Raw genomic sequence first — 42162 nt, forward strand, 5'->3', positions numbered from 1 at the left:
GACGCGGTCGCGGCGGTGCGCTTCCAGACGCCCGACGGCGAACTCACAGAGGAGTGCGATGCGGTGATCCTCGCCTTCGGCTTCGTCGCGCAGCCGCCCGCGTGGCTGTCCGCACTCGGCGTCGAGACTGACGCGCATGGACGTATCCGCGTGGACGCACACGGGCACACGACTCATCCCAAAATTTACGCCGGCGGGGACAATGCGCGCGGTCCGGACCTGGTGGTGACCGCGATGGCCGACGGCCGCTCGGCGGCGCAAGGCATTCTCGAAAGTTTCCGGCTGACCACGCGCGCGCTGGCAGCGTTGCGCGGCCCGCGAGCGACGGCATCGCCACACCCTGCCACGGCCGCCGCGGCGCACTGAACATGCGGCGCGCGCTATTGCCTCCTCGGCTCCGCAAGCGGTACATCCTTGTGCCTCTTCTCATTCTGCTTTTTGTCTTCGCGATTCCCGCGCACGCCCATCACACCAAGGAACATGTGCTCGGCGCCCCGTCGCCTCCGACGACGGCGACTGTCACACCGAAAGCGCCGGACGACGATGGACGCGGGCTGTGGCTGGCACTCGGGCCGTTCTTCGCGCTGGCCGCGCTCGGCGCGTTGCGCTGGGGTTACCGCCGCCACCACGAAGGTAAAACCAAAAACCCACCGGGCTGACTCATGCGTCGCCGTTACCTCTGGGTCACGCTCGCGATTACGCTGTTCGCGATTCCCGCGGGTTATGGCTACGTCTACTGGAACAAGAGCGGACCAGGCACCGGTCTGTATTCGCGCGAATGGAAACCCGAACCGGTTCAGGCCTACTGGGATCCGGATCATTTCTATAAATCGGTACAAACCGTGCAAGGCGAATTCAAAGGCGAGGAGTGTGTCGCCTGCCATACCGCTGTCACGCCCGGGATCGTCAACGACTGGCGCGCGAGCCGGCACGCCAGTCCGGGTGATGGCAAAAAGCAGGTATTCTGCCCGGCGTGTCATGGCTCCAATCATCAGGCGCTACACATGCCCACGCCCAAGGTCTGCGCGCAGTGCCATGAGAATCGCGTCACGCAGTTTCTGGACGAGAAACGCTACGGCTTTCCGAGCCATGCCTTGGCGATGGAGCGCGCGGTGGACGCCAAGCACTTCGCCGACAAGCCCAAGGCCGAGGTCGCGGCCTGTCTGCAGTGCCACTCGGTCGCGACCAAGTGCGATTCCTGCCATACGCGCCACCGCTTCAGCGCCGCCGAGGCACGCCGGCCCGAGGCCTGCCTCACCTGTCATTCCGGCCCGCCGCATCCGGACGACGACACTTATTTCGCCTCGGCGCATGGCAAGAAGTATCTTGCCGAAAGCGCGAAGCAGGACTGGAGCAAGCCGCTCGCCAAGGGCAACTACGCCACACCCACCTGCGCCTACTGCCACATGCACGAAGGCCAGCATCAGGTCGCCGACAAGACGATCTGGAAATTCGGCTTGTTCGAGGTGAACCCGAACACTTCCGGCAACGAGGTACGCCGTGCCGCCTGGGTCAAGGTATGCGGCGACTGCCATGAAGCCGCCTGGTCAGCGGAGCAGCTCAAGGGCCTCGATCGCGAACGCCAACAGGCGTGGCGCAAGCTCTATCAGGCGGAGGACACGCTCAAGGACCTGCGCGCGAAGGACCTGCTGCACCCGGGCGCGAAGCAACGCCCGCCCTACCCGATGGACGCCATGGAAAGGTTTTTTCCGCACGCGCGCATCGGCTTTCTCGACGGCCAGTCTTCGGCGTTTTACAACGTCTCGCCGATCGAGCGCGATTACTTCGAGATGTGGTACTTCACCAATCTCGGTGCCTACAAGTCCGCCGCCCACAACGACGACGCGGGGGTAAAGCGCTGGCATTCGGATCTCGACCATGCGCTCGCCGGCATCGAAACCAAGGCCGGTGCGTTGCGCACGCAGGGCGATGTCGAGAAAAAAATGCTCGGCCGGCGTGCCGACCCGGGTAGCCTGTGGCTCGAAGGCGAGTACACCACCTACAACCGGGAACACAACTGATGCAGGCAGCCATCGGCCAGCGGTTATTAGCGATCGGCTTGCTCGCCGGGTTCGTGCTGACGGCCACGGCGGCGGAGAAGGCGCCGGCCAGCCGGTTTACCAATGCCGAATGCGTAAGCTGTCATGTCCAGCGCGACCCACAGCTGGTGGCGGCGTGGAAAACGAGCCGCCATGCGCGCCAGAGTCCCAAGGCCGACTGCGTCGCCTGCCACGGGGCGAGCCATCGTGCGGCTTCGGCGCGCGCCCGCCGCGATAGCGCCTGCACCGGCTGCCACGAGAAGCTCGGCCGCGAGGTCGTGCACAGCTACGCCACCTCGAAGCATGGCGTCATCATGCGACTCGAGGAGGCCGGCTACGACTGGTCGCAACCGCTCGCCCGCGGCAATTACCGCGCGCCCGGCTGCGCCTACTGTCATCTGCACGCCGGCGAACACGATGTCAGCCGGTCCATCACGCCCTGGGTTCCGTTGGCCGCGCCAAAAACAGCGGTGCCGGACGCGGAGCTCCCGGCCGCCATGACGGTGTGCGTGGATTGTCACGCGCCGCGTTACATCGCCGAACAGGCGGGCGTCGGCGCGCGCATGCTCGACGTCGCGCGCATGAAACTGCGCGAGGCGCATGATGTCGTCGCGCACCAGCGCGAAACGCTCACACCACCGGATCGCGCGGCGCTCGATGCGCTGTTCGGCGGCATGCAGACGCACGCGCGCAACGTGCGTCTCGGCGCCGGACATCAGTCACCGGACTATCAATGGTGGCACGGGCAACCGGCGCTCGATGGCGACCTGCTGCGCATCAAGGGAGCGGTCGCGGAACAGGAGCGCCGCAGTCTTGTCGAGCGCGCGCGCATCACGGCGGACGGCAACGCCACACCCGGGCAACGATGAACCCGGGCGACTATGAGGCGTGGTACCAAACCGCGCGCGGAAGCTGGATCGCCGGCCGCGAATTCGACCTGATGAGGCGGCTGCTGGGTCCGTCGGCCGGCACTACGCTGCTCGATGTCGGTTGTGGCACGGGCCATTTCAGCCGCCGCTTCGCCACCGCCGGTCTGCGGGTCGCCGGGCTCGACCCGGACCCGGCGATGCTGGAATATGCGCGTGGCCTCGGCGGCGGAGTAAGCTACCTGCTCGGCACGGGAACCAAACTTTCCTTTGGTGACAACGCCTATGACTATGTCACGGCGGTGACCAGTTTGTGTTTCATCGCTGATCCCGAGCGGGCCTTGCGGGAGATGTGGCGCGTGGCGCGGCGGGCGGTGTTGCTCGGGCTGCTCAACCGCCGCAGCCTGCTCTATCAGCAGAAGCGCGACCGCGGCGCCTATCGCGGCGCGCGCTGGGATACGTCCGCGGAAGTCAGGCGCTGGACGCTGGCACTCAAGCCCGCGCCGCGGACCACGGCGCGCAGCGCCATATTCATGCCCGGCGGCGGTGCATTCGCGCGCGCGGCCGAGGCGGTGCTCCCCACTGCGTTGCCGTGGGGCGCGTTCTTGGCGGTGGTCTTGCGCAAATCGGACCACGGCGAAGTGATTTCGGAAAATTAAGTTGCGACACGGAAACGGAGATTGAATATGAACAGCAACACTGGAACGCTCGACAGCGTGCGGAATTATTACGGGCGGGTGCTCAAGACGAATCAGGATTTGAAAACCAACGTTTGTTGCGCCGGCGAATCGCCCGCCCCGCGAATGCGGGAAATTCTCAAGGACATCCATCCCGATGTCGTTGCCAAATTTTACGGCTGCGGCTCACCGATCCCGCCCGAGTTGATGGGAAGAACAGTGCTCGATCTGGGATCGGGTTCGGGCAGGGACTGTTTTATTCTTTCGAAGCTGGTCGGTCCCGCCGGCCACGTGATCGGCGTGGACATGACGCCGGAACAGCTTGACACCGCGCGTCGTCACGTCGGGTATCACATGGAAAAATTCGGCTTTGCGCGACCCAACGTCGAATTCCTGTCGGGATATATCGAGGACCTGAAAAGTCTCGGCATCGAAAACAATTCGGTCGACGTCGTGGTTTCCAATTGCGTCATCAATCTCTCGCCGGACAAGCAACGCGTGTTCGCGGAAATCTTCCGCGTGCTCAAGCCTGGCGGGGAACTATATTTCTCTGACGTGTTTGCCGACCGCAGAATCCCTCCGCCTCTAGCCGAAGACCCCGTGCTGCTGGGCGAGTGTCTGGGTGGCGCGCTCTACATCGAGGATTTCCGGCGGCTGCTCGCCGGGGTCGGCTGCCTCGACCATCGGGTCGTCAGTAACTCAAAACTCGCGCTCACCGATCCCGTCGTCGAACAAAAAGCCGGCATGATCGGTTTCCATTCGCTCACCGTGCGCGTCTTCAAGCTTGACCTTGAGGACCGCTGCGAGGATTTCGGGCAGCTAGCCCGTTACCTTGGCACCCTCCCGGAGCAGCCCCACAGTTTCGTTCTGGACGATCACCACCTGTTTGAAACGGGTCAACCGCAGCCGGTCTGCGGCAATACCGCTTCAATGCTGAGCCAAACGCGCTACGCGCCGCATTTCAAAGTCATCGGCGATACCCGTGTGCACCACGGCCTGTTCGATTGCGGACCCAAACCCGCCGCGGTCCCGGAGAATAGCACCGTGCCCAGCGGTTCTTGTTGCTGAGCAAAAGCGCGGTCGGCGTGCGAGGAACCCATCCGTGAAAGCGATAATTCCCAGAAAGATCGAGGAGTACTGCCTGCGCCACACCAGTGCGCGCGATAAACTGCTGCGGGAACTCGAAAAGTACACCCAACGGACATGCGCCGATGCCCAGATGCTCATCGGCCCGCATGAGGGCGCCCTGCTGGCTATGCTCGTGCGCCTGACCGGCGCGCGGCGCATCCTGGAGATCGGCACCTTCACCGGTTATTCGGCGCTGTGCATGGCCGAGGCTCTGCCCAAGAACAGTCAGCTCACCACCTGCGAGATCAAGCTGGAGCATGCCGACATCGCGCGCTCGTTCTTCGCCCGCAGTCCTCACGGGCACAAGATCAAGCTACGCCTCGGCCCCGCGCTCCAAACGCTCGCGGGCCTGCCGGCCTCGGCGAGCTTTGATTTCGTTTTTCTTGATGCCGATAAAGAGAACTACGTGAACTACTACGAGGCGGTGCTGCCACGCCTGCGACCTGGCGGGGTGATCGTGGCGGACAACGTGCTGTGGTCAGGGTATGTGCTCGCGCCGAAAAAGAAAACTGACCGCGCTGTGGTTGCCTTCAACAAGCACGTGCATCGCGACCCGCGTGTCGAATGCGTGATGCTGCCCGTCCGCGACGGTGTGAGCTTGATTAGAAAACGTTGACGGTATTCCCCCCGGATTGCGCTTCGCTACATCCGGGCTACCCATCACACCGCCAAAAGTCGAGATGTGTTTTAGATCCCCGTAACCGCCTACAAGTAGGTTTTGGTATCGCGCGCTCTGCGCGCGATACCAATTTAAAACCTGGATTCCCGCTTCACGCGGGAATGACAACAACACCGCCCAAAAAAGAAAGCCCCGCATGCGCGGGGCTTTCGATTTACAGCGGATGCCGGAACGGCAATTACATATCCATCCCGCCCATTCCACCCATACCGCCCATGCCACCCATTCCGCCGCCGGCCGGAGACTCATCCTTCGGCAGTTCGGCCACCATGGCCTCGGTGGTGATCATGAGGGCGGCGACGGACGCCGCGTTCTGCAACGCGATACGCGTCACCTTGGTCGGATCAAGGATGCCCATCTTGATCATGTCGCCGTACTCACCGGTCGCGGCGTTGTAACCGAAGTTGGTGTCCTTGCTCTCCATGACCTTGTGATATACCACGGAGCCCTCGATACCGGCGTTTTCCACGATCTGGCGCAGCGGTTCCTGCATGGAACGCACGGCGATCTGGATGCCGACATCCTGGTCATGGTTGTCGCCCTTGATACCCTTGATGGCGTTGACGGCGCGCACCAGCGCCACACCGCCGCCCGGGACGATGCCTTCTTCCACGGCCGCGCGGGTGGCATGCAACGCGTCTTCCACGCGCGCCTTCTTCTCTTTCATTTCCATCTCGGTCGCCGCCCCGATCTTGATCACGGCGACACCGCCGGCGAGCTTGGCCGTGCGTTCCTGCAGCTTTTCCTTGTCATAGTCCGAGCTGGCCTCCTCGATCTGGGCCTTGAGCTGCTTGATGCGTCCTTCGATGTCCTGCTTCTTGCCGGCGCCGTCGATAATGGTGGTGTTTTCCTTGTCCACCGTAACACGCTTGGCGGAGCCGAGCATGCTGGCATCGGCCTTCTCGAGGCTCATGCCGAGTTCATCGGAGATCACCGTGCCCGCCGTCAGGATGGCGACATCCTGCAGCATCGCTTTGCGGCGGTCGCCGAAGCCTGGCGCCTTCACGGCGCAGACCTTGAGGATGCCGCGGATGTTATTGACCACCAGGGTTGCCAGCGCCTCACCCTCAACGTCTTCGGAGACGATCAGCAGCGGCCGGCCTTGCTTGGCCACGCCTTCCAGGATAGGAAGCATTTCGCGGATGTTGGAAATCTTTTTCTCGTAGATCAGAATCATTGGATTCTCGAGTTCCACGCTCATCGTATCCTGCTTGTTGATGAAGTAGGGCGAGAGATAGCCGCGATCGAATTGCATACCTTCGACGATCTCGAGTTCGTTATCGAGGCTCTGGCCCTCTTCCACCGTGATCACACCTTCCTTGCCGACCTTCGCCATGGCATCGGCGATGATCTTGCCGATGGACTCATCGGCATTGGCGGAGATGGTGCCCACCTGGGCGATCTCCTTGGGGTCGGAGCAGGGTTTGGAGATTTTCTTGATCGCTTCGACTGCGGCGAGAACGGCCTTGTCGATACCACGCTTGAGATCCATCGGGTTCATACCCGCGGCCACGGACTTCAGGCCCTCGCGCAGCATCGCCTGGGCGAGTACGGTGGCGGTGGTGGTGCCGTCGCCGGCGACATCGGAGGTTTTGGAAGCGACCTCCTTCACCATCTGCGCACCCATATTTTCGTACCGGTCTTTAAGCTCGATTTCCTTGGCGACGCTGACGCCGTCCTTCGTGACCGTCGGGGCGCCGAAGGATTTCTCCAGCACCACGTTGCGGCCCTTGGGACCGAGCGTGATTTTGACCGCGTCGGCCAGGATGTTGACGCCGCGCAGCATGCGCGTGCGGGCGTGATCGCCGAATAAAACGTCTTTAGCTGCCATAATGATTTCCTCTCTGAATTCGTTCGGTTGGTTACTTCTCGACGACGCCCATGATGTCTTCTTCGCGCATCACGAGCAGCTCTTCATTGTCGATCCTAACTTCGGTTCCGGAGTACTTGCCGAAGAGGATCTTGTCGCCGACCTTGACGTCGAGCGGACGGAGCTTGCCGTCCTCGAGAATCTTGCCGTGACCCACGGCGACGATTTCGCCCTGGATCGGTTTTTCCTTGGCGGTATCGGGAATGACGATGCCTCCGGGTGACTTACGCTCTTCTTCCAGGCGGCGCACGATCACACGGTCGTGAAGCGGACGGATTTTCACGGATGGTTCTCCTTTGGAATGGGGTTGTACACTCATGCTGTGCTCCTTTGTTTAACTCTATTTCCTGTACGACGGACTCTTGGTTAAATTATTGAAAACCGGGTGTTAGGGGATTATTAGCACTCTGCTCAGGCGAGTGCTAATGATAAACTGCTGCTAAATCTTGTCAACCCCGGAAGTCAGGTATTCAGTCTACCCGTCGGGATTTGCCTTCCAGGGGGGTACGACCGGGCTTATCCGCCGCTGGGGGGTGCGCGACACCGCCTTCCAGGCGGATATGGCGCAGGTACAGCCGGATGATTCCCCGGCGCAGGGGTGGAATCAACAGCACAAAGGCGGCGATGTCTGTCAAAAAACCGGGGATGACCAGCAGCACGCCGGCGGCCAGCAAGGCCAGGCCCTCCAGCATCCCGAGCGCCGGCGATTCACCCCGCGCGACCATGGCCTGGACACGCGTGGCGGTGGCAAGGCCCTGACGGCGCACCAGCCAGACGCCAACTACGGCGCTGACCACCACCAGCAAGACAGTCATGCCGGCCCCGATGCGGGACCCGACCTGGACGAAGACCGCGATCTCGGCCACCGGCACCAGCAGGAACAGAATCATGAACATGAAAACAGAGCCCTATGCCATCACAAACCCGCAGCATAACTGCTCAGCCCTTGCGTCGCATCCGGGGCGGGGCGGCATCAGTTTCGCTACAATGAATAAACACCGATCCCGCGCCGTCACCGCACGGGATCGAAACACCGAAACAAATGAAATCTCACCGCTACCAGCTGGTTCTCACGACCTGCCCCGATGCCGCGGCGGCGGAACGCATCGCGCACGCGCTCGTCAGCGAACGGCTCGCCGCCTGCGTCAACATCCTGCCCATCGCCAAATCAATCTATCTGTGGAAAGGCAAGGTGGAATCCGCCGCCGAACAATTGCTAGTGATCAAGTCCATGGCACGCGCCTACCGGGCGATCCAGAAGCGGATCCTCGAACTGCATCCCTATGAACTTCCCGAGGTGATCGCGGTCCCTGTTGCCGACGGCTACCCCGGCTACCTCGCTTGGATCCGCGACCCGGATAAAACATGATGACCAAATATTTCTCCGTCTTGCTGCTTCTGCTGCTGTCACCGGCCCGAGCGGAACAAACCAATGAGAACCTGCTGGAAGCGGATCAGGCCTTCCAGCTGTACACGCGCACGGTCAACGGCACCACGCTCGAGGCGCGCTGGAAGATCGCCCCCGATTATTACCTGTACCGGGACAAGTTCAAATTCGAGGCGATCGAAGGCGCGACGCTCAGGAATCCGGTGTTGCCACGCGGCAAGAAAAAGCAGGACCCGCTGTTCGGCGAGGTGGAAACCTACACCAAATCTGTGAAAGTGCGTCTGCCGTTCGAACGCAACGAAGCCGCGCGCAGCGTACGGCTCAGGATCACCGCCCAGGGTTGCAACGAGCCCGTGGGCGTCTGCTACCCGCCCATCGTGAAGGAAGTAGATTTCAAACTGCCGCCGGTAAAAGCGAAGCGCGCACCGGTCGCCGCGGTGGCGGCAACTCCGGTCGGCGAAGTCCGTTCGCTGAAAGACCTCACCCGCCCGGCGGCGTCATTGGGCGGCGAGGCGGAACCGGTGGACCCGGAAAAAGCTTTCATGGTGAATATCACGCCGCGCGGCAACGAGGCGCTGCTCGCGCATATCGACATTGCCGACTGCTGTTATCTGTACCGCGACAAGGTGAAATTCGAGCTGACCGCGGCCGATGGCAGCGCGCTTCCCGCGGACCTGCGCCTCGGCAGTGTCGACCTGCCGGCAGGCAAAATCAAAACCGATGAGTTCATCGGCAAGACCGAGATTTATGAAAACGGTTTTGATGTGACTCTCCCGATCGTGGGTGGCGCCGCGCAGGATCGCGACATGTTGCTGCACGTTACGTATCAGGGCTGTTCGGAAAAAGGGGTGATCATCTGCTACCCGCCGGTGACGAAAAAATTCGGCGTGCAGTTCCGGGCTGGCGTATTGAGCGTGGCGGCCGGACCGGGGACCGCCGCGGCTTCGCCCGTGGACAAGCAAACGCGCGATACCGGCAAACTGATGATCGCCGTGCTCGCCGCCTTCGGCGCGGGTTTGTTGCTCGCCTTCACGCCCTGCGTGCTGCCCATGGTGCCAATTCTGTCGGGCATCATCGTGGGCCAGGGCGAAACTCACATCAGCAAGTGGCGCGGCGGGATGCTTTCCTACAGTTACGTGCTCGGCACCGCCGTGACCTACACCGCAGCCGGTATTCTGGCCGGGCTCAGCGGCGAGCAGCTGCAATCGTATTTCCAGAATCCGTGGGCTATCGGCACATTCAGCACGCTGCTGGTGCTGCTGGCGCTGTCCCTGTTCGGCTTTTACGACCTGCAGATGCCGGGTTTCATCCAGTCGCACCTGCATCACCGCACGCATCACATGAAAGGCGGCTCCTACGTCAGCGCGTTCATTCTCGGCCTGATATCGGCGCTGATCGTCGGCGCGTGCGTTTCGCCCGTGCTCATCTCCGCGCTCGGCGCCGCCATCACCACAAAAGACCCCGTACTCGGCGGCGCGATCATGTTCTCGCTGGCCCACGGGCAGGGCGCGATCCTGATCGCGCTGGGCGTTGGCGCCGGTTTTCTGCTGCCCAAGGTCGGCAAATGGATGGACAGCGTGAAACACCTGTTCGGCGCCCTGCTGATCGCCGTCGCAATTTACCTGCTCGGGTACCTGCCGCAGGTGCCGGTGCTGTTCCTGTGGGCTGTGCTGCTCATCGTCTCCGCCGTCTACCTCGGCGCCACTCAGGGTCTGCCGGAAAGCGCCGGCGGCTGGCGCTATTTGTGGAAAGGAATTGGCACCGTTCTGCTCATCTGGGGCGGGCTCGCCCTGCTCGGCGGATTTGCCGGCCACCGCGATATCCTCAATCCGCTGCTGTTGTCTTCGGTTGTTCCCGGCGCAATGCCGGGCGCCGGCGGTGCTCAGCCTGTCTCCGCAGAACACATGTTCGATCGGGTAACTTTGTTAAGTGATCTCGAAAACCGGCTGGCGGCGGCCAAGACCGCGGGCAAGCCGGTGATACTGGATTACTACGCCGACTGGTGCGCCGATTGCCTACGCATGGAAAAAGCCACCTTCGTCGACCCCCGCGTGCGCGAGGAATTGCGCAACCGCTTCGTGCTGCTGCAGGCCGACGTGACCGACCCGAACAACCCGGAGGGAAAAGCGATCAAGAGCCGCTTCGGCGTCTACGGCCCGCCGGCCATGCTATTCTTTGCGGCAAATGGAGAAGAACATCGCGAGCTTCGCACATACGGTTTCCGCAACGTGGAGGAATTCCTCGCCTTGTTGCGCAAAATCTGAGCGCGGCGGCTCCACGACCTGATTGATGTCCGCGACATTTAAAAATCTGCTGCTGCTGATCACGGCGGTGCTGGCGCTGATGGGTGGCTATTGGATTGCACAATCGATGCGTCCGGCGGAACAGGTCACCACCACTCTCACTTATGGCGGCGGCGAATTGATTGACTTCACCCTTCCCGACCTGGAAGGGAAAAAGCGGTCAATTCATGAATGGCGCGGCAAGGTCATTGTGCTGAATTTCTGGGCCACGTGGTGCCCTCCGTGCCGCGAGGAGATCCCGCTGTTTATCTCCCTGCAGAAAAAACATCCGACCGACGACCTGCAGGTCATCGGGGTCGCTATCGATACCCTGACCGCCGTGATGGTTTACCGTCAGTCCGTACGCATCAATTATCCGATCCTGATCGGCGAGGAAAATGCCATGCCGCTGGTGGCCCAGTACGGTAACCGCATGGGCTCGCTTCCCTTTACCGTGATCATCGACCGCAGCGGCTCGATTGCCGTTCGCAAACTCGGTGTATTTAACCAAACCGAGCTCGAAAGCCTGATTGACCCCCTCTTAACCGCCCCATAAGCTCTTCTCCGTCGTAATCCATGTAATTGTGTGTATATCTTCATAGTATATCGGTAATCTCCGCCGATATGGCCTGCACCATACATTAGCTGGACAAAACGCCCTTTGAGATGCACAATTCTAAAAATGGAGAAGATAGCGACAAATCAATGTGTAAATCAGGAAAGATCACGCAAATAGCCCGCATAATCCGGGCCTGCTCCGGCCACGGGACCACCTACCGCACCACAGCATCTCATGGCTGAAATCCTGGTACTGAATGGCCCCAACTTAAATCTGCTCGGAGCAAGGGAGCCGGAACACTACGGCACGACCACGCTTGATGCCATCAATCAGCGCCTTGCCAAGCAGGGTGAGGCCGCGGGACACCGCGTGAACTTCTTCCAAAGCAATGCCGAGCACGAGCTGGTCGGGCGGGTGCAGCAGGCGATGAAAGACAAGGTGGCGTTTATCCTGCTGAACCCGGCGGCTTTTACCCACACCAGCGTGTCGCTGCGCGACACCCTGGCCGCGGCACATATCCCGTTTATCGAGGTACATCTTTCGAACGTGCACGCACGTGAGTCGTTCCGCAAGCATTCCTACTTTTCCGATCTCGCCGCCGGCGTGATCAGCGGTCTGGGCGCGCAGGGTTACGAACTGGCGCTTACGGCCGCCATTGAACGATTGAAAAAATAGGGCAAGTCATCATGGACATACGCAAGGTCAAAAAACTGATCGAGATGCTGGAGGAATCGAGTCTCTCCGAGATCGAGATCCGCGAGGGCGAGGAGGCTATCCGCATCAGCCGCGGGAGTTCCGGCGGCACGCAGGTCGTGCATATGGCGCCGGCGTCCATGCACGCCGCGCCCCATGCCGCCCCGGCGGCAGCGGCCACCACCCCCGCCGCTACACCGGCGCCCGCGGCGCCGCCGGCGGGGCATGCGGTCATTTCACCCATGGTGGGGACTTTCTATCGAGCCGCTTCTCCCGAAGCGAAATCCTTTGTCGATGTCGGCAGCCAGGTCAACGTGGGCGACGCCCTGTGCATCATCGAGGCCATGAAGATGATGAACGAGATCGAGTCCGACAAGGCCGGTGTCATCAAGGCGATCCTCAAGGAAAACGGCCAGCCGGTGGAATACGGCGAGACCCTGTTCATCATCGAGTAAGCCATGATCGAGAAAGTGGTTATCGCCAACCGCGGCGAGATAGCGTTGCGTATCCAGCGCGCCTGCCGCGCCCTCGGCATCCGCACCGTGGCCCTGTACTCCACGGCCGATCGTGAGGCCAAGTACGTCAAGCTCGCGGACGAGTCGGTATGTATCGGGCCGCCACGCGCGGCCGACAGTTACCTGAACATCCCGGCAGTGATCAGCGCCGCCGAGGTCACTGACGCCCAGGCGATCCATCCTGGCTACGGCTTTCTCTCGGAGAACGCCGACTTCGCCGAGCGCGTGGAACAAAGCGGTTTCATCTTCATCGGCCCGCGCGCCGAAACCATCCGCCTGATGGGCGACAAAATCTCCGCCATCCGCGCCATGAAAAAGGCCGGCGTGCCGTGCGTGCCCGGCTCTGACGGCCCGCTCGGCGACAACGAAAAAGAAACTCTCCGACTCGCTGTGCACATCGGCTATCCCGTGCTCATCAAGGCCGCGGCTGGCGGTGGCGGCAAAGGCATGCGCGTGGTGCACACCGAAGCGGCCCTGCTCAACGCCGTGGCCCTGACCAAGGCCGAGGCCAAGGCCGCCTTCGGCAATGACACCGTCTACATGGAGAAATACCTCGACAACCCGCGCCACATCGAATTCCAGGTGCTGGCCGACACCCACGGCCACGCCATCCACCTCGGCGAGCGCGACTGCTCGATGCAACGCCGCCACCAGAAAGTGGTCGAGGAATCGCCGGCGCCGGGCATCCCCGAAAAGCTGCGCAACAAGATGGGCGAGCGCTGTGCCGACGCCTGCCGCAAGATCCACTACCGCAGCGCCGGCACCTTCGAGTTCCTTTACCAGGACGGCGAGTTCTATTTCATCGAGATGAACACGCGCGTGCAGGTGGAGCACCCGGTCACCGAGATGGTCACGGGCGTGGACATCGTGCGCGAGCAGCTGCGCATCGCCGCGGGCGAGAAGCTCGCTTTCCGGCAGAAAGACATTACCTGGCGCGGGCACGCCATCGAGTGCCGCATCAACGCCGAGGACCCGAATAATTTCATCCCCTCACCCGGGCGCATCACCACGTGGCACCCTCCAGGCGGACCGGGCATCCGCGTGGACTCGCACGTGTACACCAACTACTTCGTGCCGCCGTACTACGACTCGATGATCGCCAAGCTCATCGCCTTCGGCGACACACGCGAGATAGCGCTGGCGCGGATGCGCATCGCGCTTTCCGAAATGATCGTGGACGGTATCAAGACCAATATCCCGCTGCACCAGGACATCATGAACGACACCTACTTCATCCGCGGGGGTGTCAACATCCATTACCTGCACAAAAAACTCGGGCTCTGAAACCCGTGAATCGTAAAATGTAAGCAGTGAGAACGTTATCCGCGTTTTCGTTTTACGATTTACCGCTCACGACTCATTAGACCATGCCCTGGCTCAAACTGAGACTGCACGCGAATCAAGATCAGGCGCAGGCGCTCGCCGACGCGTTCGAGGAATGGGGCGCGATTTCGGTCACACTCGAGGACGCCGCCGACCAGCCGTTGTTCGAGACGCACTGGGACCGCAGCCCGCTGTGGTCGGAGGTGCAGGTCACCGGGCTGTTTCCCGAACACACCGACACCGACGATATTCTTTCGCGCGCGCGCGAACGCTTGAGCCTCGCGGAAAACCCGCCGCACCAGATCGATCTGCTCGGCGACGAGGACTGGGCGCATTCATGGATGGCGCACTACAAGCCGTTGCAGGTGGGTTGCCATCTCTGGGTCGTGCCGAGCTGGTGCGAGCCGCCCGAACCCGACGCCGTCAATATCATTCTCGATCCGGGACTGGCCTTTGGCACCGGCGATCACCCAACCACCTCGCTGTGTCTCGAATGGCTCTCGGAACAACCGCTCCAGGACAAAACCGTTCTCGATTACGGTTGTGGCTCGGGCATTCTTTCGATCACGGCGCTCAAGCTCGGCGCCACACAAGCATTTGCCGTGGACATCGACGCGTTGGCGCTGGACGTCACGCGCCGCAACGCCGCGCACAACGGCATTCATTCCGGGTTGAATGTCATGCTTCCGTCAGAACTGCCGCCGAACTTTCAGGCGGATATCGTGATCGCCAATATTCTCTTCGGCACGCTGATCGAGCTGGCCGCGGAGATCAAGGCGCGCATTCGGCCGGGGGGCTGGCTCGTACTGTCGGGATTGCTGGGGAGCGATCAAGCAACGGAGGTGCGCCCGTATTATGAGCCACCCTTCGAATTCACTTTACACGAACGGCAAAAATGGATGCTGCTCGCGGGACGTAAACCGGGCTAAGCTTAATATTATGTCCAGACGAACGCAGTAGGGCGTCTGTTTTTATGGCCAAACGAACGAAGTAGGTCGACATTAATGTACACCCGGTGTCCCGCCTGTCTGACGACATTCAAGGTCACGCCTACGCAGCTCGCCGCGCGCGGCGGCATGGTGCGATGTGGCATCTGCTCGGCGATCTTTCACGCCGAGCAGCGCCTGCTACAGGTGCCGCCCAAGCCCGGCGCGGAAGTCACGGCGCCCACTCGGGAACAATCCGTTTCAGCCAAAAAAAACAAACGCGTGCGTGGCGGGAAAAGCCGGAACGCAAGCTCACGGCGTCGCCGCACCAGGATCGAGCCCGCTCTGACTACGAGCGCTGAAGGGGCCGACATTCCCACCGTCACCGAACTCGAGGGCATCGTCAAACCGCGCTCGTTCTGGTGTCCGTTTTTCTGGTCACTCGGGAATCTAGCGCTGCTGATCCTGCTCGCCGGCCAGATACTCTACTTCTATCACGACGAGCTGGCCGTCGATCCCTCGTGGCGGCCCGTGGTGCGGGAATTCTGCGATTATGCCGGCTGTGAACTGCGTCCGCGTCTGGACATCGCCCGGATTGAACTGCTCCAGACCAGCATCGCGCCGCATCCAAAATACGAAAATGCCCTGCGCATCCGGGCAACGCTGGTCAACCGTGCCGCCTTCGCCCAGGCGTACCCGGGGATGGAAATCAGCCTCACCAGTAACGGAGGCCAAGTGCTCGCGCGCCGCACTTTCGCCCCGGCGCAATATCTGGAAACGCCAGCGACGGCGGCACTGACCCCGAATGTGGTGGCCACGGCACTGCTCGATGTGACCAATCCCGACGGCAAAGCCGTTGGATATGAAATTCGATTGGTTACACCCTGAGTATTTCGTGCTTTGCACCATGCGAAATCAGTTACGACGCCATGAACTATCGTTGCGCGACGATTTTCATTTGCGCTTCACCTGCTTATTGCCTGAAACAGAACCCGGACGAGATAACCCCGGCTTTTCATTCCGCGACTTGATTTTTTTATTTTATTGTGGCGAATAAAAAATCAATTTTTGCCGTTCATCGCGCCCCCCTTCCCTGGGTTCCGAGTTTCTGGTTAAGATTGCCCCCCTCGTCGTCCAGGGTAGAGAAATCCGATCATGAGAATCGGTCACTATAAGCTGAAAAATAATCTGTTCCTTGCGCCCATGGCCGGTGTCACCGACAGACCTTTCCGCGGCCTGTGCCGCCGGCTCGGCGCCGGCATGGCCGCCTCAGAAATGGTCTCGTCCAATTCCCTGCTGTGGGGCAGCGAAAAAACCAAGCGCCGCGCCGACCATACCGGCGAGGAAGAGCCGCGCGCCGTGCAAATTGTCGGTAGCGATCCGGCGCTGATGGCGCAGGCCGCGCGTTACAACGCCGAACGCGGCGCGCAGATCATCGACATCAACATGGGTTGTCCGGCGAAGAAGATCTGCAACGTGTACGCCGGCTCGGCGTTGATGCAGAACGAGAAACTCGTCGCGGAAATTCTGCAAGCGGTGGTGAAAAGCGTCGATGTTCCGGTAACGCTCAAGATCCGCACCGGTTGGGACAGCGCGAACCGTAACGGCCCGGCTATCGCGCGCATTGCCGAAGCTTGCGGTATCCAGGCGCTCGCGGTGCACGGCCGCACGCGCGCCGATGCGTTCCAGGGCGATGCCGAGTACGACACCATCGCCGCCATCAAGGACGCGGTGCACATTCCGGTGATTGCCAACGGCGATATCGCCACGCCCGAGAAGGCCGCCTTCGTGCTCCAGCGCACGGGTGCCGATGGCCTGATGATCGGCCGCGCGGCCCAGGGGAACCCCTGGATTTTCCGGGAAATCTCGCATTTTCTTGCCACCGGCGAGAAACTCGCCCCGCCCCCGGCCACGGAAGTGCGCGACACGCTGCTCGCACACCTGGTTACCCTGTACGCGTTCTACGGCGAATACAGCGGCGTGCGCATGGCGCGCAAGCACATCTCCTGGTACAGCAAGGGCCTGCGCGGTGGCGCCGCCTTCCGTCACGCGGTGAACGCAGTCGAGACCACGACCGCGCAGCTCGCGATGGTGCGCGAATTTTTTGACGTACAGGACGCACTAATGCCGCGAGAAACAGGGACGTCGGGAGCGGCTGACCGGCAGCAGCAGGCCATGGGGATGGCGGCATGACCAAGGATCGCAAGGGACCGCTCGCGGCATGCGTCAGACAGTCACTGGAACGCTATTTCAACGACCTCAACGGCGAGAAGACCATGGACGTGTACGACATGGTCATCGCCGAGGTGGAAAAACCGCTGCTCGAGATCGTCATGCGCCACGTCAAAAGCAACCAGTGCAAGGCGGCGGAAATCCTCGGCATTAATCGCAATACCCTGCGCAAAAAGCTCAAGACGTACAAGCTCGTCTGACGGAATGTGATTGCGGAGGCGGGCGGCGGAATTTAGAATCCGCGTTCCAAACTTCCCATTTCGATTCCGCCCTTCATGACCATCATCCGCCGTGCGCTGATCAGCGTTTCCGATAAAAGCGGCGTGGTCGAATTCGCGCGCGCGCTGAAAGACCTCAACGTCGAAATCCTTTCCACCGGCGGCACCGGGAAACTGCTCGCCGACAACGGCGTTGTCGCGATCGAGGTGTCGGACTACACCGGCTTCCCGGAAATGCTCGACGGGCGTGTCAAGACGCTGCACCCGAAAATCCACGGTGGCATATTGGGACGGCGCGATACCGACAGTCATGTCAAAACCATGCACGACCATGGGATTCCGCCCATCGATCTCGTCGTGGTCAATCTCTATCCATTCGAGGAAACCATCGCGCGCCAGGATTGCACGCTGGCGCTCGCGATCGAGAACATCGACATCGGCGGCCCGACGCTGCTGCGCGCGGCGGCAAAAAACTACTCCGCCGTCACTGTGATCGTGGACAGCCGCGATTACGGCGCGGTGCTCGATGAGATGAAACGACGCCAGGGAGCGGTGGGCGATGACCTGCGCTTTCGCCTGGCGACCAAGGCCTTCGAGCACAGCGCCGCGTACGATGACGCGATCGCCAATTACCTCGGCCGCCTGCGTCCGGACGGGACGCGCGGCGAGTTCCCGCAAACCTATAATCTGCAGTTCCATCACGCCATGGGGCTGCGCTACGGGGAAAACCCGTACCAGAAAGCGGCGTTCTATATCGAGCGCCACGCCGCCGAGGCGTGCGTGTCCACGGCACGTCTGCTGCAGGGCAAGGAGCTTTCGTTCAACAACATTGCCGATGCCGATGCCGCGCTCGAGTGCGTGAAATCGTTCGACGCGGCCGCGTGCGTCATCGTCAAGCACGCCAACCCGTGCGGGGTTGCCATTGACGACAATGTGCTCGCGGCCTACCAGCGCGCCTACAGCACCGACCCGACCTCGGCCTTCGGCGGCATCATCGCCTTCAACCGCCCGCTCGATGCCGCCACCGCCAAGGCGATCCTCGACCGTCAGTTCGTCGAGGTCATCATCGCCCCCTCGATCAACGCGGATGCCAAACCGATTCTCGCCGCCAAGCCCAACGTGCGCGTGTTCGAATCCGGCGCCTGGGGGGCGACGCGTCCGGCGAGCGTGGATATGCGGCGCGTGACTGGCGGCCTGCTGGTTCAGGATACCGACCATGGCACGGTCGCGGAAAAAGATCTCAAGGTCGTCACGAAGCGCACGCCGACCCCGCAGGAAATGCGCGATCTGTTGTTCGCCTGGAAGGTGGTCAAGTTCGTCAAATCCAACGCCATCGTGTACTGCAAGGAAGGCCGAACCATCGGTGTAGGCGCGGGCCAGATGAGCCGCGTGTACAGCGCGCGCATCGCCTCGATCAAGGCCACCGACGCCGGCCTCGAGGTGCGCGGCAGCGTAATGGCCTCGGACGCCTTCTTACCGTTTCGTGACGGGCTCGACCAGGCGGCCGAGGTCGGTATCACCGCCGTGATCCAGCCGGGCGGCTCGATGCGCGACAAGGAGGTCATCGAGGCCGCCGACCAGCACGGCATCGCCATGGTGTTCACCGGCATGCGTCACTTCCGCCACTGAACGATGAAAATCGCGCTCGCCGAAACCGAGGCAGACATCGCGCGTTGCTATCCGGTCATGGTCGAGTTGCGACCGCACCTCAGCGCCACTGAATTCGCGACGCGGGTACGAAAGCAGCAGACCACGGGTTTTCGACTCGCCTATCTGGAGGAGGACGGCGAGATACGCGCGGTGGCGGGCTTTCGCTATCTCGAAACCCTCGCCTGGGGCAAAATTCTCTACGTGGACGATCTGGTCGCGGCTCCGGCACAGCGCTCGCGCGGGCATGGCGGTAAGCTTTTCGACTGGCTGGTGGCGCAGGCGAAACAGAATAATTGCGATGAGTTTCATCTCGATTCCGGCGTGCAGCGCTTCGGGGCGCACCGGTTCTACCTGACACGACGCATGGACATCATCTGCCACCACTTCGCGCTGAAACTCAAATGAAACTGAAAGTCCTCGTCATCGGCGGCGGCGGGCGCGAGCACGCGCTGGCGTGGAAAATCGCGCAATCACCCAGGGCTGAAAAAGTGTTCGTCGCGCCCGGCAATGCCGGCAGCGCGCGCGAGGCAAAATGCGAAAACGTCGCCATCGCTGCCGAAGACGTGGACAGCCTGCTGCGCTTCGCGCAACAAAATAAAATTGATCTCACCATCGTTGGTCCCGAGGCACCGCTGGTGCTCGGCGTGGTCGATAAATTCCGCGCCGCAGGCTTGCGCATCTTCGGCCCGACCCAGGCCGCGGCTCAACTCGAAGGCTCCAAGGCCTTCACCAAGGATTTTCTCGCGCGCCACAAAATACCGACCGCTGCTTACGGCAATTTCACCGACGTCGCCACCGCCGAGGCTTATATTAAAAAAACCGGCGCGCCCATCGTGGTCAAGGCCGATGGCCTCGCCGCTGGCAAGGGCGTGGTCACTGCGCATACGGTGACTGAAGCGGTCACTGCTATGGAAGACATGCTCGCGGGCAATGCCTTCGGCGCGGCTGGGCATCGCGTGGTGGTGGAGGAATTTCTCACCGGCGAGGAGGCGAGCTTCATCGTGATGGTCGACGGCGAGCACATCCTGCCGCTCGCCACCTCGCAGGATCACAAGCGCGTCGGCGACGGCGACACTGGCCCCAACACCGGCGGCATGGGCGCGTACTCGCCCGCGCCGGTGGTGACGCCCGAGATGCACGCACGCATCATGCGCGAAGTCATGGAGCCCACGGTACGCGGCATGGCCGCGGAGGGGCACCCCTATACCGGTTTTTTGTACGCCGGTGTCATGATCGGACGCGACGGTGTCCCCAAAGTGCTCGAATTCAACTGCCGCTTCGGCGATCCCGAAACCCAGCCGGTGATGATGCGGCTGCAGTCGGACTTCGTCGAACTCATCGAAGCGGCGCTCGACGGCAAACTCGACCGGGCGCAGGCGCGCTGGGACACACGCGCGGCGGTCGGCGTGGTCCTGGCCGCGGGCGGTTATCCCGGTGCGTACCGCAAGGGTGATGTCATCACCGGCCTGCCACAGAATTCAACACCCGACTGCAAGGTTTTTCATGCCGGGACCACACTGAAGGACGGCGCCGTGGTCACCAGCGGCGGGCGGGTGTTGTGCGTCACCGCCCTGGGCGCTACAGTGAGCGCGGCACAGAAACGCGCTTACGAAACCGTCAAAAAAATCCAATGGCGCAACGCCCAATACCGCACCGACATCGGCTACCGTGCGATCGCGCGGGAGAAAAAGCAATAGACAGGATTAACAGGATTTCGCAGGATTATTTCCAAAATGTTTTAATCTTGTTAATCCTTTTTAATCCTGTAAATCCTGTCCATTCAATTTAATTGGGACCAGCACGATGACCAAACCGTTCGTTGCCATTCTGATGGGTTCGGACTCGGACCTCGAAACCATGCAGACCACGGTCGAGACGCTCGACAAGTTCCAGATTGCACGCGAGGTCCGCGTGCTGTCCGCGCACCGCACGCCCGACGCCACCCATGCCTACGTCAAGGAGGCGGACGCCCGGGGTTGTGCCGTGTTCATCGCCGCTGCCGGCATGGCCGCGCACCTCGCCGGCACCGTGGCCGCGCTCACGAACAAGCCCGTCATCGGCGTGCCCATGGCCGCCGGCCCCTTGCAGGGCCAGGACGCGTTGCTCTCTACCGTGCAGATGCCGGGCGGAATACCGGTCGCCTGTGTCGCCATCGGCAAGGCCGGCGCCAAGAACGCCGCCTATCTCGCGGCGCAGATACTCGCCCTGTCAGACAAGGAACTCGTGCAGCGTCTGGCCGACGAGCGCAAGGCCAACGCCACGGAGATTCTCGCCAGGGACAAGGCCGTGCGCGAGAAATTCAACAAGTAGCCTTTGGTCACCACCGGCCGCTTGATCCAGGCAGCGCGCATCATCAAGAACGGTGGCGTTGTCGCCTATGCCACCGAATACTGCTTCGGCTTCGGCTGCGATCCCATGAACCGTTCGGCGGTGTTGCGCTTGCTGCGCATCAAACGCCGCACGTCCGACAAAGGGCTGATACTCATTGCCGCGGATGTCGACCAGCTCGATTCCTACGTGGACAATATCCCGGCACCGGTGCTCGCCACCTGGCCCGGACCGCACACCTGGTTGCTCGCGCCGCGCGCGGGCGTGCCCGGCTGGATCATGGGCAAACATCCCAGAATCGCGGTACGCGTGACCGCGCATCCGCAGGCCGCCGCGCTGTGCCGCGCGGCGGGCATGGCGATCATCTCCACCAGCGCCAACCACAGCAGCGGTGCGCCGACGCGTAGTTATCGCGAGACGCTGCGCCGCTTCAAGGGTGAAGTGGATTACGTGCTGCCCGGGATGGTCGGCGATGCGTCGGCGCCGACACCGATCCGCGATGCCGCCAGCGGCGAGTTGATACGACTGGGATAAATTCAATAGCCAGGATTAACAGGATTTACATGATTAAAAACAAAAGCAAAAGACCAGTTTCAAACTTTTTAAAATCCTGTTAATCCTGTCCATCCGACTCTTTAAATATGGCCCTCGACATACATCTTGTACGCAACTACCTGCTCGACCTGCAGGACCGGATCTGCATGGCGCTGGAAAAAGAGGACGGCAAGGAAAAATTCCGCGACGACGCCTGGGAGCGACCCGAAGGCGGCGGCGGGAAATCGCGGGTGCTCGCCGATGGCGCGGTGTTCGAACAGGCGGGGGTGAATTTCTCCCACGTACATGGGAAAAATCTCCCGCCCTCGGCCACGGCGCAGCGCCCGGAACTCGCTGGCCGTTCGTTCCAGGCGCTGGGCATGTCGCTCGTGATCCATCCGCGCAACCCGTACGTGCCCACGTCGCACTGCAACGTGCGGTTTTTCATCGCCGAGAAGGCGGACGCCGAACCGGTGTGGTGGTTCGGCGGCGGCTTCGATCTCACGCCGTATTACGGTTTTGAGGAGGATGCCATTCACTGGCACCGCACCGCGAAGGCCGCGTGCGAACCGTATGGCGCCGATGTCTATCCGCGTTTCAAGAAATGGTGCGATGAGTATTTTTTCCTCAAACACCGCAACGAGCCGCGCGGCATCGGCGGACTGTTCTTCGACGACTTCAACGAAAAAAATTTCGCGCACGCCTTCGGTTTCATGCAGAGTGTGGGCGACGGTTATTTGCGCGCCTACCTGCCCATCGTGCAAACTCGGAAGACGACGTCCTATGGCGAGCGTGAGCGCGATTTCCAGTTGTACCGCCGTGGGCGTTACGTTGAGTTCAACCTGGTCTACGATCGCGGCACGCTTTTCGGCCTGCAATCCGGCGGGCGCACCGAGTCCATCCTGATGTCGCTGCCGCCGCTGGTGAAGTGGCGCTACGATTGGCGGCCGGCGCCGGGCACACCCGAGGCAAAACTTTATGAAGTCTTTCTGAAACCACGCGATTGGCTCGCGACGGAGACCCCATGACAAACCAGACCCAGCTTCCCAGCCGGCACGCCACCCTGCGGCTGGTGCCCATGCCCAAGGACACCAACGCCGGCGGCGACATCTTCGGCGGTTGGATCATGTCACAGGTCGACATCGCCGGCTCCATCGCCGCCAGCCGCCGCGCCAAGGGGCGCGTGACGACCGTCGCGGTCAATGCCTTCCACTTCGTTGCGCCGGTATTTGTGAACGACCTGGTGAGCTTCTATGCCGACGTCATCAAAATCGGCACCACCTCGCTCACCGTGAATGTCGAGGTCTACGTCGAGCGCGGATTGCGCTCGCCGAAACCGGGCGAGGTGGTCAAAGTCACCGAGGCGGTGCTGACCTACGTGGCGGTGGACGAGCAACGCCAGAAACGCCCGGTGCCGCCGGAATGATGTTTAATCCGCAGGTGGACAGCCCCGGGGCCAGCCGCTAGGCTGTTTCTCATGACGGGAAGAGTTACTCACCACGGGTTTGCACAAGGACGGCGCGGTTCGGCGGCGGCTGTTGTCGTGGCGATGCTGCTAATGAGTTTCATCTCCGTGCTGCATGCCGCGAGCACGCCGGTGCTCATGCTTCTGGAACACACGGAAGCCGGAAAACCAGTCCAGACCAAGATTGAATTGAAAGCTGGGCTGGTGGCGTCACCCGAAAAGGGTAAACCTCAGACAAAGTGGATAATCCGTGCGGGAGACACCCTCAAGAGCGAAGTACAACCCGGCGACCGTAGTGTCAATTTCTACCAGAGTACGGACACTCAAAGCACTTTGCTCTTCATCGTCAAGGTGCGCTACTACCAAAATGCTACGGGTCGGTGGGTGCCACAGTTTCTGCTCAACGAAGAACCCTTGGTGATACGGAAAAATGGGCGTTGGCAGCCACTGACTACCGTCCAGGGCGTGCCCAGCCTCATCGTGCAAACCGGCACTGCGCTGCCGAATGCCGAAGGCTATTTCCCCTCCCTCGAATTCGGCATGTCCACCGGCGCCACTTCCATTGACGCCTGGCTGGTGCAGTAATCGTCAGCTCCGCTATTTTTTCTTCAGCATATCCAGAAACGGCGTAATCAGATCCATCGGCAGCGGGAACACGATGGTGTGGCTCTTGTCGTTGGCCATGCCGGCCATGGTCTGCAGATAGCGCAGTTGCAAGGCCTGCGGGCTCTTGCTCAAGAGATCCCCCGCCTGGACCAGCTTCTCCGCCGCCTGCAACTCACCCTCGGCATGAATCACCTTGGCGCGCCGTGTGCGCTCCGCCTCGGCCTGCTGGGCGATCGCGCGCACCATGGTGGGGTCGATGTCGATGTGCTTGATCTCGACCGCGGTGACCTTGATGCCCCAGGCATCGGTGGCGGCGTCCAGAATCTTCTGGATGTCGGCATTGAGCTTGTCGCGCTCGGCCAGCATCTCGTCGAGTTCGTGCTTGCCGAGCACCGAGCGCAGGGTAGTCTGAGCGAGCTGATTAGTGGCGGAGTAGTAGTCCTCCACCTGGATGATCGCGCGCTGCGGGTCAATGACGCGGAAGAACACCACGGCGTTGACTTTCACCGACACGTTGTCGCGCGAGATTACGTCCTGCGGCGGCACATCCATCACGACGATACGCAGATCGACCTTCACCATCGTCTGGATGCCGGGCCAGATGATGATCAGCCCCGGTCCCTTGACCTTCCAGAAGCGTCCAAGCATGAACACCACGCCGCGCTCGTATTCGCGCAGAATTCGGAATGACGAGAAGACCAGCACGACGATAACGACCAGCACAAAGCTCGATGTTGTGAGAAATCCCATGTCAATTACCCTCCGGGTTATACGGCTCCACCGTCAGCATCAGCCCCTCGATTCCGACGACCTTCACTTTCTGTCCGCGCTTGAGTGCCGTGCCTGAGCGCGCCTGCCATTCCTCACTGTGCACGCGCACGCGTCCCGCGCCTTTGAAATTCTCCAGCGCCTCGCCGAGCGCACCGATCATTTCTTCCTGTCCGCTCACCACGTTTCGTTTGCGCGCCTTGAGCGCCATGATCACCACGCCGATGAAAAATGCCGCACTCAGCGCCGCCACCGCGGCGATCAGCGGCCAAGCGACGGTGTAACCCTCGACATCGGTATCCATGAGAATAATCGAGCCCACGACGAACGCGATCACACCGCCGATACCGAGCGCACCAAAGCTCGGCAGGAACGCCTCAGACACCATGAACGCGATGCCCAGCAGGATAAGTCCCAGACCGGCATAGCTGATGGGCAGCACCTGGAAGGCATACAACGCGAGCAGCAGGCATATGCCGCCGACCACGCCCGGCAATACATAACCGGGATTCCAAAGTTCAAAAAAGAGTCCATAGATTCCGAGCAACATCAGAATGTACGCGACGTTCGGGTCGGTAATGACGGCGAGCAGTCGGCTGCGCCAGTCGGGTTCGTAGCTGTGAACCTGCAAGCCTGCCGTCTTAAGGATGATGTCACGGCCCTGCACATTCAGCTTGCGGCCGTCGAGTTTCTTGAGCAGATCGGCGCTGTCGGTGGCAATGAAATCGGCCACGTTTTTTTTCACCGCCTCCTCGGCGGAAATCGAAGCCGCTTCACGCACCGCGCTTTCCGCCCACTCGACATTACGCCCGCGCATCTGCGCCAGGCTCCGGATGTAGGCGATGGCATCGTTCATGGCCTTCTCATCCATGCCGGGCTTGCCCGACTTGGCGGGTTTTTCCTTGCTGCCCTTCTTATCCGGGGAATCTTTTTTGTCCTCCTTCTCCGGCGGCTTGGAACCGCCGCCCGGATCAGGCACGCCGCCGATGTGCACCGGCGTGGCGGCGCCGACGTTGGTCGCGGGCGCCATGGCGGCCACGTGCGAGGCCAGCAGGATATAGGCGCCGGCGCTGGCGGCGCGCGCGCCCGACGGCGCGACGAAAGTCACCACCGGCATCGGCGAGGCGAGAATGTCCTGGATGATCCTGCGCATGGCGGTGTCGAGCCCGCCGGGGGTATCCATGCGCAGGATCACGAGCATGGCGGCTTCGTCCCGGGCTTTCTCCAGCCCGCGGTGCACGTAGTCGCTCGTCGCCGGCCCGATGGCGCCGTTGATGTTGAGCACCACCACTTGCCCGGGCGTGACGGCGTCCTTGGCCAGCAGCAGCAGCGGCCAGGCCACGAGCAGCAAAAGCAGGATGCGCAGGCGTTTCATACGACACACCTTACCAGACAACCGGCCGGGGGGAGAACACGGCCCGGTTTCAGGGGAATCAGCGGCGCGAGCGCGCCTGATAGCGCAGGATAAATTCCAGAATCTCAAAGCGGTTATAGGCCTCCTGCAGGCTCGCGCCCCACACGGTCGGGCCGTGGGAGCGGACCATGAGCGCGGTAACGGCCGGCGCGGTTTTGGCAAAGCGCTTGCGGATGTCGTCGGCGATGCGCGCAACATCGAGGACGTTTTCGAACAGCGGCAGGTCCACTTTCGGATTCTGCTGCCAGACATCAAAACCCTTGAGCATCTCAATCGGCGCCAGTCGCAGCAGCTTGGCACCCTGCTTCGCTCGATCGGCGGCGAGACAGGCATCGACACTGTGGCCGTGCAGGCAGGCACGCGCGTTCGGGAACAGTGTATAGAGCGTGCGGTGAATGGCGGTCTCGGCCGAGGGCTTGTTCTCCGGCCGCACGCGCTCGACAACTTCACCGTCCTGCACGCGCACCAGCAGAAAATCCAGTTCATCCAGCCGGCCCTTGGGCCGGCCGCTGGCGGTGATCCAGAAATGATTGTCGTCCTCGCGCGCGGACAGATTGCCCGCCGTGCCCGACATCCAGCCGCGCGCATGAAAATCACGCGCGATTTCAACCAGCGCCGCGCGTGGCGGGAGATCGTCGAGGGTCTGGGCCATTTCAATAAGCGGCTTGCGTTGTTCTTGTGTCAACCGTCATGATGGGCATGTTAAGAGGCGTCATTTTCAATGTCTACTTCCTTGTCGCGATCTTCACGTTCGTTTTTCTTGACGAGCGTCCCAGCGTTCGGGAACAGGTAGAAATTCTCATGGCGGCGGGAGTCATCGTCCTGAATTTCAAGAAATGAAAAAAAACGTGTGGCCGCCGCTTGCTGTCCCAGCCAGCGGCGCGCAAGTCCATGAGACTGAATAAATACATCAGTGAAACCGGAATCTGCTCGCGCCGCGAAGCGGATGCTTGGATTACCAGCGGTCGGGTGACCATCAACGGCAAGCGCGCCGAGCTCGGCACGCAGGTCAATGAGGGCGATGAAGTCCGCGTGGACAAGCGTGTGGTCGGCGCGAAGCAGCGGCATATCTATATCTGTCTGAATAAACCCGTCGGCATCACCTGCACGACCGAGCGGCACATCGATGGCAATATCATCGATTTCATCGGCCATGCCGAGCGAATTTTCCCGATTGGGCGGCTGGATAAGGACTCCGAGGGACTGATCCTGCTCACGAACCACGGCGATATCGTGAATGTGATCCTGCGTTCGGAGAACAATCACGAAAAAGAATACATCGTGACCGTCGACAAGCCGGTGACGGAAACTTTCCTCACGGGCATGGCCCGTGGGGTGAATATTCTTGGCGAGCATACCAAGCCATGCCGGGTCAGCCGCTTGGACAATTACGTGTTTCGCATTATTCTGACGCAGGGACTGAACCGGCAAATCCGGCGCATGTGCGAGGTATTCGGGTACCATGTGCGCCGGCTGCAACGTATCCGGATCATGAATATTAAGCTCGGCAGCCTGAAGCTCGGCCAGTGGCGTGACTTGTCAGAAGCGGAACTTCGCGGGTTGTTGCCCGGTAGTCAACGCGGCGGCGAGAGTCGCCGCTCAATACCCAAACGTTAATGGTCTGTTCGCCCCGAATGACGCCTGATCATTATCAAACGGCCAGCCGCTCGTGCTTATGAAATCGCGACGTATCTTGATGGGCTAACTGTGATTGATCTCGAAACCCTGCCCGGGCCGGCCATGGGAACGTTTGGGACGCGCCCTAGTCGAAAGGGGCATAGAGCAAGTTCCCGCTACCCCTGAATTCATCCGTCAGAATAAGAAAGTGAGGCGCGAATGGAAATCCGAACCCCCAATCCCGATACCCTGTTCGTGCTGTTCGGGGCGGGCGGCGATCTGTCGCGGCGGCTGATCGTTCCGGCGCTGTTCAATCTATATCTGAACGGACAACTACCGGCACGCTTTTGCTTGCTCGGTATCGACCGGCAGGACAACCTGGCGACGGCGCTCGCGGATAGTTATCGCCAGGGCATCGCCGATTACTCGCGGCGCGGCGCGGCAGCGGCAGGTGACTGGGCCACGTTTGCGGCAATGATCGATTATCAGCGCATGGACCTGACCGATCCGGCGGCCTACACGGCGCTGGGCAAACAGCTGTCAGCAAACACGGCCCCAACGGCGGATCACATCTTTTACATGGCCACGCCGCCGTCGCTGTTCGCGCCCATCGCGCGCGGTCTCGGCGCCGCGGGGCTGGCACGAGACCCGTCGCGGTCACGCATCGTGGTGGAGAAACCGCTGGGCCATGACTTACAGTCGTTCCGCGAGATCAACGCGGTGCTGGGCGAACGGTTCAGCGAACCGCAGCTGTACCGCATCGACCACTTTCTCGGCAAGGAAACCGTACAGAACATCCTGGCGATGCGCTTCGCCAATCCGATCTTCGAACCGATCTGGGACCGTCGCTACATCGACCACGTGGTGATCACGGTGGCCGAGACACTCGGCGTCGAACATCGCGGGGCGTTCTATGAGCAGGCCGGGGCGTTGCGCGACATGGTGCAGAACCATCTGATGCAACTCTTGTGTCTGGTGGCGATGGAACCGCCGGTGGCCTATGATGCCGATAACATTCGTGGCCGCAAGATGGATGTGCTGAGCGCCTTGCGGCCGATCACCCGCGAACAGGTGCCGCTGTCCGCGGCACGCGGTCAATACGCGGCTGGCTGGATCAACGGCGTGCGGGTACCGGCGTATCGCGACGAACCGGATGTGGTGCCACAGTCCAACACCGAGACTTACGCGGCCGTGAAACTCTTCGTCGACAACTGGCGCTGGCAGGACGTGCCGTTTTACATGCGCACCGGCAAGCGTCTGACGGCGGCGGTGTGGGAAATCTCGATCCGCTTCCGCGACGTGCCGCATCGCGCCTTCCCCGCTTCCGCCGGACTCAACACCCAACCGGTGCGGCTGGTGATCCAGATGCAACCCGAGCAGGGCATTGTGCTCAAGTTCATGGCCAAGGAACCCGGTTCGGCCCTGCGGCTGCGCCCGGTGGACATGCGTTTCAGTTATCGCGAGGCCTTCAACATGCCGTCGCCGGAGGCCTACGAGACGCTGCTGCATGATGTGATGACCGGTGACGCGACCCTGTTCATGCGTACCGACCAGGTCGAGGCCGCGTGGCGGGTGTTGATGCCGGTGCTGGAGACATGGGCGGACAATCCGCCGAATGATTTTCCCAACTACGCCGCCGGCACCTGGGGACCGGAATCGGCCGAGGCGCTGGTGGCCGTGGATGGCAACAGCTGGTTGACACCGACGCTGCCGCCGTCAGCGTCCTAACCTGAAACCCTATCCGGATTTTTCCATGGACGAGACGACGCTTACGCCTGTCACCGAACCTATCGCGCCGGGTGCGCCCGGCATTCCCCCAACCTGGTCGAGCAGTTCCAAGGACATGGTCGGCTGCGCGCTGGGGTCGTCGCGGCTGTGGTACACCGTCGGCTATGGCATCGTCAACGAGGTCTACTATCCGCGCATCGACATTCCGCAGATCCGCGATCTGGGTTTCATCGTCGCCGACGACAAGGGATTCTGGGTGGAGGTGAAGCGTCTGCGCGGTCGCAGTCTGCGCACCGCCGCGCCCGGCGTGCCGGGTGTGGAAGTGGTACATCACCACCCGCGTTTCGATCTGACGCTGCGCATCGCGCCGGATCAACAACGCGACGTGCTGCTTATAGACGTCACGCTTGAAGGTGATGAAAGCCTCCGGCCATACGCGCTGCTCGCGCCGCATCTCGGCGGCACCGGCCACGACAATCGCGCGGTTATCGATGAGTATCACGGTCGCCGCGTGCTGTGGGCGGAACAGGGGCCCTTCGGTCTGGCGCTGGCCGCGGTGGATGCGGCGCAGCGCGATGCCTGGGGCCGCGCCAGTGCCGGCTATGTCGGCATGAGCGACGGCTGGCAGGACTTTAAACGTAACGGCGCGATGCACTGGCAGTACCGAGAGGCCGGTCCCGGCAATGTCGCGCTCATGGGTGAACTGCCGCGCCGTTCGACGCTGGCACTCGGCTTCGGTAGCAGCCGCGAGTCGGCCGCCACGCTCGCGGTCGGCGCATTGATGCAACCGTTTGCCAACCACTGGCAGGCGCATATCGACAGCTGGCAGGCATGGCATGCCGGTTGCGGTCAAAGCTGCAAATCCGCGCCCGATTTGCCCATGGCCTTGCGCGAGCAGTTCACGACTTCGGCGATGGTGCTGCGAACGCATCTCGATGTTACCTACCCCGGCGCGATGGTGGCGAGCCTGAGCATTCCCTGGGGCAACACCCGCAACGAACGCGGCGGCTATCACCTGGTGTGGCCGCGCGATCTGGTGGAATGCGCGGGGGCGTTGTTGGCGCTCGGCGCCGAGGACAAGGCGCGCGAAGTCCTGCGTTACCTGATCTCCACCCAGCATGCCGACGGACACTGGAATCAGAATCAGTGGCTGGGCGGCAAGCCGTTTTGGCAAGCGATCCAGCTCGACGAAGCCGCGTTTCCGGTGCTGTTGGCGGCACGTCTCCATGAACGCGATGCCTTGGCCGGTACCGAGGTGACAGACATGGTGCGCCGGGCGCTCGGCTTCATTGCGCGCACCGGGCCTGCCAGCGACCAGGATCGCTGGGAAGAGGACGCCGGAGTGAACGCCTTCACCCTCGCGGCTTGTATCGCGGCACTGGTCGCCGGCGCCGAGTTTCTCGAGTCGCCGGCGCGTGACATGGCGCGCGCGCTGGCCGATGACTGGAATTCCCAGATTGAAGAATGGACGGTGGCGCGCGGAACTACCCTGGCGCGTCGCATCGGCGTGGCGGGTTATTACGTGCGCATCGCACCGTCTCGCACGCTGATGGACGAAGAGGCGCTCAAAGAAACCCTGCCGATCAAGAACCGCGTGCAGGACCCCGGCCTGCCGGCGTCGGAACAAATCGGCACCGACTTTCTGCAACTGGTGCGCTTCGGTCTGCGCCGTGCCGATGATCCGTTGATCATCGACACGCTCAAAGTGGTCGATGAATTATTGAAAGTCGATACGCCCAGCGGTCCGGCTTGGCATCGCTATAACGGCGATGGCTATGGCGAGCATCCCGACGGCACTTCTTTTGACGGGACCGGCCAAGGCCGCGCCTGGCCATTGCTTACCGGCGAGCGCGGACATTATGAGTTATGCGCCGGCCGCGACCCGCTGCCAATGCTTACTGCCATGGTCTCCATGTGCGGGCAGAGTGGAATGATGCCGGAGCAGGTCTGGGACAGCGAGCCGATACCTGCGCGCTGGCTCTATCCGGGACGCCCCACCGGTTCAGCCATGCCACTTGCATGGGCGCACGCGGAGTACATCAAGCTGGCAGCATCACGCACCCTGGGTGCGCCCATTGACCGGCCGGAGGCGGTATGGAAACGCTACCAGGGCAAGCGGCCGCCGGCGACGTGGCGGCACTGGTGCGAACAGGCGCCGATCGGGCATGTCACCACGGGTCAACGCTTGCGTATCTGCCTGCATGCGCCGTCGACAGTGCAGTGGAGCCTGGACGGATGGCACACTGTCCATGAGCTGCGCACCGATGATAGCGGACTGGGCCTGCATATGGCGGCGCCTGACATCCGGATGATGGCGGTCGGCACGCAAATCGATTTCAGTTTCCGCAACGATGACGTCGGTGTGGTGAACGATCAGCGTTATCGCATTGAAGTGACCGGCTGAGCCGACGACAGCTGTAAGTGTAGACGTCGACCGGCTCACGCCGTTGCCGCAGCCTCCGCGATCTCGCGGTTGCGGCCGGTATAGTGCGGCGTCCAACCGGAGGTGTCGATGAAGTAGCGCACCGCCTTGCAGCGGGTGCAGCCGCGCATCTCGAACCAGTGCTCGGCGTTGGCCGGGACGTTGATGTAGTCACCGCCGTTTACCTCCAGCAGGAATTGTCCGCCGTCCGGCTCGACGAAGCCGAAGTAACCGCTGCCGGCGAGGATATAGCGCACCTCGTCGTCGGAGTGGGTGTGAATCTTGTCGAATTTCCCGAGCATATCCGCCAGCCCCGGGATGTCCTCGTGGATCACCACCATGTCGCGCGTTTGGTAGCCCTTCTCGCGCTTCAGTTCCTCGAAGCGGTTCTGGACAAAACCGAGCAGTTCTTCTTTCTCGGTATCGCTCAAACTTTTTTTATCGAGCAACTCCTGCGCACGGCGTTCCGTGGGCGCGGGCCAGTGGCGCAGCGTGATACCGAGGCGCGCGAGGCGGCCCTGGACCGCGGGCAGGTCTTGCAACTCTTTGCCGTCGGAAAAAATGATGCGTGCCATTGTTTCCTCCTGTGTTGGGTTCAGCCGATGACGGGTTTATCGCCGCCGCTGCGCCGCGCCAGCGGTTTGATCAGTGGCTTTGCGCTGGCCGCGGGTTTTGCCGGTGCGGATTCCGGTGGGGACGGCCGCGACTCCGGTGGACGCACCGGACGCGCTTCCGGTTCGGGCGTGCGCGCCGGGCTCGGTTCCGGGCGCCGTGCTTCGTGCTCGTGGTGGCGTGCGTGTTCGGGACGACGTCCGCGCTCCCCAGGCCGCGCCTCGCGCCCCCGGCCCCCATGCCGGTCCGGACGGCCGCCGCGGCCGCGTTCGGCGCCGGGACGGGGACGGTATTCGCGCCTGGCCGGCGGCTTCAGTATGGGCTGCATTTCCGGCATCACCGGGTGGATCGGGAGCTTGTGGCCGATGAACTCCTCGATCTCCGGCAGCGAAAACACATAGCGCTCGCAGGCAAAGCTCACGGCATCGCCCGAAGCGCCGGCGCGCGCGGTGCGGCCGATGCGGTGCACGTAATCCTCGGCGTTCTGCGGCAAGTCAAAGTTGAACACGTGCGAGACGTCGGGGATGTGCAAACCACGCGCGGCCACGTCGGTCGCCACCAGCACCGGTAGCCGTCCTTCCATGAAATCTTGCAGGATGCGCAGGCGTTGCGTCTGCGGCACGTCGCCCGAGAGCACCTCGGCATTCAGGTCGTTGACCTTGAGCCAGGCGGCGATGGTTTCTGCCGCGTCCTTGGTGTTGGTAAAGACCAGGCTGCGGGTCGGATCCTTTTGGCGCAGCAGGTGCACCAGCAACGGAATCTTCTCCTCGATCGCCGTGTGGTACAGCGCCTGCGTGACCTTGTCGGCGGTGCGCTTGTCCGGCTCAATGCGCACGAACTGCGGATTGTTCATGTGCTCGTAAGCGAGTTCGGTAACGCGGTAGGAAAGCGTGGCCGAGAACAGCATGCTCAGGCGCGCACCGGGCGGTGGCATGCGCCGCAGCAGGAAGCGGATGTCCTTGATGAAACCGAGGTCGAACATGCGGTCGGCCTCGTCGAGCACCATCACCTGCACCGCCTCAAGGTCGAACACGTGCTGTTTAAAATAATCGATGATGCGCCCGGGCGTGCCGATCAGCACGTCCACGCCCTCTTCCAGCATGCGCCGCTGCGTGTCGTAGCCGGTGCCGCCGAAGACGAGGCCCAGCTTGAATCCGGTGTGCGCACCCAGCGCCACGGCATCCTTGTGAATCTGCACCGCCAGTTCGCGCGTCGGCGCGAGCATGATTGCCCGCGGCTGCGTCGGGCGACGATCTTCCGGCAGGTGCGTCAACAGATAATTGAAGGCGGCGAGCAGGAACGCCGCGGTCTTACCGGTGCCGGTCTGCGCTTGGCCGGCGACATCCTGGCCGGCAAGCGCCAGTGGCAGAGCTTCTGCCTGGATCGGCGTGCAGAACTCGAAACCGGCCTCGCGCACGCCCTGAAGCAAGGCCTCGGGCAGGTTAAGGCCGGCGAAGGGTTGGCCGGTAAGGTGATGATCACTCATAAAACAGGAGCGCCAAGCATAACATTTTGCTTCCCCGGCGGCACTTTTGGAATGCGGCGCGTGTCCGACTTGCATTCCAAGGGTATTTCTGCCCAAACTATCGGCCATTACCCGTTCACGACAGCCCGCGGCCAGACAGTCCGGCCGAATCCCATTCAATGACTACGGAGGCAAGCAACACATGAGTCACGGTATTGTAAACATCAGCGATGACAGCTTTGAGGAGGAAGTGCTCAAGGCAGAAGGGCCGGTGCTGGTGGACTACTGGGCGGAATGGTGCGGCCCGTGCAAGATCATTGCGCCGGTGCTCCAGGAAATCGCCGCGGAATACCAGGGCAAGCTCAAGGTCGCCAAATTGAACATCGACGAGAACCCGCAGACGCCGCCGAAATACGGCATCCGCGGCATTCCGACCTTGATGCTGTTCAAGAACGGCAGTGTCGAGGCAACCAAGGTAGGTGCGGTTTCCAAGTCGCAACTGGCTGCCTTCATTGACGGAAATCTCTAGGATTGCATGGGGTCCCCGGGGCTGGACGGGGACCGTAACTGATGCTAAGGTTGAATGGCCGGATGTAAAAAAATTCCAAGACGTTCCTGCTTTTTAAACTAAATTTCCTGATTATTCATTCCCCGGACTTCGACGGCGGGCAGTTTGCGCCCCTGGTGCGTCCGGAAGCGGTGACCAAATGAACGCAACCCTGATGAACCTCTCAGAACTCAAGCGCAAGCCCGCCACGGAGCTGGCCGAAATGGCCGCGGCCCTGGACGTCGAAGGCGGCGGGCGGCTGCGAAAACAGGACCTGATCTTCGCGATCCTCAAGGCCCAGGCGAAAAAGGGCGAGGACATCATCGGCGAAGGCGTGGTCGAAATCCTGCAGGACGGTTTCGGCTTCCTGCGATCGGCGGATGCCTCCTACCTCGCCGGGCCGGATGACATCTACGTCTCCCCCTCGCAGATACGCCGCTTCAACCTGCGCACCGGCGACACCGTCAAAGGCAACATCCGCCCCCCGAAGGAATCCGAACGCTACTTCGCCCTCCTCAAAGTCGACGAGATCAATTACCAGAACCCGGACGAAGCCAAGAACAAGGTTCTGTTCGAGAACCTCACACCGCTCCATCCGACACAACGGTTCGGACTCGAGCGCGACAATTCCTCGACCGAGAACCTGACCGCGCGCGTGATCGACCTCATCGCGCCCATCGGCAAGGGCCAGCGCGGCCTGCTGGTCTCGCCGCCCAAGGCCGGTAAAACGGTCATGCTGCAGAACATCGCCCATGCGATTACGGCCAACCATCCCGACTGCTTTCTCATTGTGCTGCTCATCGACGAGCGCCCGGAGGAAGTGACGGAAATGCAGCGCTCGGTGCGCGGCGAGGTGATTTCCTCGACGTTCGACGAACCGGCCAGCCGCCACGTGCAGGTCGCCGAGATGGTGATCGAGAAGGCCAAACGCCTGGTCGAGCACAAGAAGGACGTCGTGATCCTGCTCGACTCGATCACCCGCCTGGCGCGCGCTTACAACACGGTGGTGCCTGCTTCCGGCAAAGTCCTGACGGGCGGTGTCGACGCGAATGCGTTGCAACGGCCTAAAAGATTTTTCGGCGCGGCGCGCAATATCGAGGAAGGCGGCAGCCTGACGATCATCGCCACGGCGCTGATCGACACCGGCTCCAAGATGGACGATGTGATTTACGAGGAGTTCAAGGGCACCGGCAACATGGAAATCCATCTCGACCGGCGCCTGGCGGAAAAGCGCTCCTACCCCTCGATCAACATCAACCGTTCCGGCACCCGCCGCGAAGAGTTGTTACTCGTCCCGGAAGAGCTGCAGAAGATCTGGATCCTGCGCAAGCTGCTGCATCAGATGGACGAGCTCGAGGCCTCGGAGTTCCTGATCGAGAAGCTGCGGTCCACCAAGAATAACGGGGAGTTCTTCGATTCCATGAAGCGCTAGGCGGTTAAACCGCTATGGCGGCGCTGGCTTCGTTGCACCTTCTTGCATTAGCCCTTTGATTCCCCGTACAATGCGCCCCCTTCGACGTATGCCCGTCCGTGTGGGCAAGAAAACACTTCGAGATCAATGACATGAAAGAAGGCATTCATCCCGCCTACAAGGAAACCAAGGTCAACTGTAGCTGCGGCAACAGTTTCGAGACGCGTTCCACCCTGGGACAGGATCTGCACGTGGAAGTTTGCTCCGTGTGCCATCCGTTCTACACCGGCAAGCAGAAACTGGTGGACACCGGCGGGCGCGTGGAGAAATTCCGCCAGAAGTACGGCATGAAAAAATAGCCGTCGTGGTTGCGACTGGTTTGAAAAAGGCGCTCTTCATGGGCGCCTTTTTATTTTTATCGCTCCTCGTCCCGACCACTCACGTAGCCGCCGAAACCGGCGAAATCCGGCACGTCATCGACGGCGACACCGTAGTCCTGGTCAATGGCCGACATCTGCGCCTGATCGGCATCAATGCGCCCGAGCTGGGCAAGGACGGGGCGCCGGATCAGCCGCTGGCCCGGGAAGCCCGTACAAGGCTCGTATCGCTCGTGGAAAAACGACGTGTGACGCTCGGCTTCGAACGCGAACGTGAGGATCATTACGGCCGGCTCCTGGCCCACATAGTTTTGCCGGACGGGCGCGACGTCGAAGAAATTCTGCTGCGCGAGGGGCTGGCCTGGGCGGTGGCGGTCCCGCCGAACGTGGACAAGCTCCCGACTCTCATTACCGCCGAAAACGAAGCGCGCGGGTCGCGGCGCGGCGTCTGGGGCGAGCCAGCTTATGCGCCCACCCCAGTAGAGAGGCTGACGCCGCAGGATACCGGATTCCGTTTCATCGAAGGGACCATCCGCCGGCGCGCGCAGCGCCACAACGTGATTTATCTTGATTTCACTCCGTCGGTAGCGCTGCTCATTCCCGGCAAGGATTGGGAAAAGTATTTCAAGGGCAATCCGTCCGATCTGGTCGGCCACCGCGTAGTGGCGCGCGGCTGGCTCACGGAATCGAACGGCCGGCTGCACCTGCGTGTGTCACATCCGGCCATGGTAACATTGATTAATTAATCCCCTCTCTCTTTACCATGCGGCAAATATTTAAGATTGCTATTTGTCTGTCGGCGACATCGGTCATGCTTATCGGATGCGCCACGGGAAAACTGTGGTCTTTCGACGAAGCGTCCGAGGTTGAAGCGGGTTCGAAACAACATGAGCTCATATTGGGACAGATCGGAGCATACAACGACACCAAAATTTCGGATTTTGTCAGTTCTATCGGCAATAAAGTCGCCTCCGCGAGCGACCGTCCCGACTTAAGATGGCATTTCACAGTACTTGACTCTGCCATACCGAATGCCTTCGCCACGCAGGGGGGCTATGTTTATATCACACGGGGTATGTTGGCCCTGCTCCAGTCTGATACCGAACTGGCTGCAATACTCTCCCACGAAATAGCGCACATCTGCGCGCAGGATACGCCGCACAAACAGGCTGTTGGCAACATGATGGGGTTGGGGGTGCTCGGTATGATCGTCGCCGCCCCGGCACTTCTTCTGGTCCCACAACTCGCTGCGGCACCCGCCAGCGCAGGAATGGCAACAATAAGCCGCAAGGACGAACTCAACGCCGATCGACTCGGAACGGAGTACCTTCGGCGTGCGGGATTTCCGCCGGAGACAATGCAAACAGTAATGGAACTGCTCGAAAGCATGGAAGCATACGAACGTGAGCAACAAAAAGCGGCGGGCCGTGAAACATCAAGATGGTGGCATCGAGTCTACGCAAGCCATCCGACAACTGAGAACCGACAAGAGAAACTTTCAAACGTAACGAGCTCTCACAATTTAGACCTTGCTTCCACTTCACAGAATGAGTTTCTTTCGCGCTTAGATGGGCTCGAGTTTGGTTCATCCAAGTATGAAGGTATTTTCTATGGTAAGAAGCGATATTTCATGCAGTGGAACATTGTTATGGAAATTCCTGATGGCTGGGTTGGGCTGACGGATTATAAGGGAAGCGAACTTTGGTTTGTTCGCAGAGATAGGAAAGCACGCATGCGTATGCAGCGAATCACGCTGATTCAAGATGGACAGCTATGTGAATGGTTGATCAATTGGATGAAGCCTACACCGATTACCGAATCAAAGCCTATACGCGAATACGAAAACCCCTCCTGCACGGGGGTTGCTCACGAATCAACCCCAGCATTCTTTGGTCATCATGAAAATATTTTCCGTGCTGTGATAATTGCGGAGGGCAAAACTGTTGGAAATGGATATCTCTTTCGTGGTTACTCCGATGACACTACTTTTGCCGAAAATGATTCAATTTTTTTGCTAATGGCCAAGAGCGTAGAGGTTTTGCAAACTGCGGATAAAAAACCTAAACCCCCCACTCTTCACATCCGGATCTCCAGGCCGGGAGACAAGTTCTTGTCACTAGCGCGCAACTCGCGTATCAAGGACAACAATGCAGAAAGCCTCATGCGACTGCTCAATCGTCGCTACCCAAATGGAGAGCCGGTAGCAGGCGAATTCATCAAGGTCATTGAATAGGCAACACCCATGAAAAAAGAAATGAAGCAGGCCGCGCTCGACTATCACGCGTTGCCGAAGCCCGGCAAGACCGCCGTGGTGCCGACCAAGCCGTGCGAGACCCAACACGACCTCTCGCTCGCCTACACGCCCGGCGTGGCCGAACCGGTGCGCGCCATCGCCGCCGATCCCGAGGCCGCCTATCGCTACACCAACAAGGGCAATCTCGTGGCCGTGATCACCAACGGCACAGCAACGCTTGGCTTGGGCAACCAGGGGGCATTGGCCTGCAAGCCCGTGCTCGAAGGCAAGGCAGTGTTGTTCAAGCGTTTCGCCGACATCGACGTGTTCGACATCGAGGTCGACGCCCCGGATCGCGACGCTTTCATCGACACCGTGGCCAACATCGCGCCGACCTTCGGCGCTATCAATCTCGAGGACATCGCCGCACCGGATTGTTTCGCGATCGAGGAGATACTGCGCGCGCGCCTCGACATCCCGGTGTTTCACGACGACCAGCACGGCACGGCCGTGATCATCTGCGCGGGACTGCTGAACGCCCTCGAACTCCAGGGCAAGAAATTATCCGGGGCACATATCGTGCTGCTCGGGGCGGGGGCCGCGGGGCTCGCGACCATTCAATTGCTCATCGCCCTTGGCGCCAGGCGTGACCACATTCTGCTGCTCGACAGCAAGGGCGTGATCCATCCCGGCCGCCCGGACATCAATATCTACAAGCGCCGCTACGCCCAGGCCACGGACAAGCGCACGCTCGCGGATGCCATGCGCGGCGCGGATGTCTTTATCGGTGTGTCGGCGGCGAACACCGTGTCACCGGAGATGGTAAAATCCATGGCCGCCAAACCCGTGGTGTTCGCGCTGGCCAACCCCGACCCGGAGATCCGTCCCGAGATCGCACACGCGGCGCGCACCGACCTTATCATGGCCTCGGGGCGCTCGGATTATCCGAACCAGGTCAACAACGTACTCGGCTTTCCCTACATCTTCCGCGGCGCGCTCGACGTGCACGCCAACTCCGTCTCGCGCGCCATGCTGATCGCGGCCGTGCGCGCGCTCGCCCAGCTCGCCCACGAGCCGGTGCCGGCGGAGATGCTGCGCGCCTATGGCCTCACGCAGCTGGCATTCGGCCCCGACTACATCATCCCCAAGCCGCTCGACCCGCGCCTGATCCATACCGTGCCGCCGGCGGTGGCGCGCGCGGCCATCGATTCCGGCGTGGCGCGCGCAGCCTATCCCGCGCATTACCCGAAACCGGCGGCGTGACCGTTTCCGCGCGCCGGACCGGGAATTTATCTGGCTATACTGACTCTTGAACCAGAACTAAAAGAGACAGCCCATGAATAAAATCACCATCGTTGGCGCCGGGCGCGTCGGCGAATCCGCTGCGCACAATCTCGCCAAGGCCGAACTGTGCCGCGAGGTGGTGCTGATCGACATCAAGGAAGGCGTAGCGCAAGGAACGGCACTCGACATCCAGGAATCGGCACCGATTTTCCATTTCGACACCACGCTCGCCGGCACGACCGACCTCCATGCGATGGCCGGCTCGGAGCTGGTGATAATCACCGCCGGCATCCCACGAAAACCCGGCATGTCGCGCTCCGACGTGCTCGACACCAATTTGGCGGTGGTCAACGAAATCGTGGACATGTTGCTCAAGACCGCGCCCAATGCCATGTTGCTGGTGGTCTCAAACCCGGTTGACGTGCTGACCTACGCGGCCTGGAAGCGCACCGGCTGGCCGCGCCACCGTGTTTTCGGCATGGCCGGCGTGCTCGACTCGGCGCGTATGGCCAGCTTCGTGGCCATGGAAACCGGGTTCTCCGTGAGAGACATCACCGCCATGGTGCTCGGCGGCCATGGCGACACCATGGTGCCAATGACGCGTTTCACATGCATCAACGGCATTCCGATCGAACACTTCCTGACAAAGGAACAAATTCAGAAAATCGTCGAACGCACGCGCGGCGGCGGCGCCGAAATTCTTTCGCTGCGCAAAACTGCGAGCGCCTACGATGCCCCGGCGGCCGCCATCGCCGCCATGGTGGACTCCATCAGCCACAATCGCCGCCACATCCTTCCCGGCGTGGCGGTGCTGCAGGGCGAGTACGGACTGCATGACATCGGCATGGGCGTACCCGTCGTTTTTGGCGAGAACGGCGTGGAGCAGGTGATCGAACTGCCCCTCACCCCGGAGGAATCAGCCGCATTCATGCGTTCGGCGGCCATGGTCCAGGCCGATCTCGACCAGCTCAATAAGTAACCCGCTTTGACCGCCCCGCCCCGCACGGTCGCCGACTTCATCGGCTGGACGGAACGGCGTTTTGCCGGAGCCGGACTCTACTTCGGTCACGGCACGGACAACTCCCTTGACGAAGCCGCGTGGCTGGTGGGCAGCGCGCTGAAACTCACGCCGCATGAACTCGAAGAACATCGGGAAGACGAGCCCACGCCGCCACAGCAGGACACGATACGCGCGCTCGTCGATTCACGTATTCGCACCCGTCAACCGCTCGCCTACCTGCTGAAAGAGGCCTGGTTCGCCGGATTGAAATTCTACGTCGATGAGCGCGTGCTCGTGCCGCGCTCGCTCACGGCGGAATTCATCGCCGAGCGATTTCAGCCCTGGATCGACCCCACACGCGCGCGACGGGTTCTCGATCTGTGCACCGGCAGCGGTTGCATGGCCATCGCTTGCGCCTATGCGTTTCCCGAGGCATCGGTGGATGCGGCGGATATATCGGAGGCGGCACTGGCGGTGGCGCGCATCAATGTGGAGCACCACGGACTCGGCGAACGCGTGCGGCTGGTGCGCTCCGATCTGTTCAGCGAGCTGAAGGACGAACGCTACGATCTAATCGTCACCAACCCGCCGTACGTGGCGCAGGTCGAAATGGCAACATTGCCGCCGGAATACCGCCATGAACCGGCGCTGGCGCTGGCCTCGGGTGCGCAGGGGCTGGATGCCGTCACCCGTATTCTCGCCGAAGCGCCATCGCACCTGAATCCCGGCGGCATCCTCGTGGCCGAAGTCGGCAACAGCGCCGAACGCTTGCAGGAAAAATTCCCCGCGGTGCCATTCACCTGGCTTACCACGTCCGCGGGGGACGAAAGCGTGTTTCTGCTGACGGCGGAGCTGCTGCAACAGTATCACGCGACGTTTACGTCCAGGCGCTAACCGTTATGCGGCTTGGGGTTAGCGGGGTGGCTGGTGGCGCAGGCCGGAAGCGGCGGCGCGGTCCATGATCCAAATACCGTCACGCGCCAGCTGCGCCGGGCATGCATCCAGATTTTGCGGACCTTCCAATGCCTGCGCCACCGCCCCGGCTTTCCCCGCTCCGCTGACCAGAACGATTTTGTTAACCGCCACCACAATAACCGGTGGCGTGACGGTCAGCCGCTGGAGCGGCGCCTTGGGCCCCACGACGGCCACCACCTTGCGGACACGTTCTTTCAGCGCGGACGAACCCGGGAACAGCGAGACGGTATGACCGTCCTCGCCAACCCCGAGAATAATGAGATCCAGACGTTCAGGCAGCCGCCGCGCATATTCATCGGCGGCGGCTTCACGATCAGGTCGCTCGGCCAACA

Annotated in this window: 46 protein-coding genes; 37 read left to right on the top strand and 9 right to left on the bottom strand. The window is 61.5% G+C overall.

Annotation, left to right across the window (positions count from 1 at the left end):
• The 7 genes from ACC569_RS04545 to ACC569_RS04575 all read left to right on the top strand — a co-directional run.
• The coding region (locus ACC569_RS04545; protein WP_372522309.1) for an FAD-dependent oxidoreductase at positions 1 to 366 on the top strand (366 nt) is incomplete at its 5' end.
• A gap of 50 nt (positions 367 to 416) precedes the next feature.
• Complete coding sequence (locus tag ACC569_RS04550) at positions 417 to 659, top strand: hypothetical protein (protein WP_372522310.1); 243 nt, start codon at positions 417 to 419, stop codon at positions 657 to 659.
• Positions 660 to 662: 3 nt separating this feature from the next.
• Positions 663 to 2021, top strand: coding sequence for a multiheme c-type cytochrome (locus ACC569_RS04555; RefSeq protein ID WP_372522311.1), 1359 nt, complete (start codon positions 663 to 665; stop codon positions 2019 to 2021).
• Positions 2021 to 2908, top strand: a complete 888-nt coding sequence (locus ACC569_RS04560; protein WP_372522312.1) for a multiheme c-type cytochrome — start codon at positions 2021 to 2023, stop codon at positions 2906 to 2908. The genes ACC569_RS04555 and ACC569_RS04560 overlap by 1 nt, the downstream gene beginning before the upstream one ends.
• Positions 2905 to 3564, top strand: coding sequence for a class I SAM-dependent methyltransferase (locus ACC569_RS04565; RefSeq protein WP_372522313.1), 660 nt, complete (start codon positions 2905 to 2907; stop codon positions 3562 to 3564). The genes ACC569_RS04560 and ACC569_RS04565 overlap by 4 nt, the downstream gene beginning before the upstream one ends.
• A 27-nt stretch (positions 3565 to 3591) precedes the next feature.
• A complete protein-coding gene (locus tag ACC569_RS04570) occupies positions 3592 to 4650 on the top strand; it encodes a methyltransferase domain-containing protein (RefSeq protein ID WP_372522314.1) in 1059 nt (352 codons plus the stop codon).
• Between the two features lie 34 nt (positions 4651 to 4684).
• Entirely contained in the window at positions 4685 to 5326 is a 642-nt protein-coding gene (locus ACC569_RS04575) for an O-methyltransferase (protein WP_372522315.1), read from the top strand.
• A 241-nt stretch (positions 5327 to 5567) separates the two neighbouring features.
• On the opposite strand, the gene groL is transcribed toward ACC569_RS04575, so the two are convergent.
• The 3 genes from groL to ACC569_RS04590 form a co-directional block, all read right to left on the bottom strand.
• Positions 5568 to 7220 carry a chaperonin GroEL gene (groL, locus tag ACC569_RS04580; RefSeq protein ID WP_372522316.1) on the bottom strand — a complete coding sequence of 551 codons (1653 nt, stop codon included), beginning with the start codon at positions 7218 to 7220 and terminating at the stop codon, positions 5568 to 5570.
• Positions 7221 to 7251: 31 nt separating this feature from the next.
• Positions 7252 to 7542, bottom strand: coding sequence for a co-chaperone GroES (groES, locus tag ACC569_RS04585; protein WP_372522317.1), 291 nt, complete (start codon positions 7540 to 7542; stop codon positions 7252 to 7254).
• Between the two features lie 187 nt (positions 7543 to 7729).
• Positions 7730 to 8155, bottom strand: a complete 426-nt coding sequence (locus ACC569_RS04590; protein ID WP_372522318.1) for an FxsA family protein — start codon at positions 8153 to 8155, stop codon at positions 7730 to 7732.
• 146 nt (positions 8156 to 8301) lie between these two features.
• On the opposite strand from ACC569_RS04590, the gene cutA reads away from it, so the two are divergent.
• The 18 genes from cutA to ACC569_RS04680 all read left to right on the top strand — a co-directional run bounded on the left by cutA (position 8302) and on the right by ACC569_RS04680 (position 23956).
• The gene (gene cutA / locus ACC569_RS04595; protein ID WP_372522319.1) at positions 8302 to 8628 is read left to right on the top strand and encodes a divalent-cation tolerance protein CutA; all 327 of its coding nucleotides are present in this window, start codon (positions 8302 to 8304) and stop codon (positions 8626 to 8628) included.
• Entirely contained in the window at positions 8625 to 10910 is a 2286-nt protein-coding gene (dsbD, locus tag ACC569_RS04600; protein ID WP_372522320.1) for a protein-disulfide reductase DsbD, read from the top strand. The genes cutA and dsbD overlap by 4 nt, the downstream gene beginning before the upstream one ends.
• 25 nt (positions 10911 to 10935) lie before the next feature.
• On the top strand, positions 10936 to 11484 hold the full coding sequence (locus ACC569_RS04605) for a TlpA family protein disulfide reductase (protein ID WP_372522352.1): 549 nt from the start codon (positions 10936 to 10938) through the stop codon (positions 11482 to 11484).
• A 237-nt stretch (positions 11485 to 11721) separates the two neighbouring features.
• Positions 11722 to 12162: a type II 3-dehydroquinate dehydratase gene (gene aroQ, locus ACC569_RS04610; RefSeq protein WP_372522321.1), complete on the top strand. Its 441-nt coding sequence runs from the start codon at positions 11722 to 11724 to the stop codon at positions 12160 to 12162.
• Between the two features lie 11 nt (positions 12163 to 12173).
• A complete protein-coding gene (gene accB / locus ACC569_RS04615) occupies positions 12174 to 12635 on the top strand; it encodes an acetyl-CoA carboxylase biotin carboxyl carrier protein (protein ID WP_372522322.1) in 462 nt (153 codons plus the stop codon).
• A 3-nt stretch (positions 12636 to 12638) separates the two neighbouring features.
• A complete protein-coding gene (gene accC / locus ACC569_RS04620; protein WP_372522323.1) occupies positions 12639 to 13979 on the top strand; it encodes an acetyl-CoA carboxylase biotin carboxylase subunit in 1341 nt (446 codons plus the stop codon).
• 83 nt (positions 13980 to 14062) lie between these two features.
• The gene (gene prmA, locus ACC569_RS04625; protein WP_372522324.1) at positions 14063 to 14947 is read left to right on the top strand and encodes a 50S ribosomal protein L11 methyltransferase; all 885 of its coding nucleotides are present in this window, start codon (positions 14063 to 14065) and stop codon (positions 14945 to 14947) included.
• 75 nt (positions 14948 to 15022) lie between these two features.
• Entirely contained in the window at positions 15023 to 15832 is an 810-nt protein-coding gene (locus ACC569_RS04630; RefSeq protein ID WP_372522325.1) for a zinc-ribbon and DUF3426 domain-containing protein, read from the top strand.
• 267 nt (positions 15833 to 16099) lie between these two features.
• Positions 16100 to 17137: a tRNA dihydrouridine synthase DusB gene (gene dusB, locus ACC569_RS04635; protein WP_372522326.1), complete on the top strand. Its 1038-nt coding sequence runs from the start codon at positions 16100 to 16102 to the stop codon at positions 17135 to 17137.
• Complete coding sequence (fis, locus tag ACC569_RS04640; protein ID WP_372522327.1) at positions 17134 to 17376, top strand: DNA-binding transcriptional regulator Fis; 243 nt, start codon at positions 17134 to 17136, stop codon at positions 17374 to 17376. The genes dusB and fis overlap by 4 nt, the downstream gene beginning before the upstream one ends.
• Positions 17377 to 17451: 75 nt before the next feature.
• Complete coding sequence (purH, locus tag ACC569_RS04645; protein WP_372522328.1) at positions 17452 to 19023, top strand: bifunctional phosphoribosylaminoimidazolecarboxamide formyltransferase/IMP cyclohydrolase; 1572 nt, start codon at positions 17452 to 17454, stop codon at positions 19021 to 19023.
• A gap of 3 nt (positions 19024 to 19026) precedes the next feature.
• Positions 19027 to 19449, top strand: a complete 423-nt coding sequence (locus ACC569_RS04650) for a GNAT family N-acetyltransferase (RefSeq protein ID WP_372522329.1) — start codon at positions 19027 to 19029, stop codon at positions 19447 to 19449.
• A gap of 2 nt (positions 19450 to 19451) precedes the next feature.
• Positions 19452 to 20741 carry a phosphoribosylamine--glycine ligase gene (gene purD / locus ACC569_RS04655; RefSeq protein WP_372522353.1) on the top strand — a complete coding sequence of 430 codons (1290 nt, stop codon included), beginning with the start codon at positions 19452 to 19454 and terminating at the stop codon, positions 20739 to 20741.
• Positions 20742 to 20847: 106 nt separating this feature from the next.
• Positions 20848 to 21354 (top strand): 5-(carboxyamino)imidazole ribonucleotide mutase, encoded by a 507-nt coding sequence (gene purE / locus ACC569_RS04660; protein WP_372522330.1) that lies wholly within the window; start codon positions 20848 to 20850, stop codon positions 21352 to 21354.
• 3 nt (positions 21355 to 21357) lie between these two features.
• Positions 21358 to 21906, top strand: coding sequence for an L-threonylcarbamoyladenylate synthase (locus ACC569_RS04665; protein WP_372522331.1), 549 nt, complete (start codon positions 21358 to 21360; stop codon positions 21904 to 21906).
• 107 nt (positions 21907 to 22013) lie between these two features.
• Positions 22014 to 22934 carry an oxygen-dependent coproporphyrinogen oxidase gene (hemF, locus tag ACC569_RS04670; protein WP_372522332.1) on the top strand — a complete coding sequence of 307 codons (921 nt, stop codon included), beginning with the start codon at positions 22014 to 22016 and terminating at the stop codon, positions 22932 to 22934.
• A complete protein-coding gene (locus ACC569_RS04675; RefSeq protein WP_372522333.1) occupies positions 22931 to 23332 on the top strand; it encodes an acyl-CoA thioesterase in 402 nt (133 codons plus the stop codon). Before hemF ends, ACC569_RS04675 begins: the two co-directional genes overlap by 4 nt.
• A gap of 51 nt (positions 23333 to 23383) precedes the next feature.
• Positions 23384 to 23956, top strand: a complete 573-nt coding sequence (locus ACC569_RS04680) for a hypothetical protein (protein ID WP_372522334.1) — start codon at positions 23384 to 23386, stop codon at positions 23954 to 23956.
• A 12-nt stretch (positions 23957 to 23968) separates the two neighbouring features.
• On the opposite strand, the gene ACC569_RS04685 is transcribed toward ACC569_RS04680, so the two are convergent.
• From ACC569_RS04685 to mtnB, 3 genes are read right to left on the bottom strand one after another with little or no spacing between them, the layout of a single operon-like run.
• Complete coding sequence (locus ACC569_RS04685; protein ID WP_372522335.1) at positions 23969 to 24727, bottom strand: slipin family protein; 759 nt, start codon at positions 24725 to 24727, stop codon at positions 23969 to 23971.
• Between the two features lies 1 nt (position 24728).
• The gene (locus ACC569_RS04690) at positions 24729 to 26120 is read right to left on the bottom strand and encodes a nodulation protein NfeD (protein ID WP_372522336.1); all 1392 of its coding nucleotides are present in this window, start codon (positions 26118 to 26120) and stop codon (positions 24729 to 24731) included.
• A 58-nt stretch (positions 26121 to 26178) separates the two neighbouring features.
• Positions 26179 to 26811: a methylthioribulose 1-phosphate dehydratase gene (gene mtnB / locus ACC569_RS04695; RefSeq protein WP_372522337.1), complete on the bottom strand. Its 633-nt coding sequence runs from the start codon at positions 26809 to 26811 to the stop codon at positions 26179 to 26181.
• A gap of 47 nt (positions 26812 to 26858) precedes the next feature.
• On the opposite strand from mtnB, the gene ACC569_RS04700 reads away from it, so the two are divergent.
• The 4 genes from ACC569_RS04700 (at position 26859) to ACC569_RS04715 (ending at position 31908) form a co-directional block, all read left to right on the top strand.
• Complete coding sequence (locus ACC569_RS04700; RefSeq protein WP_372522338.1) at positions 26859 to 26999, top strand: hypothetical protein; 141 nt, start codon at positions 26859 to 26861, stop codon at positions 26997 to 26999.
• Positions 27000 to 27050: 51 nt separating this feature from the next.
• Complete coding sequence (gene rluF, locus ACC569_RS04705) at positions 27051 to 27776, top strand: 23S rRNA pseudouridine(2604) synthase RluF (protein ID WP_372522339.1); 726 nt, start codon at positions 27051 to 27053, stop codon at positions 27774 to 27776.
• A gap of 219 nt (positions 27777 to 27995) precedes the next feature.
• Complete coding sequence (zwf, locus tag ACC569_RS04710; RefSeq protein WP_372522340.1) at positions 27996 to 29504, top strand: glucose-6-phosphate dehydrogenase; 1509 nt, start codon at positions 27996 to 27998, stop codon at positions 29502 to 29504.
• A gap of 25 nt (positions 29505 to 29529) precedes the next feature.
• A complete protein-coding gene (locus ACC569_RS04715) occupies positions 29530 to 31908 on the top strand; it encodes a glycoside hydrolase family 15 protein (RefSeq protein WP_372522341.1) in 2379 nt (792 codons plus the stop codon).
• Positions 31909 to 31943: 35 nt separating this feature from the next.
• Here the strand turns inward: ACC569_RS04715 and ACC569_RS04720 are convergent, their stop codons facing one another.
• Both ACC569_RS04720 and rhlB read right to left on the bottom strand, forming a co-directional pair.
• Complete coding sequence (locus ACC569_RS04720; protein WP_372522342.1) at positions 31944 to 32501, bottom strand: acireductone dioxygenase; 558 nt, start codon at positions 32499 to 32501, stop codon at positions 31944 to 31946.
• A 20-nt stretch (positions 32502 to 32521) separates the two neighbouring features.
• Positions 32522 to 34024 (bottom strand): ATP-dependent RNA helicase RhlB, encoded by a 1503-nt coding sequence (gene rhlB, locus ACC569_RS04725; protein ID WP_372522343.1) that lies wholly within the window; start codon positions 34022 to 34024, stop codon positions 32522 to 32524.
• Between the two features lie 181 nt (positions 34025 to 34205).
• Between rhlB and trxA the strand changes: the two genes are divergently transcribed.
• The 8 genes from trxA to prmB all read left to right on the top strand — a co-directional run bounded on the left by trxA (position 34206) and on the right by prmB (position 41749).
• Positions 34206 to 34532, top strand: coding sequence for a thioredoxin TrxA (trxA, locus tag ACC569_RS04730; protein WP_372522344.1), 327 nt, complete (start codon positions 34206 to 34208; stop codon positions 34530 to 34532).
• Positions 34533 to 34725: 193 nt separating this feature from the next.
• On the top strand, positions 34726 to 35982 hold the full coding sequence (rho, locus tag ACC569_RS04735) for a transcription termination factor Rho (protein ID WP_372522354.1): 1257 nt from the start codon (positions 34726 to 34728) through the stop codon (positions 35980 to 35982).
• A 131-nt stretch (positions 35983 to 36113) separates the two neighbouring features.
• A complete protein-coding gene (gene rpmE, locus ACC569_RS04740; RefSeq protein ID WP_372522345.1) occupies positions 36114 to 36320 on the top strand; it encodes a 50S ribosomal protein L31 in 207 nt (68 codons plus the stop codon).
• A 38-nt stretch (positions 36321 to 36358) separates the two neighbouring features.
• Complete coding sequence (locus ACC569_RS04745) at positions 36359 to 37084, top strand: thermonuclease family protein (protein ID WP_372522346.1); 726 nt, start codon at positions 36359 to 36361, stop codon at positions 37082 to 37084.
• Positions 37085 to 37149: 65 nt separating this feature from the next.
• The gene (locus tag ACC569_RS04750; protein ID WP_372522347.1) at positions 37150 to 38571 is read left to right on the top strand and encodes a M48 family metalloprotease; all 1422 of its coding nucleotides are present in this window, start codon (positions 37150 to 37152) and stop codon (positions 38569 to 38571) included.
• A gap of 9 nt (positions 38572 to 38580) precedes the next feature.
• Positions 38581 to 39834: a malic enzyme-like NAD(P)-binding protein gene (locus ACC569_RS04755; RefSeq protein WP_372522348.1), complete on the top strand. Its 1254-nt coding sequence runs from the start codon at positions 38581 to 38583 to the stop codon at positions 39832 to 39834.
• A 73-nt stretch (positions 39835 to 39907) separates the two neighbouring features.
• Positions 39908 to 40834, top strand: a complete 927-nt coding sequence (gene mdh / locus ACC569_RS04760) for a malate dehydrogenase (protein ID WP_372522349.1) — start codon at positions 39908 to 39910, stop codon at positions 40832 to 40834.
• A gap of 6 nt (positions 40835 to 40840) precedes the next feature.
• Positions 40841 to 41749: a 50S ribosomal protein L3 N(5)-glutamine methyltransferase gene (gene prmB, locus ACC569_RS04765; RefSeq protein ID WP_372522350.1), complete on the top strand. Its 909-nt coding sequence runs from the start codon at positions 40841 to 40843 to the stop codon at positions 41747 to 41749.
• An 18-nt stretch (positions 41750 to 41767) separates the two neighbouring features.
• Here the strand turns inward: prmB and ACC569_RS04770 are convergent.
• Positions 41768 to 42162: 6-phosphogluconolactonase (locus tag ACC569_RS04770; protein WP_372522351.1), on the bottom strand; the 395-nt coding region annotated here is incomplete at its 5' end.

Source organism: Sulfuricaulis sp., assembly GCF_041499725.1.
Taxonomy (GTDB): Bacteria; Pseudomonadota; Gammaproteobacteria; order Acidiferrobacterales; family Sulfurifustaceae; genus Sulfuricaulis.

Excerpts from the sequence above, each read along its gene's own strand:
- ACC569_RS04685 (WP_372522335.1), bottom strand. The coding sequence starts at position 24,727 with ATGGGATTTCTCACAACATCGAGCTTTGTGCTGGTCGTTATCGTCGTG.
- accC (WP_372522323.1), top strand. The coding sequence starts at position 12,639 with ATGATCGAGAAAGTGGTTATCGCCAACCGCGGCGAGATAGCGTTGCGT.
- ACC569_RS04570 (WP_372522314.1), top strand. The coding sequence starts at position 3,592 with ATGAACAGCAACACTGGAACGCTCGACAGCGTGCGGAATTATTACGGG.
- ACC569_RS04700 (WP_372522338.1), top strand. The coding sequence starts at position 26,859 with ATGTTAAGAGGCGTCATTTTCAATGTCTACTTCCTTGTCGCGATCTTC.
- trxA (WP_372522344.1), top strand. The coding sequence starts at position 34,206 with ATGAGTCACGGTATTGTAAACATCAGCGATGACAGCTTTGAGGAGGAA.
- rluF (WP_372522339.1), top strand. The coding sequence starts at position 27,051 with ATGAGACTGAATAAATACATCAGTGAAACCGGAATCTGCTCGCGCCGC.
- prmA (WP_372522324.1), top strand. The coding sequence starts at position 14,063 with ATGCCCTGGCTCAAACTGAGACTGCACGCGAATCAAGATCAGGCGCAG.
- ACC569_RS04750 (WP_372522347.1), top strand. The coding sequence starts at position 37,150 with ATGCTTATCGGATGCGCCACGGGAAAACTGTGGTCTTTCGACGAAGCG.
- accB (WP_372522322.1), top strand. The coding sequence starts at position 12,174 with ATGGACATACGCAAGGTCAAAAAACTGATCGAGATGCTGGAGGAATCG.
- aroQ (WP_372522321.1), top strand. The coding sequence starts at position 11,722 with ATGGCTGAAATCCTGGTACTGAATGGCCCCAACTTAAATCTGCTCGGA.
- dusB (WP_372522326.1), top strand. The coding sequence starts at position 16,100 with ATGAGAATCGGTCACTATAAGCTGAAAAATAATCTGTTCCTTGCGCCC.
- ACC569_RS04715 (WP_372522341.1), top strand. The coding sequence starts at position 29,530 with ATGGACGAGACGACGCTTACGCCTGTCACCGAACCTATCGCGCCGGGT.
- groL (WP_372522316.1), bottom strand. The coding sequence starts at position 7,220 with ATGGCAGCTAAAGACGTTTTATTCGGCGATCACGCCCGCACGCGCATG.
- ACC569_RS04650 (WP_372522329.1), top strand. The coding sequence starts at position 19,027 with ATGAAAATCGCGCTCGCCGAAACCGAGGCAGACATCGCGCGTTGCTAT.
- ACC569_RS04630 (WP_372522325.1), top strand. The coding sequence starts at position 15,023 with ATGTACACCCGGTGTCCCGCCTGTCTGACGACATTCAAGGTCACGCCT.
- ACC569_RS04590 (WP_372522318.1), bottom strand. The coding sequence starts at position 8,155 with ATGTTCATGATTCTGTTCCTGCTGGTGCCGGTGGCCGAGATCGCGGTC.
- cutA (WP_372522319.1), top strand. The coding sequence starts at position 8,302 with ATGAAATCTCACCGCTACCAGCTGGTTCTCACGACCTGCCCCGATGCC.
- rpmE (WP_372522345.1), top strand. The coding sequence starts at position 36,114 with ATGAAAGAAGGCATTCATCCCGCCTACAAGGAAACCAAGGTCAACTGT.
- ACC569_RS04690 (WP_372522336.1), bottom strand. The coding sequence starts at position 26,120 with ATGAAACGCCTGCGCATCCTGCTTTTGCTGCTCGTGGCCTGGCCGCTG.
- ACC569_RS04745 (WP_372522346.1), top strand. The coding sequence starts at position 36,359 with ATGGGCGCCTTTTTATTTTTATCGCTCCTCGTCCCGACCACTCACGTA.
- rho (WP_372522354.1), top strand. The coding sequence starts at position 34,726 with ATGAACCTCTCAGAACTCAAGCGCAAGCCCGCCACGGAGCTGGCCGAA.
- purE (WP_372522330.1), top strand. The coding sequence starts at position 20,848 with ATGACCAAACCGTTCGTTGCCATTCTGATGGGTTCGGACTCGGACCTC.
- dsbD (WP_372522320.1), top strand. The coding sequence starts at position 8,625 with ATGATGACCAAATATTTCTCCGTCTTGCTGCTTCTGCTGCTGTCACCG.
- ACC569_RS04720 (WP_372522342.1), bottom strand. The coding sequence starts at position 32,501 with ATGGCACGCATCATTTTTTCCGACGGCAAAGAGTTGCAAGACCTGCCC.
- mtnB (WP_372522337.1), bottom strand. The coding sequence starts at position 26,811 with ATGGCCCAGACCCTCGACGATCTCCCGCCACGCGCGGCGCTGGTTGAA.
- ACC569_RS04555 (WP_372522311.1), top strand. The coding sequence starts at position 663 with ATGCGTCGCCGTTACCTCTGGGTCACGCTCGCGATTACGCTGTTCGCG.
- ACC569_RS04560 (WP_372522312.1), top strand. The coding sequence starts at position 2,021 with ATGCAGGCAGCCATCGGCCAGCGGTTATTAGCGATCGGCTTGCTCGCC.
- zwf (WP_372522340.1), top strand. The coding sequence starts at position 27,996 with ATGGAAATCCGAACCCCCAATCCCGATACCCTGTTCGTGCTGTTCGGG.
- ACC569_RS04755 (WP_372522348.1), top strand. The coding sequence starts at position 38,581 with ATGAAAAAAGAAATGAAGCAGGCCGCGCTCGACTATCACGCGTTGCCG.
- ACC569_RS04680 (WP_372522334.1), top strand. The coding sequence starts at position 23,384 with ATGACGGGAAGAGTTACTCACCACGGGTTTGCACAAGGACGGCGCGGT.
- rhlB (WP_372522343.1), bottom strand. The coding sequence starts at position 34,024 with ATGAGTGATCATCACCTTACCGGCCAACCCTTCGCCGGCCTTAACCTG.
- hemF (WP_372522332.1), top strand. The coding sequence starts at position 22,014 with ATGGCCCTCGACATACATCTTGTACGCAACTACCTGCTCGACCTGCAG.
- ACC569_RS04565 (WP_372522313.1), top strand. The coding sequence starts at position 2,905 with ATGAACCCGGGCGACTATGAGGCGTGGTACCAAACCGCGCGCGGAAGC.
- purH (WP_372522328.1), top strand. The coding sequence starts at position 17,452 with ATGACCATCATCCGCCGTGCGCTGATCAGCGTTTCCGATAAAAGCGGC.
- ACC569_RS04605 (WP_372522352.1), top strand. The coding sequence starts at position 10,936 with ATGTCCGCGACATTTAAAAATCTGCTGCTGCTGATCACGGCGGTGCTG.
- fis (WP_372522327.1), top strand. The coding sequence starts at position 17,134 with ATGACCAAGGATCGCAAGGGACCGCTCGCGGCATGCGTCAGACAGTCA.
- mdh (WP_372522349.1), top strand. The coding sequence starts at position 39,908 with ATGAATAAAATCACCATCGTTGGCGCCGGGCGCGTCGGCGAATCCGCT.
- ACC569_RS04675 (WP_372522333.1), top strand. The coding sequence starts at position 22,931 with ATGACAAACCAGACCCAGCTTCCCAGCCGGCACGCCACCCTGCGGCTG.